The organism is Sorangiineae bacterium MSr11954 (assembly GCA_037157815.1).
GTDB classification, from domain to species: Bacteria; Myxococcota_A; Polyangia; order Polyangiales; family Polyangiaceae; genus Pendulispora; species Pendulispora albinea.
Genome location: CP089984.1, coordinates 11,926,365 through 11,981,592 on the forward strand (window position 1 = coordinate 11,926,365; position 55,228 = coordinate 11,981,592).

61 protein-coding genes, 1 tRNA gene and 1 pseudogene (2 of these 63 only partly in view) are annotated in these 55,228 nt (G+C 64.2%); 21 read left to right on the plus strand and 42 right to left on the minus strand.

Annotation, left to right across the window (positions count from 1 at the left end; all coding sequences use genetic code 11):
* On the plus strand, window positions 1-152 hold the end of the coding sequence (gene argH / locus LZC94_47060) for an argininosuccinate lyase (protein WXB15370.1). 1,411 nt of this gene lie to the left of the window's left edge; the window shows 152 of its 1,563 coding nt (coding positions 1,412-1,563); the start codon falls outside the window, past its left edge; it ends in the stop codon at window positions 150-152.
* A 290-nt stretch (window positions 153-442) separates the two neighbouring features.
* Window positions 443-628, plus strand: a complete 186-nt coding sequence (locus LZC94_47065) for a hypothetical protein (protein WXB15371.1) — start codon at window positions 443-445, stop codon at window positions 626-628.
* Between the two features lie 33 nt (window positions 629-661).
* Here the strand turns inward: LZC94_47065 and LZC94_47070 are convergent, their stop codons facing one another.
* Window positions 662-1,540, minus strand: coding sequence for a LysR family transcriptional regulator (locus LZC94_47070; protein WXB15372.1), 879 nt, complete (start codon window positions 1,538-1,540; stop codon window positions 662-664).
* 117 nt (window positions 1,541-1,657) lie between these two features.
* On the opposite strand from LZC94_47070, the gene LZC94_47075 reads away from it, so the two are divergent.
* Window positions 1,658-2,401, plus strand: coding sequence for a glucose 1-dehydrogenase (locus LZC94_47075; protein WXB15373.1), 744 nt, complete (start codon window positions 1,658-1,660; stop codon window positions 2,399-2,401).
* 14 nt (window positions 2,402-2,415) lie between these two features.
* Here LZC94_47075 and LZC94_47080 read toward each other — a convergent pair whose 3' ends face one another.
* The 3 genes from LZC94_47080 to LZC94_47090 all read right to left on the minus strand — a co-directional run bounded on the left by LZC94_47080 (window position 2,416) and on the right by LZC94_47090 (window position 5,314).
* Window positions 2,416-2,952 carry a hypothetical protein gene (locus tag LZC94_47080; GenBank protein ID WXB15374.1) on the minus strand — a complete coding sequence of 179 codons (537 nt, stop codon included), beginning with the start codon at window positions 2,950-2,952 and terminating at the stop codon, window positions 2,416-2,418.
* A gap of 561 nt (window positions 2,953-3,513) precedes the next feature.
* Window positions 3,514-4,341 (minus strand): hypothetical protein, encoded by an 828-nt coding sequence (locus LZC94_47085; protein ID WXB15375.1) that lies wholly within the window; start codon window positions 4,339-4,341, stop codon window positions 3,514-3,516.
* 361 nt (window positions 4,342-4,702) lie between these two features.
* Window positions 4,703-5,314 carry a hypothetical protein gene (locus LZC94_47090; protein ID WXB15376.1) on the minus strand — a complete coding sequence of 204 codons (612 nt, stop codon included), beginning with the start codon at window positions 5,312-5,314 and terminating at the stop codon, window positions 4,703-4,705.
* 967 nt (window positions 5,315-6,281) lie between these two features.
* On the opposite strand from LZC94_47090, the gene LZC94_47095 reads away from it, so the two are divergent.
* The 3 genes and pseudogenes from LZC94_47095 (at window position 6,282) to LZC94_47105 (ending at window position 10,229) form a co-directional block, all read left to right on the plus strand.
* Window positions 6,282-7,472: a hypothetical protein gene (locus LZC94_47095; protein WXB15377.1), complete on the plus strand. Its 1,191-nt coding sequence runs from the start codon at window positions 6,282-6,284 to the stop codon at window positions 7,470-7,472.
* Between the two features lie 228 nt (window positions 7,473-7,700).
* A pseudogene (locus LZC94_47100) lies at window positions 7,701-8,356 on the plus strand (ATP-binding protein).
* A 1,210-nt stretch (window positions 8,357-9,566) separates the two neighbouring features.
* Window positions 9,567-10,229: a nucleotidyl transferase AbiEii/AbiGii toxin family protein gene (locus tag LZC94_47105; protein ID WXB15378.1), complete on the plus strand. Its 663-nt coding sequence runs from the start codon at window positions 9,567-9,569 to the stop codon at window positions 10,227-10,229.
* An 863-nt stretch (window positions 10,230-11,092) separates the two neighbouring features.
* Here LZC94_47105 and LZC94_47110 read toward each other — a convergent pair.
* The 5 genes from LZC94_47110 to LZC94_47130 are packed head-to-tail and all read right to left on the minus strand — an operon-like array spanning window position 11,093 to window position 13,741.
* Window positions 11,093-12,484 (minus strand): site-specific integrase, encoded by a 1,392-nt coding sequence (locus LZC94_47110; GenBank protein ID WXB15379.1) that lies wholly within the window; start codon window positions 12,482-12,484, stop codon window positions 11,093-11,095.
* The gene (locus LZC94_47115; protein WXB15380.1) at window positions 12,481-12,699 is read right to left on the minus strand and encodes a hypothetical protein; all 219 of its coding nucleotides are present in this window, start codon (window positions 12,697-12,699) and stop codon (window positions 12,481-12,483) included. The genes LZC94_47110 and LZC94_47115 overlap by 4 nt, the downstream gene beginning before the upstream one ends.
* Window positions 12,696-13,088, minus strand: coding sequence for a nucleoside 2-deoxyribosyltransferase (locus LZC94_47120; protein ID WXB15381.1), 393 nt, complete (start codon window positions 13,086-13,088; stop codon window positions 12,696-12,698). The genes LZC94_47115 and LZC94_47120 overlap by 4 nt, the downstream gene beginning before the upstream one ends.
* A complete protein-coding gene (locus tag LZC94_47125) occupies window positions 13,085-13,447 on the minus strand; it encodes a hypothetical protein (GenBank protein ID WXB15382.1) in 363 nt (120 codons plus the stop codon). Before LZC94_47125 ends, LZC94_47120 begins: the two co-directional genes overlap by 4 nt.
* A 21-nt stretch (window positions 13,448-13,468) precedes the next feature.
* Complete coding sequence (locus LZC94_47130; GenBank protein WXB15383.1) at window positions 13,469-13,741, minus strand: helix-turn-helix domain-containing protein; 273 nt, start codon at window positions 13,739-13,741, stop codon at window positions 13,469-13,471.
* Between the two features lie 80 nt (window positions 13,742-13,821).
* Between LZC94_47130 and LZC94_47135 the strand changes: the two genes are divergently transcribed.
* From LZC94_47135 to LZC94_47175, 9 genes are all read left to right on the plus strand, one after another.
* Entirely contained in the window at window positions 13,822-14,328 is a 507-nt protein-coding gene (locus tag LZC94_47135; GenBank protein ID WXB15384.1) for a helix-turn-helix domain-containing protein, read from the plus strand.
* Window positions 14,329-14,433: 105 nt separating this feature from the next.
* Window positions 14,434-14,595: a hypothetical protein gene (locus LZC94_47140; GenBank protein WXB15385.1), complete on the plus strand. Its 162-nt coding sequence runs from the start codon at window positions 14,434-14,436 to the stop codon at window positions 14,593-14,595.
* On the plus strand, window positions 14,592-14,960 hold the full coding sequence (locus LZC94_47145) for a hypothetical protein (GenBank protein WXB15386.1): 369 nt from the start codon (window positions 14,592-14,594) through the stop codon (window positions 14,958-14,960). Before LZC94_47140 ends, LZC94_47145 begins: the two co-directional genes overlap by 4 nt.
* Window positions 14,961-15,013: 53 nt before the next feature.
* Window positions 15,014-15,376 carry a hypothetical protein gene (locus tag LZC94_47150; GenBank protein WXB15387.1) on the plus strand — a complete coding sequence of 121 codons (363 nt, stop codon included), beginning with the start codon at window positions 15,014-15,016 and terminating at the stop codon, window positions 15,374-15,376.
* Window positions 15,373-16,077 (plus strand): ERF family protein, encoded by a 705-nt coding sequence (locus tag LZC94_47155; protein ID WXB15388.1) that lies wholly within the window; start codon window positions 15,373-15,375, stop codon window positions 16,075-16,077. Before LZC94_47150 ends, LZC94_47155 begins: the two co-directional genes overlap by 4 nt.
* Window positions 16,074-17,186 (plus strand): PD-(D/E)XK nuclease family protein, encoded by a 1,113-nt coding sequence (locus LZC94_47160; GenBank protein WXB15389.1) that lies wholly within the window; start codon window positions 16,074-16,076, stop codon window positions 17,184-17,186. The genes LZC94_47155 and LZC94_47160 overlap by 4 nt, the downstream gene beginning before the upstream one ends.
* The gene (locus LZC94_47165) at window positions 17,179-17,382 is read left to right on the plus strand and encodes a hypothetical protein (protein WXB15390.1); all 204 of its coding nucleotides are present in this window, start codon (window positions 17,179-17,181) and stop codon (window positions 17,380-17,382) included. Before LZC94_47160 ends, LZC94_47165 begins: the two co-directional genes overlap by 8 nt.
* The gene (gene ssb, locus LZC94_47170) at window positions 17,379-17,849 is read left to right on the plus strand and encodes a single-stranded DNA-binding protein (GenBank protein ID WXB15391.1); all 471 of its coding nucleotides are present in this window, start codon (window positions 17,379-17,381) and stop codon (window positions 17,847-17,849) included. The genes LZC94_47165 and ssb overlap by 4 nt, the downstream gene beginning before the upstream one ends.
* A 17-nt stretch (window positions 17,850-17,866) precedes the next feature.
* Window positions 17,867-18,157 (plus strand): hypothetical protein, encoded by a 291-nt coding sequence (locus LZC94_47175; GenBank protein ID WXB15392.1) that lies wholly within the window; start codon window positions 17,867-17,869, stop codon window positions 18,155-18,157.
* On the opposite strand, the gene LZC94_47180 is transcribed toward LZC94_47175, so the two are convergent.
* Window positions 18,123-18,674, minus strand: coding sequence for a hypothetical protein (locus tag LZC94_47180; protein ID WXB15393.1), 552 nt, complete (start codon window positions 18,672-18,674; stop codon window positions 18,123-18,125). The two genes, LZC94_47175 and LZC94_47180, sit on opposite strands and share 35 nt — an antisense overlap.
* A 64-nt stretch (window positions 18,675-18,738) precedes the next feature.
* Here LZC94_47180 and LZC94_47185 point away from each other — a divergent pair, with 64 nt between their 5' ends.
* Window positions 18,739-19,335, plus strand: coding sequence for a hypothetical protein (locus tag LZC94_47185; protein ID WXB15394.1), 597 nt, complete (start codon window positions 18,739-18,741; stop codon window positions 19,333-19,335).
* Window positions 19,336-19,368: 33 nt separating this feature from the next.
* Window positions 19,369-20,010 (plus strand): TetR/AcrR family transcriptional regulator, encoded by a 642-nt coding sequence (locus tag LZC94_47190; GenBank protein WXB15395.1) that lies wholly within the window; start codon window positions 19,369-19,371, stop codon window positions 20,008-20,010.
* 1,105 nt (window positions 20,011-21,115) lie between these two features.
* Here the strand turns inward: LZC94_47190 and LZC94_47195 are convergent.
* A complete protein-coding gene (locus tag LZC94_47195) occupies window positions 21,116-21,397 on the minus strand; it encodes a hypothetical protein (GenBank protein WXB15396.1) in 282 nt (93 codons plus the stop codon).
* 258 nt (window positions 21,398-21,655) lie between these two features.
* Here LZC94_47195 and istA point away from each other — a divergent pair, with 258 nt between their 5' ends.
* Window positions 21,656-23,122, plus strand: coding sequence for an IS21 family transposase (gene istA / locus LZC94_47200; GenBank protein ID WXB15397.1), 1,467 nt, complete (start codon window positions 21,656-21,658; stop codon window positions 23,120-23,122).
* Window positions 23,119-23,937, plus strand: coding sequence for an IS21-like element helper ATPase IstB (istB, locus tag LZC94_47205; GenBank protein WXB15398.1), 819 nt, complete (start codon window positions 23,119-23,121; stop codon window positions 23,935-23,937). The genes istA and istB overlap by 4 nt, the downstream gene beginning before the upstream one ends.
* 127 nt (window positions 23,938-24,064) lie before the next feature.
* On the opposite strand, the gene LZC94_47210 is transcribed toward istB, so the two are convergent.
* The 30 genes from LZC94_47210 to LZC94_47355 form a co-directional block, all read right to left on the minus strand.
* Entirely contained in the window at window positions 24,065-27,130 is a 3,066-nt protein-coding gene (locus tag LZC94_47210; protein ID WXB15399.1) for a hypothetical protein, read from the minus strand.
* On the minus strand, window positions 27,130-28,839 hold the full coding sequence (locus LZC94_47215) for a hypothetical protein (GenBank protein WXB15400.1): 1,710 nt from the start codon (window positions 28,837-28,839) through the stop codon (window positions 27,130-27,132). The genes LZC94_47210 and LZC94_47215 overlap by 1 nt, the downstream gene beginning before the upstream one ends.
* A complete protein-coding gene (locus tag LZC94_47220; protein ID WXB15401.1) occupies window positions 28,826-30,160 on the minus strand; it encodes a tail fiber domain-containing protein in 1,335 nt (444 codons plus the stop codon). The genes LZC94_47215 and LZC94_47220 overlap by 14 nt, the downstream gene beginning before the upstream one ends.
* Window positions 30,157-33,159, minus strand: a complete 3,003-nt coding sequence (locus tag LZC94_47225; GenBank protein ID WXB15402.1) for a hypothetical protein — start codon at window positions 33,157-33,159, stop codon at window positions 30,157-30,159. Before LZC94_47225 ends, LZC94_47220 begins: the two co-directional genes overlap by 4 nt.
* Window positions 33,160-33,408: 249 nt before the next feature.
* On the minus strand, window positions 33,409-33,753 hold the full coding sequence (locus LZC94_47230) for a hypothetical protein (protein ID WXB15403.1): 345 nt from the start codon (window positions 33,751-33,753) through the stop codon (window positions 33,409-33,411).
* On the minus strand, window positions 33,750-34,433 hold the full coding sequence (locus LZC94_47235) for a hypothetical protein (protein WXB15404.1): 684 nt from the start codon (window positions 34,431-34,433) through the stop codon (window positions 33,750-33,752). The genes LZC94_47230 and LZC94_47235 overlap by 4 nt, the downstream gene beginning before the upstream one ends.
* 4 nt (window positions 34,434-34,437) lie before the next feature.
* Window positions 34,438-34,638, minus strand: a complete 201-nt coding sequence (locus tag LZC94_47240; GenBank protein WXB15405.1) for a hypothetical protein — start codon at window positions 34,636-34,638, stop codon at window positions 34,438-34,440.
* A complete protein-coding gene (locus LZC94_47245; GenBank protein WXB15406.1) occupies window positions 34,638-35,015 on the minus strand; it encodes a hypothetical protein in 378 nt (125 codons plus the stop codon). Before LZC94_47245 ends, LZC94_47240 begins: the two co-directional genes overlap by 1 nt.
* A 2-nt stretch (window positions 35,016-35,017) precedes the next feature.
* Window positions 35,018-35,521, minus strand: a complete 504-nt coding sequence (locus tag LZC94_47250; protein WXB15407.1) for a hypothetical protein — start codon at window positions 35,519-35,521, stop codon at window positions 35,018-35,020.
* 1 nt (window position 35,522) lies between these two features.
* Window positions 35,523-36,854, minus strand: a complete 1,332-nt coding sequence (locus LZC94_47255; GenBank protein ID WXB15408.1) for a hypothetical protein — start codon at window positions 36,852-36,854, stop codon at window positions 35,523-35,525.
* Between the two features lie 30 nt (window positions 36,855-36,884).
* Window positions 36,885-37,907 carry a hypothetical protein gene (locus tag LZC94_47260; GenBank protein ID WXB15409.1) on the minus strand — a complete coding sequence of 341 codons (1,023 nt, stop codon included), beginning with the start codon at window positions 37,905-37,907 and terminating at the stop codon, window positions 36,885-36,887.
* Complete coding sequence (locus LZC94_47265; protein WXB15410.1) at window positions 37,904-39,883, minus strand: hypothetical protein; 1,980 nt, start codon at window positions 39,881-39,883, stop codon at window positions 37,904-37,906. Before LZC94_47265 ends, LZC94_47260 begins: the two co-directional genes overlap by 4 nt.
* Window positions 39,883-40,125 carry a hypothetical protein gene (locus LZC94_47270; protein WXB15411.1) on the minus strand — a complete coding sequence of 81 codons (243 nt, stop codon included), beginning with the start codon at window positions 40,123-40,125 and terminating at the stop codon, window positions 39,883-39,885. Before LZC94_47270 ends, LZC94_47265 begins: the two co-directional genes overlap by 1 nt.
* Before the next feature lie 17 nt (window positions 40,126-40,142).
* Window positions 40,143-41,765 (minus strand): hypothetical protein, encoded by a 1,623-nt coding sequence (locus tag LZC94_47275; GenBank protein ID WXB15412.1) that lies wholly within the window; start codon window positions 41,763-41,765, stop codon window positions 40,143-40,145.
* Window positions 41,762-41,944: a hypothetical protein gene (locus LZC94_47280; protein ID WXB15413.1), complete on the minus strand. Its 183-nt coding sequence runs from the start codon at window positions 41,942-41,944 to the stop codon at window positions 41,762-41,764. The genes LZC94_47275 and LZC94_47280 overlap by 4 nt, the downstream gene beginning before the upstream one ends.
* 2 nt (window positions 41,945-41,946) lie before the next feature.
* On the minus strand, window positions 41,947-42,177 hold the full coding sequence (locus LZC94_47285; protein WXB15414.1) for a hypothetical protein: 231 nt from the start codon (window positions 42,175-42,177) through the stop codon (window positions 41,947-41,949).
* Window positions 42,174-42,629 (minus strand): hypothetical protein, encoded by a 456-nt coding sequence (locus LZC94_47290; GenBank protein WXB15415.1) that lies wholly within the window; start codon window positions 42,627-42,629, stop codon window positions 42,174-42,176. Before LZC94_47290 ends, LZC94_47285 begins: the two co-directional genes overlap by 4 nt.
* Window positions 42,626-43,162, minus strand: a complete 537-nt coding sequence (locus LZC94_47295; protein ID WXB15416.1) for a 3'-5' exoribonuclease — start codon at window positions 43,160-43,162, stop codon at window positions 42,626-42,628. Before LZC94_47295 ends, LZC94_47290 begins: the two co-directional genes overlap by 4 nt.
* A 3-nt stretch (window positions 43,163-43,165) precedes the next feature.
* Window positions 43,166-43,654 (minus strand): hypothetical protein, encoded by a 489-nt coding sequence (locus tag LZC94_47300; protein WXB15417.1) that lies wholly within the window; start codon window positions 43,652-43,654, stop codon window positions 43,166-43,168.
* Window positions 43,654-44,316 (minus strand): peptidoglycan recognition protein family protein, encoded by a 663-nt coding sequence (locus LZC94_47305; GenBank protein ID WXB15418.1) that lies wholly within the window; start codon window positions 44,314-44,316, stop codon window positions 43,654-43,656. Before LZC94_47305 ends, LZC94_47300 begins: the two co-directional genes overlap by 1 nt.
* Window positions 44,316-44,489 (minus strand): hypothetical protein, encoded by a 174-nt coding sequence (locus LZC94_47310; protein ID WXB15419.1) that lies wholly within the window; start codon window positions 44,487-44,489, stop codon window positions 44,316-44,318. The genes LZC94_47305 and LZC94_47310 overlap by 1 nt, the downstream gene beginning before the upstream one ends.
* Window positions 44,490-44,496: 7 nt before the next feature.
* Window positions 44,497-44,925, minus strand: a complete 429-nt coding sequence (locus tag LZC94_47315; GenBank protein WXB15420.1) for a hypothetical protein — start codon at window positions 44,923-44,925, stop codon at window positions 44,497-44,499.
* Window positions 44,925-45,134: a hypothetical protein gene (locus tag LZC94_47320; GenBank protein WXB15421.1), complete on the minus strand. Its 210-nt coding sequence runs from the start codon at window positions 45,132-45,134 to the stop codon at window positions 44,925-44,927. The genes LZC94_47315 and LZC94_47320 overlap by 1 nt, the downstream gene beginning before the upstream one ends.
* A 327-nt stretch (window positions 45,135-45,461) precedes the next feature.
* Entirely contained in the window at window positions 45,462-48,446 is a 2,985-nt protein-coding gene (locus LZC94_47325; GenBank protein ID WXB15422.1) for a hypothetical protein, read from the minus strand.
* Window positions 48,443-48,835, minus strand: coding sequence for a hypothetical protein (locus LZC94_47330; protein WXB15423.1), 393 nt, complete (start codon window positions 48,833-48,835; stop codon window positions 48,443-48,445). Before LZC94_47330 ends, LZC94_47325 begins: the two co-directional genes overlap by 4 nt.
* Window positions 48,829-50,415 (minus strand): DEAD/DEAH box helicase, encoded by a 1,587-nt coding sequence (locus tag LZC94_47335; GenBank protein ID WXB15424.1) that lies wholly within the window; start codon window positions 50,413-50,415, stop codon window positions 48,829-48,831. The genes LZC94_47330 and LZC94_47335 overlap by 7 nt, the downstream gene beginning before the upstream one ends.
* Window positions 50,412-50,699 (minus strand): hypothetical protein, encoded by a 288-nt coding sequence (locus tag LZC94_47340; protein ID WXB15425.1) that lies wholly within the window; start codon window positions 50,697-50,699, stop codon window positions 50,412-50,414. The genes LZC94_47335 and LZC94_47340 overlap by 4 nt, the downstream gene beginning before the upstream one ends.
* Window positions 50,700-50,723: 24 nt before the next feature.
* Window positions 50,724-51,563, minus strand: a complete 840-nt coding sequence (locus LZC94_47345; GenBank protein WXB15426.1) for a site-specific DNA-methyltransferase — start codon at window positions 51,561-51,563, stop codon at window positions 50,724-50,726.
* Window positions 51,564-51,987: 424 nt separating this feature from the next.
* On the minus strand, window positions 51,988-52,377 hold the full coding sequence (locus tag LZC94_47350; protein ID WXB15427.1) for a hypothetical protein: 390 nt from the start codon (window positions 52,375-52,377) through the stop codon (window positions 51,988-51,990).
* Window positions 52,378-52,603: 226 nt separating this feature from the next.
* Window positions 52,604-52,677, minus strand: a tRNA-Arg gene (locus tag LZC94_47355).
* 250 nt (window positions 52,678-52,927) lie between these two features.
* Between LZC94_47355 and LZC94_47360 the strand changes: the two genes are divergently transcribed.
* Window positions 52,928-53,614, plus strand: a complete 687-nt coding sequence (locus LZC94_47360; GenBank protein WXB15428.1) for a class I SAM-dependent methyltransferase — start codon at window positions 52,928-52,930, stop codon at window positions 53,612-53,614.
* Window positions 53,615-53,626: 12 nt separating this feature from the next.
* Here LZC94_47360 and LZC94_47365 read toward each other — a convergent pair whose 3' ends face one another.
* A complete protein-coding gene (locus LZC94_47365) occupies window positions 53,627-54,346 on the minus strand; it encodes a polyprenol monophosphomannose synthase (protein ID WXB15429.1) in 720 nt (239 codons plus the stop codon).
* 143 nt (window positions 54,347-54,489) lie between these two features.
* Between LZC94_47365 and LZC94_47370 the strand changes: the two genes are divergently transcribed.
* Window positions 54,490-55,228: the start of a GAF domain-containing protein gene (locus tag LZC94_47370; protein WXB15430.1), read on the plus strand. The gene runs 1,139 nt beyond the window's last position; the window shows 739 of its 1,878 coding nt (coding positions 1-739); its start codon is at window positions 54,490-54,492; the stop codon falls past the right edge of the window.

The window sequence follows — 55,228 nt, forward strand, 5'->3', positions numbered from 1 at the left end:
AGGGCGGGCCCGCGCCGAGCTCGGTGAAGGCGATGATCGAGACCACCCGCGACGATATCGCTCGAGAGCAATTGCGCCTGCGTGAGCGCACCGGACGTATCGAGAAAGCACGCGCCATGCTCGATCGCGCCGTTCGCTCGTGGACCGAGTGAGTTGACGACCCATGGTCGTCTTCTGCGTGGACCTACCCTTCACCCGCGCCCGCGGACGTCCGTGGTGTCGAAGTGGTTCGCAGCCGCCGTACCGGAGGACGGAACCGCCGCGGGCGCGTTCGGTGTGTGAAAGGCCATCCATTTTGTCTATCGGGCCACTTTTGCCGAGCGCCGCGAAACCCAATACTCGGCCCCATGAAAACCGCATCCGCCATCCTGCTGTCCCTCAATTTCATTTCGTTTCCCGCGGCCGATTTGAAGTGGGTCGAGCTTCGCAAGACCTGCCGACGGTGGTGCTGAAAGGAACGTTCTACGCCGTCATCGACGGTAAGCGCGTGGAGTATCCCGCCGGTTCGTTCTACGACCTGCCGGCCAAGCTTCCTCATTTCAGTGGCTGCAACGAAGGTGAAGCTTGTCTGCTGTTCCGGTATCAGGCCGATCACTTCGATCTCGTCCCTATGGGTCAAAAGAAATGAATACGGGTACTTGGTCCGGAGCCCAGCTCGGGATCAGGCCAGCGCGTCTTTCAAGTATTGAATCAATGCGCGCACCTTGGGCGGCACATGCGTCGATGGCGGCCGCACGGCATAGATGGGAATCGCGGGGAGCGACCATTCCGGCAGGAGTCGCACCAAGCGGCCAGCGGCGATGTCCTCTTGGAGCTGGACGCGCCAGTCGGCGCCGAGGATGGCGCCCACCCCTTCCAGTGCCAGGCGGCGGTTGGCGTCGATGACATCGCTGACCACGCGCGCCGAGAGCGTTACCGTGCGCACCTCGTCGCCCCGCCGCCACGTGGTCGGATTCAAATGCGCGCGGTGGAGCACCCACGGATAACGCAGCAAATCATTTGGCTCCGTGGGGACGCCAAATCGACTCACCAGCTCGGGAATCGCAAGTGGCAAAAGGCGGAACGAGCTCAATTGGGTCGCACGCAGCGCGGAGCTCGCAGGGCGGCCGAAGCGTACCGCCAGATCGAAGCGCTCGGCCACGACGTCGGCCAGCGAGGGCCCGCCGTGCAGCTCCAGCCGCAGACGCGGGTGCGCTCGGAGGAACGACGCCAGCGCGGGCGTCAGCACGGTGGAGGCATATTCGTTGGTCGAGGTGATGCGCAGGGTGCCCGATAAGCCCATCTGCTGTTTGGCCTGCGACTCGACCCGCTCGGCCTCCAGCAAGAGCGCGCTGCCCGCGGCGTGCAGGCGCTCGCCCGCCTCGGTGGGCGCAAGCCGCCGCGTGCTCCGCACCACCAGGTTGCACCCGAGGTCATCCTCCAGGTGGCGCACGTGCGCGCTCACCGCCGCCTTGGTGAGGCCCAGCGCCTTGCCGGCCGCGGTGAAGGACCCCGCATCCACCACCGCCACGAAGGAGGTGAGCTTGACCAGATCGAGCATTGGGCCATTGTCAACGTTTCGTTGACGGTATGTCCAGACCTTCCACGGCTGCTCCACGACCTGGCCGCGATCTAGTTTCTCGGTGCGGCGCCAAACAGAGCACCGCAGGAGACCATCATGGGCAAATTGCAAGGGAAGGTCGCAGTAGTCACGGGGGCATCCAAGGGCATTGGCGCGGGCATCGCGAAGGCGCTGGGCGCGGAGGGCGCCCGCGTCATCGTGGGCTACGCCGGCGACCGCGCAGGGGCCGAACGCACGGTGCGGGCCATCGAGGCCTCGGGCGGCGAGGCCCACGCGGTGCAAGCCGATCTCTCCAAGGAGGCCGGTGTGAAGGGCCTCTTCGCGACCACGCGCGAGATGTACGGCCGCCTCGACGTGCTGGTGAACAATGCCGGCATCTATCGCTTTTCGCCGGTCGAAGGGGTGACCCTCGACGATCTCCAGCAGCAGTTCGCCGTCAACGTGTTCGGCCCCGTGCTGGCGGTACGCGAGGCGCTGCCGCTGTTCGGCCCCGAGGGCGGAAGCATCATCAATGTGGGCACCGGCGGCACCTCGCTGAACCCCGCCAACGCCGTGGTCTACATCGCCTCGAAGGCGGCGCTCGACGCCGCCACCGGCGTGCTCGCGCGCGAGCTGGGGCTTCGGAAAATCCGCGTGAACTCGCTGAATCCCGGGGTGGTCGACACCGAAGGCAACAACGCGAACCTGGGCTCCGATTTCGTCAAGAGCTTGATCGCCAACACGCCGCTAGGACGCGTCGGGCAGCCGGAAGACATCAGCCCCCTCGCGGTATTCCTGGCCTCGAACGACTCCGCGTGGCTCACCGGCGAGATTCTGGTGGCGGGTGGCGGCCTTCGGTGACCTTTGGCGAAGCCTTACATCGGGAGTCCCGCGAAGGACGGGAGCCCCTTGACCGCCGCGTCCACGCGCGCCGTCGTCGTAACATGATGGATCGCACGGCGCGCACGCGAGAGCGGATGCATGGGAAACGCGACGTCGAAGCGCTCGTCGTCCGGATCGAAGCCTGCCACGCGCATGCGTCCCCCGCTCACTTCCAGTTTCGCCCCCGCTGCCATTTGCTGATCGAGGAGCACCGCCTCGCGGACCCCCGTCGTGCCGCCCTCTTCGCATTGGACCTTGAGCACGAAGCTGAAATCGCGGAAAGGGATCATGACGGAGGCGACGTAGGTGAAACCGGAGGCGTGCTGGGGAATTTTCGCGATTGTCTTCACGGCGAGGCATCCGTCGACTCGGAGCAGCGAAGCTTCGACGATTGCACCCCCGGAGGGACGGAGTTGGGCATCGTAATGGCTGCGCAGGTCGTCGACCTTCTTGCTCGGGGGGATGTCGGGTGGCAGCGCGAAAAAGTACAGGCCGAAACCGTCCCGATCGGGGGTGAGCCACGCACGCATGGTCGGTGGGGATTCTCTCGAAGAGTACCCCGTCGCGTCGAAGCGAATCGATGCGAGCGACGGATGTGTGTGCGTCTTTCCGATTCCGAACATGGTTTTTGTCCTGCGTTTTTTTGTATCTCAGCATATTCCTTCACACGCGGGCGTCTCGGAAAATCGACGGGACGGCCCGTGCGTGTGCGCGGATCTATCGAGGAGGCCCATTAGGAATGGTTACTTCGGTACGCCAGCCGAGCAAGTGGGCCTTGCCCGCGGGGGGGCCAATCCACCTTCCACCACGATTTTGGAAGGGGAACACATAGGAGACGGCCACCGGACGCCGATGCAGGAGCACGGGTGTAAACCGATAAGGCTGTGGTGTTTGGATGGCGTCGGCTGTAGCGCAGTCGCATTCCGGCGGTACCTCGAGGGTGCGGCAGTTCGACACCGAGCCATCCGTCTCGATGATGCGCTGAAAAACGTACATGCCGGGGCAAGTCGAGCCGCCCTGGATGAATTCCGGGGGATTCTCTCGAGAGGCGGAGGGCGAGCCATCGTGTGGTTGCAAAGCTCCTCATCTGGTCACGATGACTTTGGTTGGTCCATGGGCCCCATGCGCCTGCCCAAATTGTCGACACGCCGAGTCTTGGCCGCGCTCCATAGCCAGATGGCGAGCAGGCCGTACATGACGACGGTCGCCGGAAAATAAATTGCACCCAGAAACCGATTCAGCGCGTCGATCTCGGCAAAGCCGACCGTACGCAGACCGAGGCGTATGGCGTTGAGTGTCCATGCGATGGAACCGAGACGTGCGGGCGCGCCCCGCTCCCCCCGAAGGGACAGGGCGAAGCAGGCCGACCCCAGAGCGTAGGTGAGCACCGCCGGGAAGTAGAGCGCGTTGACGGCGGCATCCCATTGGGCGATGCGCTCAATGACCATTTGCCTGAGCGCCTCGTCGTGCGCGCTCAGATACTCGCGTGCCCAGTGCTGGCTGATGGCAAAGAGGTCGATCGAGCGGCAGGCCAATTCGAAGCCGATGAGCAGCAGCATGCTGGCGAAACCGACGAGGGCTGCCACTGGCGCTCGACGCACACGGTCGAACGCGGTGGCAGCAAAGACCGCGAGCAGGAGCAAGAGGCTGAGGAGCATCACCGTGGCGCGCACGTGTTCGATCGACAGGCTGCGCACCTGGATCGCCTCCACAGCGGAGTTGGCCTCCGGGATCAGGAATCGGTTCGCGATGGCTTGAAACACTTGCGCTGCGATGTTGAGCACCGCGCACGCGGCGCCGATGCGGCACAGGCGCGCGCGCTCCGCATCGTAGTGCTCGACCGAAATCGGCGGAATCTGGGAAACGGACGGTATGGCGTGGGCGGAGGCATCCTGGCGGGGTAAGTGCATTTCACCCATTGCGATCTCCTCGGTCTCGGTATTCGGCGCTCGAGCGGTACATGCTTCTCAATCGACCTTTTACGTGATCCGTCGATTCCGTCTCCCGGGGCAGTCAAACCTCCGAGGCCACGTATTGTTCCGTCGAAGCCGTGTGCGCATTTCGTCGAAGCGGAATGCGGCCTACGCCGCCACTGGGCGCCGAATCACGTCAGGCTCACCCGACCTCCGCACCTAACCGCGCCCGCTGCTCTCGAGAACCGAGCACAGAGCCACCAAAGCGTTGCAGCGCGTCTCACGCCGGCCGATGCGAGAGCCCGCGGCAGCACTGGACCAGCCAAACTCACGCTCCGCGCGGGAGGCATCTCGATGCCGGGAGCGACTATCTCACGGGCTCGACCACCGTGTACGTAATCCGCTTCACGTTGGTGTACGTTGGCAGGAAGATCGCAAACGCGTCCGTCTCAACGGCCGGCGACGTGAACTCAGCTCGCACCCCATCCGCCCCCACCGTGATGGTGGTGGGCGCGATGAGCGGCTCCCAGCTCCCCGCCGCCGTGCGATAGGTCAGGCAGGTCTGCTTCGCCAGCTCCTGCAGCGTGCTGCTGTTCCCTGGGCTCAGCTCCTGATCGATGTTGATGCTGAGCAGCTTGATGGGAGTCTGCACGGGTACGGATACGCGCGCGAGCGTCTCCTGCGGATCGGGGGTCCAGCAGCCGGCTCGTGTATAGGGGACCTGGAGGTCGCCGGGCTCGGCCCTCGATAGCGCGCGGCTCGGCGCGCCCGGCCTGAGCGGCAGCACCAGCGTCTCGTTGGCGATGCTCAGACTCGGCGGCGTGTGAGCGGGGTCGTAGTGGGTGAGATCCAGTGAGTGGACGACGACTCCTTTTTCTGCGCTGCCGCCGTCGGCCGTGCCACACTGGAATCCTGCTGCGATCAGAAAGGAACCTGCCGCCGCCGCAAGAATGCGTGGCGCGCTGCCCATAACGTTCATGCTCTGGATATCGACCCCGGCGCGGGAAGGTTGCCTCGTATCTCGCTCCAGGCCCGCGAGAGCTCTCCTGGTCCGTGGCAGCGGACCTGGTGCGAGATGACATAGGGAGCGCGCAAACCGCATCGCTCGTGTGTTTCGGTTGGTACTCGAAGAAGATATGGTCTTGGTCGGCCAGTACAACGAAGAAGTGGCCCATCGCGCACGGTTGCCGTCGACCGGGGAGGGCCGCCGGGCGAAGCGGCGCGGGCGTTTCTCCGTGGGAGTTCAAAGACCAGGGCGCGAAGCACGAAGACTCGTGACGCGCGCAGGCGGAGGGTGGGAACGTAGATGAGCTTGCGCGTTGGCCTTCCTCGACAACTGTCCGGATACCAAGGCATCTCGACGTCGAGCGGCCTTCGCTTTGGCGCGGGTTTGGGCGATGGCAGGAGACTCGAAACCGGGGGCTGAGGCTTTGTGCGAAGATGCCGGCCGCCGTGCATGGCGAATCGTACGACGCGATTGGCCAACGTCCACGTAAGAGATTCGCCGATACGGGCAATTTTTCTGACGAATGTCCGCATCGAATTTGGCGGCGCGGTCGATAGCCCCTTCCGCGTCGACGATACATCGAAGGGAGATTCCGCCTCACGCGGATCGAATTCGGTGCGGACAAAGGCCGGACTATCGGCGTAGGGCCTGCACCCCAGCGTCCTGACGATGATGAACGAGAACGCGGCGGCGGGGAGCGCTCCCAAACCCGGTGCACAAGCTCGAGACCCGCGGCGCCACAGTGGAGAGGCATCGCCTGTGGCGCATCACCTGGTGCTGGCTCGAGCTCGGGGTGGCCAGGAAGAATGGAACTTCAGACAAGGTGCCTGATTGAAAATCATGTGTCTGCCAAGCTGCTCGAGAGGGAGTAGGGCGGGATTCGAATCCGCGGCGGCCACCCGACATAGGACGAGCGGGCTTTTCCGGTATGCTCGGCCGCATGAGCGATGAGCTGGTTCGTCTCACCCGCGAAGAACTATTCGACCTCGTGTGGTCGACCCCTATGAGCAGGCTGGCCGACCGATTCGGAGTGTCTGATGTTGCCTTATCCAAGACGTGCCGTCGTTACGACGTGCCCACCCCTGGACGAGGGTACTGGGCGCAACTCGCTGCAGGTCAGAAGCCCGCGCGCGCAAAGCTCCTCAAGAGCTCGAACACCGAGCCGATCGTCTTCCGTAAAATAGCGGAGGGTGCCGCGGCTGGTTCCAAGATCGAACCGCCGATGGTTGTCGTCGCGGAGCAACTGACTGACCCACATCCCGCCGTGCAATGGCTGGCATCCGCGTTCAAGGATGCGAAGCCCGACAAGCTCGGACGCCTCGTCGTTGAGAACCCGTGGGGCCCAGAGTTCAGTGTCACCAAGGGACGCGTCGCGCGCGCACTCCTCGTCCTCGATGCTTTCGTCAAAGCGCTCGAGGCGCGGGGCCATCGTGTCGAAGTGAAGCCGCGTGGTGACAGTGGGCGGCCCGATATGCTCGCGTTCGTCTTCGAATACGACTTCACGATCGAGCTCGAAGAGAAGCTTGATCGCAAGCCGCACGAGCTCACGAAAGAGGAGAAACAACAGAAAGAAAAGTGGGGGTGGAGCAACTTTCCCAAGTACGAGTACTTCGCCAACGGAGAGCTCGCCCTTCGGATCGCTCGAACACACTACAATTACACGGGACGAAAGAGCGTATCGGACACGAAGTTGCGGCGCATCGACGACCAGCTCGGGCATCTCGTTCTCGCCACCGAGCTGGCTGCGGAACTGGGAACGCACGAGCTGAGGGAAGCCAAACGCCAACAAGAGGAGTGGCGGGCCGCGGAGCGTCGACGCCTAAGAAGTGAGCGGCTGCAGTGGTATCGCAGATGGCTTGCGGAAGACCTCGAGCGCATGGCGGCGGATTGGGAGGGCGCGAAACGGTTGATGTCGTTCGTGGCAGCCTACGAGACGGCGCTGCCGGACGAGAAGAGGACGGCGCGGGACAAAGCGTGGCTTTCCGCGGTCCAAGCGTACGTGCGTCAGCTCGATCCGCTTCTCCACGTCACGGAGATTTCGAAGGATCTCGAGCCTTCGGACGAGGAGCTGGAGAAGCTCGTGGCGAAGTACGCACAGGCCGAAAGAACGCAGAATATCCAACATGAGTGAGTTGCGCGCCGGCAGGATTGGAAGCTGCGACCTATGGCTCCGGAGACCAGTGATCTATCCGCCTGCGCCGTCCACGTTGCTCGAGCTCGGGCACGGTGGCGAAACCGGCAGCCGCACCAGACTCCGGTTCCGTCGCCGTGACGCATCGCTCTGCCGAGCGCGGCCCATCACGGCTCGTGTCGACGGCTGCTACGTGCTTGATCTCCCGCCGCAGGCTTTGATCCAACGATGCGTCTCGAACATTGGGACAAGGGTGCGAAAGTCTCCTTCGACAAGCGCGTACTCTCGGAGCTCGCAAGCCTCCGATTCCTCGAGGCGCACCGCCACATTTGCATTCTCGGTCCGGTCGGCGTCGGCAAGACCTTCGTCGCGAACGCACTGGGTCACCTCGCATGCCGGCACGATCCAACGTGACGTTCGCGCGTGCCGACGAGACGCTCTGCCGTCTTCGTCAAAGCCGCTTCGACAACTCACGCGATGCACAGATGACGGCTCTCGCGACAGTCGATCTCTTGATCCTCGATGACTTCGCTCTCGAACCGATGTCGAAAGAGGAGAGCAAGGATGTCTATCAACTGTTCCTCGAACGCACGGGTCGCGCGTCGATGATCGTCACTTCCAACCGCGACACGGCGGAGTGGCTCGCGATGTTCGACGAGGTACTCCTCGCGCAGAGCGCCGTCGATCGATTCAAGAACTCGGCCTACGACTTCGTCGTCGAGGGTGAATCGTACCGCGCGCGTCTCAAGCCCGCGATCGATGCTTCGACTCCAGAGCTCGGGAGCGGAGGTCGGGCGTTCCGCCCTGGCCTCCGCGACGAGCACCACGCCGCCCGAGACGCCTCGGGATGTTTTATTGACTACGAGGCATCGACGGTACGGTAGCCGCATACGAGAAAGACGAGCTCGATCACCGGACGCGATCTTTGCGTTCCCTCTCTCCGCACCCGCGGGATACCGTCCCGATTTCGCACCGTTGCTTGACGTTCAAGCCTCGAGTGTACCGCCAGCAAACGCTTCCTCCGCATCCCCCTGATCGAGAAGGACTAACACTGCATAATCCAGCCGATCCAGAAATTCTCGAAGAATTCGTTGGTCATCCTCAGAGATCAACTCGTTTCGTCGAAGCATTCCGGTTGGCTACGCTCCGGGCCCTGCGTCATGTCGGATTGAGCCCCGCGTCGGCTTGGAACGGCTCCCCGGGTCCTTCGGAATCGGATCCTTAAGAACAAGCCACGCGGCGTTCTTAAGAACATCCCAGCGGCCGAGCACGAAGCAGGCCCGGTTGCTCGCCATCGCCCAGCTACCAGAATTCGCTCGCCGGGAGGCCCAGATGGCCCTGAGGCATGTAGCCCCCAGATCTACGCGGATGGTGACCGCTTCGACCAAGGGGCCCTTGGTCACACCGCCGGTTTCGACCAGTCGATGCCGAACCCCCCTTTTCTTTGTAGTCTCGTGTGTGAGAATTCTTGAGAGCCGGTGTTGCCTCCAGCCGAGAAAGTCTTAAGAAAACATCCTCTTTCACTACGACTGAGGGTGCTCAGTCGGACGGAAAGAGGGGGATTTGAACTAGGGCTTCGATGAGCGCGAAAGCGCCCGAAGAGCTGGGATTTGCAGGCGTTGTGCGGCTGAGGGCGCTCTTCACAAAGACGCAGAGATGTGTGCAGAGTGCACATGGTTGGGGGATTTTGGTGCTCTCAGGGAAGAGCCCCTCTGTCCCCATACCTCAGGACAATGGTTCAACGCCCGACCGGCAAGCTTGGACCCGACGGTCAATGCCGCTAGACTCATTCGGAGAGAGCTCGAAACGTGCGCCCGATGACCACGGATATGAACAGCGACTCCTTCCGCCCATACTTCTTTTGGGACGAGGACGTTTCCATCGGCGAGCTCCACCAAATCCTTCGGAACGGCCCTCCCTCAGAGCGGCTTCGTCTCCTCGGAAAAATGCTCCGCGAGGCTCGCGACTTGGATGTTTGGGTGTTCGTCACCCCCGAGGATGTGGAGCGCGCGCTACCCCTTCTTGGACGCCGTCTTGGACGCCGCCGGGTATTCTGGGAATTTCTCATTCGCGGTTGGCGAGAACTAGGAATCCTTGGAGCCGCATAGCGATCTTTCCCCTTTGCAGCGCGACGTCCTCAAAGCTTTTTTTGAGCGCGAGCGAGAGTTCTTCCTGACCGGCGGCGCAGCGCTCACGGGCTACCACCTGCACCATCGCACGACCGACGATCTCGATCTCTTCGCGCTCGAGATGGCCACCTTCGAACGCGGCCCATACGTCATCAAGGATGTTGCCCGCGCCTTGGGCGCCGAGCTCAGCGTTCGCCAGGACGCCCCCGGCTTCAAGCGATACACACTGAAGCGGCACGACGAGGTGCTCGTCGTCGACCTCGTTTTGGATCAGGTAAAACAGGTACATGCAGAAAAACCGGAATATGCCGGTGTGCGCGTGGATCCCCCCGATGAAATCCTCGCCAATAAGCTGACGGCCCTCGTGGCTCGAAGCGAGGAGCGCGATCTCGTGGACGTCTTGTTTCTCGAGCGCGCGGGATATCGAGTCGAAGATGCGTTGGCGAAGGCTCTTGCCAAGGACGGTGGCTGCACCGGCGACGCTGGCGTGGCTCCTCTCCGAGCTCGAGATTCCCGATGGCTTGACTCTGCCCGCGAGAATTACGCCCGCAGAACTTCGCGACTTCCTCAAGGATCTCGTGGCTCGGCTCCTCCGGGCGGCGGCTCCTCCCCACAGATGAGCGTGTGAATTGTCGCAAGGGCCACGCGCAACCTCCGCTCGTCGTTCACCGTCAAAGTCGCCCTCCACCTATCGCTCGATGGCCGGCTTGAGCAAACCGGTATTCGACTTCGATGATCTTAAAGGCTCCCGGACCGAACAGCCCCTCGACAAAAAATGGGGACTACTGATGTAGGTTTCAATCAATCGCCTCCGTTTGCGCTCGACTTTTGAAAGTCCATCGTTCTATTCCATGGACCAAATGTGGCACCCGGGCCCAAGTTGCCGCAAAGCATCGCCGCTGCGGCAGCTGCGCCGCCGCCCGCTCATCGTTATCACGACTGGTGCCGCGGCCGCATGTCGCAAAGTTGCCTATCGACATCAATTATTCTTAGTCTTCGAGCGCATCAATATCGTGCGATTGTACGACAATCCATTTTCACCATCGCGAGCATCTCTTGAAAGCCACGAGAGCTCCCGTTTACGCTCGACGTTCCCACGTTACGAAACGGTCTGAATTTCACCCTCGACACAGACTTGGGGCCGATCGACCTCGCGGTGAAAGTCGCAGGGCTTGGCACCTACGAGCACCTCGATGCGCTCGCGACGGAGGTGGACTTGAACGGCTGAACGTCTTGGTCCTCACGTTCGAAGGGCTCGAGTGGGCGAAACGGGCCGCGGGCCGGCCGAAGGAGCTTCTCGATCTCGCGTTCATCGCGAACTCAAGAAGCTGTCGGAGTAGGTCCAACGAGGCCCGTATCGTAAACCGCGTACTGGGTCTTCGAAGCCGAACGTGAGGTGCTCGATGTCGTAGCGGCGCCGTCGAAGAGCCCCGAAATTGGCTGCTCGCATGCACTCCACACGTATCTCCCCACCTTTCGTAGAGAGCGCACTCAGCCGCACACCGCCGGCAAAAACCAGCACTCCGGGGCGCTTTCGCGCCCATCGAAGCCCTGGTCCAAATTCTCTCTCCCCACGTTCGACTGAGCACGCCCGGTCTGATTCGAACAGACGACATTCGGCTTCGAAGGCCTGGGAAAATGGCCGTTTTTTCGATGTTTTTGAGGCAAATGACGACCCCGTGTCAACGTAGCCTGCCACGCCGTTTCCGCGTGGCTGGCGACGTCGAGGAGCACGTGCACGGTGAGGTGTGCGTAGCGCTCGGTGACCTTCACGCTCGAGTGCCCGAGATACTTGGACACGTCCTCGAGTGACCAGCGCGTCCCCCACCATCCGGCGACGAGGGAGCTCGCGCAGGTGTGTCGTAGAAGGTGCCACCAGATGCGCCGCCCGATGTGCGGGATGATGCCGAGCTTGTCAGCGAACGTGTTCCACACTGTCGGCGGCTTAGTCCGCCTGCCGCCTTTGGTGTTCGGGAACATGAGCCCGTGTGGGTTCTTCTTGGTGTATCGGGGCAAGAGCGCGAGCCACGCGCGCGCAGAGGCGAGCCCGAGCCCAAAGAGCGGAACGATGCGGGTCTTCTTCTCGCCCGTGCGACCCTTCGGCGGCCTGTACCGCTGCTTCTTCGGATCCCACGACCCATGGCGCACGACCACGTGCGGGTTCTCGCCGTCGACATGGACGTCGGTAAGGTGCAGGCAAAACTGCTCGCCCTTGCGAAGCCCGGTCCCAATCGCGAACTCGATGATGTGCCGCTCCGCGCGCCAGAACCAGGTTTGTTCGTCGTCTTTTCCCTTGATGGTCGTGAGGGCGGTGTGCGCGTCGCCCTGCTCCTGCCCATCGAGATACCAGCCTTCCTGGTAGCCATCGTCCTCGTCGCCGTCTTCGCGCTTGACCGTGATCCCGATGCAGGGGTTCACGTTTACGATGTCGCGATCGAGCGCCCACGCGAAGAATTGGCGGAGCAAGATCAACATGTGCTTGCGCGTTTGCCATCCGAGAAAATCGATGTTCTCGCGATACTTGTACGCCGTGAGCTTCCTTTTGAGACGATCGAGCCACGCCAGAACGTCGCGGCGAACGACGGTGGCCGCCGCACGCTGCGCAAATGCCTCGTGCGCGATGTGCAGCTCCCAATTGCCGGCGTCGTCGGTCCGGTTGCCGCCGCGGCTCGCGAGAAAGGCCGGGCCGAGCTGCTTGATGCTCGAGCCGCTCACGTGAATCATCTTCCCCGAGGCGAGGAGCTGGCGGGTCGCATCGCGAATTTCGAGCACCGCGGCGAGCGTCGGGCGCGTCTTGTCGATCTTCTTTTTTCCGATCTGCATGCGCAGACGAAAGCTCCCGCTCGGGAGCGGCGTGATCCCGGTCATGTCGATCTCGGTCATGTGCTCCCCGCGTCGTTCGTCTCGACGATGCCGTATTCACGGAGGATGTTTTTGGCGCGTCGCTCAGCCAGCTCGTCGACGGGCTGGCTCGGCGGCGGGATGCGCCGGGCGCGCCGAGGCTTGGGCGCATCCCCAGCCCCAGGGGCACCAGCCTCCTCCTCGAGCCACGCGTCGACCAGCTCGTGGAGCAGCGCTGCAACTCGTGCGCGGTTCATGCTGCAACCTCCGCCGTCACGCGCGCGACGGCGTCGTCGATCGACTCGCAGAGCGTCACCCCGGGCCGGAACGTGGAGAGAATCCTCCGCCCGACCCAGTAGACCGGGATCTGCCGCTCGAGTGCGTAGCGGACCTCCGCGAACATCTCGCCGCCGGCGCCCGGACGCGCGATCACGAGCATCGCGTCGGACATGTCGATGCCATCGTCGTTGAGCCGCGTGATTTCGCGCAGCTCGTCGACCGTGGAGAGCGCGAAGTTCTCGGCCCCGCGCGCGTTCTCGGCCCACGTGGACGTGTAGATGCAGCCACACGCGCGCAGGCGCGCATGCACCTCTCTCACGAGCAAGGCGTCCTCGTACGGAGCTGCGACGTAGATGAACGTGCTCATCGCTGGCCTGCCTTCTTGACCGGCGGTGCAGCGGCCACCGCGACATGGAACCCCGGTTCCTCCCTCACGGCTCCGCGCAGACCGATTGTCGCGACGGTGCGCCAGGCATCGCCCTCGTTGCCGCTGCGGGCAATGGACGCGAGCTGGTCGACGACGCGCACCACGTCGATGGCGTCGACCATCTGCGCCGGCGCGATCCCGCCCGGGTAGAGGGCGCTCACCGCGTCGAGAGCGCGCGCGGTGGCTGGAAACTCGCGGTGCGCTGCGCTCGCGATCTCTTCGGCGATGACTTGGAACTTGTTCTTCATGCACGCACCCCTGAACACCCGTTTAATTGCGGAATTTTCTGCCAGCCCCATCAGAGGGGGATGCGAATAGACTTAGGCGGCGCGCGCTGCCGGAGGGATGAACGGCTTCTTCGGCTCCTTGCCCCACGAGCGAAGCGGGATCCCGAGCACCGTGTCGAGCCTCCCAGCCCAGTACCAGCCTGGCTTCACGTCGCCGTAAAGCCAACGCGACACCATGCCGGGCTTGGCCCCGAGCACTTTCGTCAAGGCACCTTGGGTGCCGTAGACGTCGAGCGCAGCCCAGAGGAGCCGCGATCCTTCCGAGAAGCGCGCCCCCAATGACCGACGAGAAAGAACGAGCGGCATGGCCTGATAGTGATGCCAATCTACATCAGTGTCAAGTTACATCTGTTGCGACGAGTGATGTAAGTTTGCATGATGCGAGAGTGAGCATCGGAGGGCGTGTCAAGGAAGCATTGGAGCGGGCCGGAATAGGCTACAACCAGCTCGACCGTGCGATCGGGCAGAGCAGCGGATATACAACCCGCCTCGTGAGTGGTGAAAAGAAGCGCCCGGACCCCACGATTCTTGCTCGAATCGCAAACGAGCTTGGTGTCTCAATCACCTGGTTGATAGACGGGTCGGGCTCACCGGATTCCGCTCAGGATGCTATCCCGGTTCGCCACTACCCCAACCTGGAAAAGCTGCTTGTCGAACGTCCGAGTTTCTACACGAAGGCGGCCATCGCGTTCGCACGATCGCTGCCGTTCCACATCGAAGAAGATCCACTGCCCGAGGTCTGGCACGAGATCTTGCTCGGGGCGATGTTGGAAGAGCGGAATGCGATGCGCAGCTATGGCCAGCGCACCCGAGGGGGCGTCGAGGTTCATGGTGCTATCACCGACCTCCCCGATGCTGTCGCAGTGAAGAAGCCGAAGAGAGCGTCTCGCTGATCACGGCGCAGCTGTCGGGATGATACTCATGAGCTCGAGAAAGACGATGTAGATTTTTTGTGATGTAGATTGACACTGATGTAAATCGTCATCACTCTTCTGCCCATGCCGAAGGTGCTGGGGTGTTTTTCGAGGGGAGTGCCGATTGCCACGGTAATCGGCCTGATTGCGCGCGCGGCGGGGCTCGACCCGGCCGCCGCGCTGGAGATGGCGGCGGCGGACTTCGCCGCGCTGGTGCGCAAAGCGCGCGTGCGGGTGTTCTCGTGAGCGCGCCCAAGATCAAGACCGGGGATTGCGTCCGCGTCAGGCCCGAGCTCGTGGGGGTGGTCTCGTCGACCGTCGATATGATGGGCGAGGGGCGCATTCGCGTGCATCCGTGCGACGGTACGCCCTCGACGTGGGTGGACCCGAGTACCGTGGTGCGCCTCGATCTGCGCTCCGGCGTGGAGGTGACGGGGCGCGTGGCCGAGATCGCGAGCTTTGCGACCGCGGGGTCGAAGATTGCCGCGGCCATCGCCGAGCGGATTCTCTACCGCGACGTCCTGCACGCGATCGCGACGGGAGAAGTCCACGACGCGGCCGCGCTCGCGCGTGAAGCATTGAGCGCCGAAGAAGCACGAGGGCTGTCGTGAAACTGCGAGAGGGGGACGGCCCCATCTGGGCCCAGTTCGCGTCGGCGGCGTTGATGGGCCACCGCGCGAGCGAGAGCGAGCAGACCGGGTTTGCGAAGTCGGCAGGAGCGGCTCTCGAGGCTGCGCAGGATGCCGACGCTCTCGTGGAGCAGTGGAAGGAGCGCTTCGAGCCCGACGAGACGGAACCAACATCTGACGCGGATGTTTCGGCGGCCTTCCTGCTTCACCGCGCCAAAGGGCATACGAATATCGACAACGCGCACCTCATCTCTGAGCTCGCCCGTGAGCTCGTGATGGGGGAGCACGACGCGGCATTCCATCACGGAGAGCTCGACGATCTGTTCGAGCACATCGAAACCATGCGCGGCGGCGCACACGTCGATGCCGCCGCTTTGAAGAGGGGAGAAAGACGATGAACGACACGGACACGAAGAATCTGTACGCCGCGCTCGTAAAAGCCCAGACGGCCGCGCGTGCGGTCGGGAAGAACTCCACGAACAAGCACCACAACTATCAGTACGCCGCGATGGAAGACCTCATCGCAGAGGGCGGGCGCGCGCTCTCGAGCGCCGGCCTTGCGCTGTTCGCGCTCGGCTGGGGCTTCGTGCCTCCGGGGGTCGAAGGTTCGCACGCGCGGGTCCGAATCCAGTATCGCTTGGTGCATACGTCCGGAGAGTCGTTCAACTTCGCACCGGTCGATGTTCCGTCGATCCCTGGAAATGGGCGACCCGAGGACAAGGCAGAGGCGGCGGCGCGCACCTTCGCGCTCGGGTACTTCCTTCGCGATTTGCTCTTGATCCCCCGCGTCGACGAGCAAGTCGATACCCGCGACGACTCCCAGTACCAGCCCCCGCCTCCGCCGAAGCCGGGCCCCGCCAAGGTGCCCGCCAGCGAGCCGCCGCCTTCGCCGGCGCGCGAGTCGATTGCCGTCGTCGACGCAGTGGAGGCCGCGATGCGCGCCGCGAAGACGGACCCCGAGCTCGTCGATGCGTCCAAACCCGCCAAGCGGGCCTACGAGGACAAGAAAATCTCGAAGGCTCAATACGATGCGCTCGTTGCCGTGTTCATCGAGTGCCGCAAGGCCATTGCCACGGCGGCCTCGGAGAAGGCCGCGTGAATCCGACGTTTTCATCGCTCGAGCGCGGGGAAGCCTGCCCCGCGTCGCACGTGCTACCCCGCGTGCTCGTCACGCACGAGTGGACGGAGGTCGGCATCGAGATCCATGATTTTCTCCGCCTGGTCGCGCCGGACCCCGCATTTACGTCGCGCGCCCTCGCGCGCATCGCCGATGACGAACTGCGTGCGAGATGCGCCGCGATCGACTTGCCGACAGCGCTCGACCGGTTGATGAACGTGCGTGCCGAATGCGCGTACGCAATCGACCTCGAGACGGCATCGGTGCGCTTCCTGGGGCATAACCTCGAGCGCGCTTACACCAATCTCGCACCAAATGAGATCGCTGGGACCCTCGACGTCGATGCGGATCACGTCGACCGCACCCCGACCGCCGGTGACTGGAAAAGCGGTTTCAGTGAGCTCACGCCTGCGGAGGACAACCTGCAGATCGGCGTGGGTGCATACGCGGTCGCCAAAGCGCGCGGGGCGGATCGGGCGATCGGGCGTCTCTGGTTCATCGGCCAGGACGGGCGGATCCGCACCGACGAAGCCGAGTTCGACGCGCTCGACCTCGAGCACGTGCTCGACCGGACCCGCCACACCGTCCGACGGATCCGCGAAGCCGAAGCCCGCTACTCAGCGGGCGAGACGTTGACGGTGCACCGCGGTCCGTGGTGCACGTACTGCCCGGCGCGGCCGCACTGCCCAGCGATGATCGCCTTCGCCCGGGAGATGCTGCCGGCTCTCGAGCAAGACCGCGCCGCGCTGGAAATGCTCTTGCCCGATCAGCTCGGCGAAGTGTGGGAACGCGCGCGGCTTGCGGCGAAGATCGCCGAGGAGGTTATCGACTCGCTCAAGAAGTTCGCGGCGACCCACCCGATCCCTCTTCCGGATGGACGCAAGGAGGTCCGATCTCACCAGGGCAGCACGACGTGGGTGAACGGCCACCGTGCCCTCGAGATGCTCCGCGAGCGTGGCGCGAACGACGAGGAGCTCGCACCACTCATCGGCACGACGCGATACCCGGTGTTCTCAGCCAAACTTCGCCCGGGAGTCGGGCGAAGGAAGGCCTCGAAAACGAAGCCGGCGGAGGTAGACGGCCATGGGTGAATTTTCGTGCACGAGCATCTGCCCCATGTGCCTGACCGATTCGCTCGAGGAGGAGAAGATCTCCAAGAGCCAGACGATCGACGGCAAACGAATCGTTGGTCTGCTCGTGCAGCTCACGGGCGTTTACGCCGTGATCTGCATGCATTGCACAAGGGACATCCTCAACAAATTTCGGAGCTTGGGAGAAGGAAAATGAATGGATTCAATCGCGTGCACTTGTTGGGCAATCTCGCCGGAGATCCCGAGCTGAAAACGATTCCGAGCGGAACGTCGGTGCTCAAGCTGCGTATCGCGTGCTCCGAGAGCTACCTGGACGCGAGTAGCCACCGGCAAGAGCGGACGGAATGGGTGAACGTTTCGGTCTGGGGTAAGCGCGGCGAAGCGCTTGCCAAGATCCTGTCGAAGGGTGACCGCGTCTTCGTAGAGGGCTCGTTGCACACGAGCTCCTACGAGAAGGAGGGAGAGAAGCGCTATTTTACGGAGGTCAACGCGCGCGAGGTTGTCCTGAACGGCGCGCGGCGCAGTTCGGACGAGCCCGAACAAGCGCCCGCCCCCGCGCGGCGGCAATCGGCTTCACGAGCTGCCGAACCGCGGCGCGCGCCGCCCGCGCACGCCGACGACTACGGACGTGGCTTCGGGGGCGACGGGGACGTCCCGTTCTGATGAGCGGAGGGGGGACGATGAGTGAGCTGAAAGAGCTGCGCGAGACGATCGGACTCCGGGCGGTTTTCGCGCTCGGTGCGCGATACGACAAGAAGAGCGGCGGCCGTCGCTGGCTCCGCATGCATGAGGACTTCGGCATCTACGAGGCGTCCTGGGTGGACGTGCTGGAGCTCAACGTGCCGCATCGCCTGCACGCGTTCTCGCAAGATCTCTACGCCGCAATCGAGCAGCTCGTAGGGCATCTGCGCGATCGGACGGGTATCCCGTCGCCATTCACGTCGACATCGCGCGGCCCAGTGCGACGGTGAACGCCTCGACGTCGCGACGGCGCACCGCCGTGATGACGTCCTTGTGGTGCCCGCGAAGCCACGAAACGAGTCCGATGGCGGCTTCATCGAGCGAGCCGTAGACCCGGAATCTCGTCAACGGGTGGCGAGGCAGGTACCGAACCATCAACGTCGACGAGATTTCGTCGAAGCCGGCGGCGAACTCGCACGGTTCAGCGGGCGTCGAGTGCGCAACGGCGCGCTCGGCGTCCCCCCGAACCATTGGCACCAGCGTCTCGCGGTACGTGTGCGGACCATGCCCCGTGGATCGGATCTCCAGCAGGTTCCAATTCCAGTGGCACGTTTTGGAGCACGTTGTCTGCACCAAGATCGCGAGTGCACACGACGGAATGTCCTCGTGCATGCAATGACGCCATGCGCGAACAATCGCCGCTCGCAGCTCGTCGCGGTCTACGACGGTGCGCTCTGGTGCCACGTATTCACCGTGGAGCTTGATGACATCTCCCTCACCCCTGCCGATCTCTTGTGTGATGCTCATTTGACGACCACCCCGACATTGCTGGGCACGCTAAAGCAACGGCCTTTTTCCCGCTTCATCGTGCATGGCACATATCTTCGCCGGGCAACATGCGTTGTCAATTGATGACCAAATTTTTACCAAATTTTTTGAAAAACCTAGGCAAAGTTGTTTCGCAAAAAATTTGGCCGTACCCTCGAGGGTCCCCATGGCGATTGCGCAACTTTCCCCAGAGCTGCGGCGTGTCGTTTGGGCAGCGTTGAGCGATCTAAAAAAAGATCTGCGGACGCAGAAGAGAGTGGCAGAAGCCCTTAGGATTTCACCATTTACGGTGAATCAGGCACTGCACCGCAAAGGGGGGTCGAGGGCGGTGCTGGACGCCATTTTGGGGTACCTCGGCACGAGCGAAGAAAAGTTGCGTGAGCGCTATGCTGACGCATGCGAGATGCCCGAGGGCACTCAATCCGAACCTACAAATTTGACGATTGCGGTGGCGCGCTTGCCATGGGACCACCGCCTCTCTGCGGACCAACGAGAGGCGGTAACGCGCGAGGTTGTCGATCTCGTTGCGGGTTGGGGCGTTGATCCAACCGTGCAGGTTTGGACGCAACTCCTTCACTCGCAACAGGTTCTTGCGATTCACGGCGGGCGCCGCCGTGAGCGAGCCCGCGATCGGCCGTGAAGATGGATGTTTTTATGTCATCGTCTAAGTGGCATGGCTGAGACGAAGGAGCAAAAACAGCTCTCGCGGATTCGACGGGCGGCGCTGGCCGTGTTCGCGGAGTACCGCGGCAAGGCCACGATGGCGATGATCGCGAAGCGCGCGCGTTTGAGCGAGGAGACCCTCCTCACGCACTACGCCTCAAAAGACGATCTGTTCGCCGATGTGCTCGCGCTTGGCGCTCTCGAAATGGTGACGCCAGGCGCCATGAAAGGTTTTTCCGACATCTTGGCGCTTCCATGGAAGGATGCGCGCAAGCCGCTCACGACGTATTTCACGAACTACGCCCAATTCGTGCGCACGAACGCGCCGCGCGTGAAACCCGTGCTGCAGGAGGCGATTCTGCGTCCCCAGACGTTCGCCCGCGTGCTCGCCGCGAGGCGAGGGGCTTACCCGCGCTTCTGCAACCTCGTCGAAGACCTGCAGGCGCGGGGTCGCGTGCGCCGGGATGTTACTCCGATAGCGTTGTTATGCATGGTCTTGTCGACGGCGTGGGGTTACGGCCTCGCGCGCGCGGTCCTGATGCCCGATGCCGATTGGGATGACGACGCGCTCGCGCTCATGTTCGCCAGCGTCCTCGCGGACGGCACCCGCCCGAGGACGCGGCGGGTGGTGAAGAAGAAAACGAAGAGGTAGAGCTGCGATTTTACATGCCGTGCTCGCCTCCACATGGCAGCCTCGTGCTCATGGGGGAAGGTCGTTCGTGGATCGCTGGCACCCTACTCGCGACGATGCTTTGCGGCTGCGTGGAAGTCGCGAAGGAGCCACCGAAGTCGCCGTCGCCCCCCGTAGAGAGCACGGCCGCCGCTGCCCCGAAGGCTCCCGAGCCACCGCTGGAACCGTACGTGTCCCGACAGATGCCACAACTACCGATGGTTGCGGTGGCCGATGACGCGCCGAAGCCGACCCTTGTAGCGAACCCCACGGCCCGACCGCCTCGGTATGCGCCGGCCGCCTTGCACGCTGCGCGTTCGTTGCGCTGCGACTTCTTGGTTTCGACTACCCTCGGTGAGGGAGGCCGCGCCGAAGCGACAAGTGAATCATTCGCGTTCACATTCGATCAAATCGACCACAAGAAGCATTCTGCACGCGAGCTCGGGAATTTTGGGGCAGCGGGTGTCACTGTTCTCACAGGCGCAGACACAACGTCCTTTCTAGAACTCACCAAGTCCGGAAACCCCATCCTGACAACTGTATTCGCATGGATCGTTGGGGACGAAGGCTTTATTTCCGTAATGTCTCGGCATCTGGGAATGCTGGATCTCGATGCGCCCAAGGTCTCGCAGCACCACGGATTTTGCAGAGTCCTTATCCAATGATGGAGAGAGGCGCACGCGTTGTCCGGTGTGTGGACTGCTCGTGCGGACACCGGAATCGCGGTGATGCACGCTGGTGCTCGCGCTGCGGGATGAGAACACGCAAGTCGGGGCGACCGATTTGGCGATTGACCCCCTCGGCCGCCGTCGTTGTCGCGCGGCCAGCCTCCGACGCCGTCGTCGAGGAGCCAATTGTCGAGCGGCCCGCGCCGCGTCTCGCCGCGCCCGTGACGACAAGGCCCAACAGGCGAAGAATGTTCGCCATCCTCGCTGGCTCGATCGCTGTCCTATTCGCGGGCTGCTCGTTCATCGTGAACGAGCCCGTCACTGCGCTAGCCGTCTTCTTCGTCGGGATGCCCTTCGTTTCGTTCGTCGTGTGGGTCACGATGGGGCTCCTGGCTCGCGCGCGCTAGCGCGGACTCGAGCTACTGCGCTTGCATCGTCGACTTCGACGATGGGAAGATGCGCATCGTCGACGGCGCGGCGCCTTTCACCACGAGGTACCGGTCGATGTCGCGCTTGATCTCGTAACGGTACTTCGCTCCGGCGGGCAGGGCGAGCGGCACCGCGGCATTGAGCGACAGCGGCGAGCCCGCCGCGAGGATGGCCGAATTATCGAGATCCGCCGGTGGCGGCACGGGATTCACCGCGGGGCCCGAAGCCGCAGCGAAGTAGAAATAAATCGTCGCGACACCGTCGTTTTGCAAGTCGATGAACAGCGATTCGTCGACGTTCGCACGCCACCGTTGGCCGAGCCACGGAAGTACGGCGAGATCGTAGACGCGCGCCGTCGTGTCGACGGCGACGGCCGCCCCTGTACGCGGCCACGTTAAATTGACCCACGACGGCCACCAGAAATTGACCCACCCGGCGGAGCGCGGGGGGGAGCAGTTTCGGCCAGGGAAAATTGACCCACCCCTGAAAGGGGTGGACAGGCGAGCGGGCGATGGAGTCGTCGTCCGGGGATGGTGCCGATGGACGTGGTGGCAGTGATTCGACACAAGGTGGCGAGCGAAGGGGTTCCGATTCGAGAAGTGGCGCGGGAGCTCGGATTGTCGCGAAACACGATTCGGCGATACGTGAGGGCCAACAAGATTCCGGTTCCAAGGCCAGAAAAACAGGTCCGACCAAGCCCGGTGCGCGACGAGGTGGCCACGGCGGCCGCGGCTATCTGGCGAGCGCGCCGATCCTTTACGGCGGGCAAACAGCGGCTGACGGCCAAGCGGCTGTGGGAGCTATTGCGTGAAAACGGGCACACGGCGAGCGAGCGCACCGTGCGGCGATTGGTGGCCGAATTCCGGAGCGGTGAGCGTGAGGTGACTGTTCCTCTGGTGTACACGCCCGGCGAGCTCGCACAGGTGGATTTTTTCGAAGTGTGGGTCGAGCCCTCGGGGATTCGCCAGAAGGCGTGGATGTTCGTGATGCGCTTGATGCACTCAGGGCGCGACTTCGCCATGCTCTGCGCGCAACAAGACGCCACTTGGTTCTTAGCGGCTCACGTTGCGGCGTTTACCTACTTCGCGGGGGTGGTGGCCGCCGTGGCCTATGACAACTTGAGCGCGGCCGTGGCCAAGATCCTCGTCGGGGCGCCACGGCTGCTTCGGCCCCGATTCGCCGCGCTTTGCGCCCACTACGCCTTCGAGCCGCGTTTTTGCCGCCCCGGCGAAGGCCACGACAAGGGAGGAGTCGAGCGCCGCGGAGGACACATACGTCGCCAGCATTTGGTGCCCATTCCGCGCGGTAAATCACTTGCGGCCATGACCTCGGCTTTGCAAGCACGCCTCGATGCCCAGCATTCACGCAATCCGATGTACGTCGAGGCCTGGGCCCGTGAGCGCAGCGCGCTGCGGCCTCTCCCAGCGCCTTTTGACGGCCGCCAGGTACGCACCGTGCAGCTTCGCCACCACGCCAGCTACCTCGTCGCGGGCGCTCACTACTCGGTGCCCAGTCGGTGGTGCGGTCAGATGGTCGACCTGTTCCTGGGCATCGACACCGTCACCTTTGCCAAAGGCGACGAGACCATCTGCCATCCTCGCGTCGCCTTCGGTGGCCGAAGTATCGACTATCGGCATTTGCTACTGCCACTATCGCGCAAGCCACAAGCTCTGCGCCAGGTCGCTCACGAGTTGGTGGTACAATTCGGCTCACCATGGCCCGAGCTCTGGGAGACGCTTTGCAATCGGTATTCGCCCGACCTGATCGAAGCTGCACGAAGACTGGCTCCGTGGTTGGAGCGCGCTGACCGCGAGGGAGTCGGTCGGGTCAAGCAAGCCATCATCACCGCCCTTGCGTGCGGTACGCTGGTGCCCTTTCTGCAACGCACAAGGCGCACCGAAACCCTCGCCGCTGTCCCGCTGGCATTATCGGAATACGCGGTCGAGACGCCCGACCTATCGCGCTACGACGTGCTTCTCGAGAGGGCGTCGGCATGAGCACCGACGACGTGCTCTTGGCCGCCGTACGCGCCCATACGCGCGTACTCAAGCTACCGACCGTCGCACGAGAGTGCGAAACGCTGGGACGTCAATCGCTGGCCGAAGGCTGGTCACCGTTGCAGTACTTGCGGGCGTTGCTCGACGCCGAGCTCGCGGTCCGCGCCGAGCACGCGATTGGGCGCCGCATGCGAGCGGCTCGTCTGCCCGTACAAAAAACGATGTCGCAATTCGATTGGCGGAGGCCACACGGTCTCGAACGCGCCCGCGTCGAAGACTTGGCTCGTGGTGCCTGGATTCCGACGGCGCGCAACATCGTGATCTTGGGCCCCGTGGGCACCGGAAAAACGCACTTGGCCATCGCGCTCGCCATCGAGGCCATCAAGCGCGGTCACCACGTGCTCTTTTACCGCGCCTCCGACTTGGTCCGGGCACTGACCGAGGCCCGGGATGCACGGGCTCTTTCTCGCCTGCAAGAGCGACTGCGAAGGGTTTCACTCTTGGTGGTGGACGAACTTGGCTTTGTACCGTTTGAAAAAGCCGGCGGAGAGCTGCTCTTCGACGTCTTGTCCACCCGGCACGAACGGTGCGCAACGGTGATCACATCGAATCTGGCTTTTAGTGAATGGAACCGGGTCTTCGTCGACGACAAGCTGACGGCCGCACTCCTGGACCGTCTGGCCCAGCATGCGGAGGTCCTCGTCACTCGCGGTCCGGGAGACCGTGTCCCGGCCGCGGCCACCAAAAAGACAGATTCAAGATCTGACGAGAGCAAACCCAAAGCGACCCAGGAGGTGCCGGCGCTCACGCGGTGAGTGCCCCCCATCGCGGCGGGGTGGGTCAGTTTTTGATGGCCGAGATGGGTCAGTTTTCGGTGGCCGTTGACAGCCCCCTGCCCGCGTCGCGGTGGCAGTCGGTTCGCGTAGTGCAATTGGGACTCGTTCATGCAGCCTCCATTCTATCCAGTGGCGTGGTTTCGTCGGCGAGCTCGAGGGGCCGTCGCGGTTTGGGCGCCGGCGGCTCGGTGCTGGCGTTGGGACCGGCGAGATTCTGCTGCAGCTGCTCGGCCATCTTCGGGTCGTGTGATGGGTCGGTCGCGACACCGAGAAGCACATGCAAACGCTGGCGTGCTGCGAACGCGAGCGGATCGCCCGCGGCCTGCCGATCGAGCACCACTTCGAGCGCCTGCCGCTGGAGTTGCGCGAAAACCTCCGGCGAGACGATGCGCAGCGCTTGCGATTGAGCCAGCGTCATCCGCCCGCGTTCGATGCTCCTCAGCGCAGCGAGAGGATTGCGCGCGACCCCCGCGACCTCGACGAACTTCTTCATGTCAACCGCGGAGGCGCGTTCGGGCAGATCGCGCCCTAACGTTGGCCGCTGATTGAGCGGCGAGGGGGCAGCGTTCATCGTGAACGCCGCGGCGCGCACCGTCGCAGCCCCGAGTGCAGCTGAGATCTTCGGCATGTGCTCGTTGGTCGCGCCCGCCCGCTCGACGAGCGCGCGCTGATTCTCGGCGAGAGACGCGACGAACTTTTTGGCCTCCTCGTACCGCTCCCGCAGCGACCGCGGCGTGGCCGCGGGCAGCGAGCGATAGGGATGCTCGGTCGGCCCGAGCACGATCGCACGTGCGCTCTTCTCGATCTGCTCGTCGACCGTCTTGATCGCCCGGCGTGCCCGAACGAACGCTGCGGCCTTGTCCAACGCGGCTGCAGCGATGGCATTGCCCCGAGCTCGCCCGAAGTGATTGATGCTGCCCAGGAGCAATCCGCCCGGCACACCGCCCCCCATGATGCCGGCGAGGTAATCCGACGGCGACAAGTTGCGGTTCGTCTGCATGCGCGCCGTCGAATCGTCGGCAGCGCGTTGAGCGAGCGATAGGGCTTGGTAATCGCGTTTGAGTTCGCGCAGCTTTGCGGATGCCTCCGGTGTGCCCGCAGCCGTCGCCGCCTCGTCAAAGGCCGTCATGATCTTGTCCTCGAGCCCGCGGCGAATGTCGCGCAGCATCGCGACGCGCGTGTTCGGGTCGAGCGCCTTCGTCTCCTGGTACACGAGGCGGTCGAGCGCCTTCCGCTGGGCGAGTGCGTCTTGGATGGTGATGGGCACCGAGTCCAGGCTCGGCCGCGGCTCGATGGCGATGCGCGCGTCGTAGCTGGGGACCTGGAAAAGGAAGTTCTTCCCAATCGGGCGTCCCTTGTATTCCAATCGCGCGACATCGGGTGCGCCTTCCAATGCCGCGCTGGCCATGGCTTCGGCTTCCGCGGGAGGCACCCTCCGGCTGAGAAGGTATTCACGGAGCTGCGCCTGCATTTCTGGACCGCGCGACTCGGGCCACGAGAATCCGTATTTGGCTTGCGTATACTTGGCGACGGGCGTGTGCGTGGACGATGTCACGCGCGAGATGCCGAGATCGCGATAGGCTTCCGCCGACGAGCGATGAATCGAATCTGCGATGCCCTGCCCGTGAACGGACTTGTCGAGCTCGAGTAGGTCATGGTGGACGGTGAGGCCCTTGTCCGTGCGCTTGAACGTTCGCTCGAATTCGCCGACCTGCTTTCCTTCGCTGTTGAGAATCGCCCCCTCAACCCCGAGCTCGCCGTCGAGGGCGGTGAACTTGCGAATCGAGCTGCGATAGCCGGGCGGGGGCTCCCACATTCGTTCCCACGAACGTGCATCCGGGACCTTGCCGCGGAAGACGGCATTCGCGACTTCGGACACGTCCTTGGGATAGGGCATGTTCGCCTTGAGTTCACGCGCAGCGTCCTGAAGAGACCCGCCAAACGTGACCCTTGACGCGGCCGCCGCTTCGGCCTCTTCTCCCAACAGGTGCGAACGTAACGAGGCTCGGTACTTCTCGAGAGAAGAGACGACCCCGTCGTAGCCGGCCTCCTTGCGCACGGGGGCGATGACCTTTTCGATCGCGTCGTCGACCTGCCCCCAGGTCATTTTACCTTCCGACGAGGATTGGAGCTCGCCAAGGAGGTCTCCGACACGCTGCACCGCCTCATCCAGCTTGTCCGAGATGGCCCCTACATGCCCCTCGCGCGTCGCGCGGGCGAGATCGTTGCCGGTGATGTCGTATTTTTTGAGGACCTGGCCGACACCCTCGGTGCCGCCTGGCACGCGCGCGAGGGCTTCTTGCGTGTATTTCTTGAGCGGGTCCAACGTCCGCCAACGCTGTTCGTTAGCCATCCCTTCGAGCTTGTCGGCGTTTCGCTCGATGACCTGAGCCGCCAGCGTCGACACGCCGCGAGCACCGCTGCGCGCAAGCGACGTGGCCGCGCCGAGCCCCCCGCCCAGCAGCGCGCCGCCCTCCGCTCCATCGGCGGCCGCCGCGAAGATCTTTTCCGCGGAGAGCTCGGGCGATGCCGAGAGCAGCTCTTCGTTCAGCTCGCGCGCCGCCGAGTAGAAGCTCGTCTCGGCAGCACCCCGCGCGCCGAGTTCGGCCCCAGCGGCAACAGCGCGCCCCAAGGCGCCGCGCGTTGCCAATCTCCCGAGAGTCGCGCGGGCCAGCGCGCCGGCCGCCTCGCCCGCTCCTTCGACGACGCCGATTGGCGAAAACCGCGTGGCCACCTGTCCCGCTCGAGCGAGCGCGGAGCCGCCACGCGCCGCCGCCCCGAGTTCGCCGGCGACACCTCCCGTCGCGAGCGAGCCCACCACCATCCCGCCCGCCTCGCCGATGGCCGACGCCGTGGGATGCTCCGCTTCCAGCCGTTTGCCCTCGTCGATGAAGTCCTGAGCCGAGCGCTCGCCCCACTCGGGGTTTCCGAGCACCTTACCGAGCAGCCGCCGCCCGCCGACTTCGATGGTATCACCGAAGCCGGCTGTTTCGCCGCGCAGCGCGCCGCGCGCACCGGCTTGGATCGCTCCTAGCAGCCCCCCCGATTGCGGGTCGCTCGGGGCGGGCTGGTAGCCCTGAGCCTGCGCCTCTGCGAGATCGGACGCGGCGATCGATACAAGCTGGCCGCTGGGATCGTAGACCTGAACTTGCGGCGTTGTGGGCTCCGGCATCAGCGTTTCACCGGCGTGGTCTGGATTTTCGATGGGGTGACGCGTTGTAGGTTCGACAAGAACCGCTCCGTAGCTTCTGGCCCGGCTCCCGCGTGGATGGCATTGGCCTGGGCCTGGAGTTCACTTCGCATTACGGCGATGGTGTTCGCGCGCGCCTCCGGGGTTCCAGCGCCGTCGAGCATCGCATCGAGGCGCTCTCGCTCCTCATCGCTCATGCCAGCACCGGTGATGGCGTTCCTGATGCCCGCCTTCACCTTGTCCCAATTTTGCTCACGCTTGCCGGCCTCCGATCCGTAAACGGTCGTGTACCCGAGATCTCCAAGAGCACCACGGACGGTGCGCCCGGTGATGCCAATACCCGCTTGCGCATCGGGATTCTGCGCCGAGGGAACCATCGATTGCGCGGCGGCATCGAGCGCCGCGAGCCGCTCGGGAATTTTGGCTCGCTGATACTCCTGCGCGATGAGCTTCGTCCCCTCGTCCGTCCTGGCTCCATCTTTCATCGACGCGACGTCGAGTCGATTCTGCTGCTCGCTCGCCTGTTCCCCCCGCTTCTCCAATGCGGCGAACGCTGTCGGCCCGCTCACGGGAACCGGATTGCCTGGGATCATGTACTGCGGCGCCGTCTTCTGGGCCGCCACGTACTTCAGGGCAGCCTTTGCACGAAACTCGTCGGCATCCGCAGACATTGAGGCCTTCAACTTGGCCGCGTTGGCGTCGATCTCCGGGATCTTGAGCGATGCCGCGATCTGGTCGGCACGTGAAGCGACGCGCTCGCGCGCCGCAGCGGCATAGACGTCCTTCGCTGAGTCGAGGCCAATTTGGTTTGCCAAATTGTTGAATCGCTGCTGAGCGGAGTCGCGAAGCGCTAGCTTGCGCTGAAAGTTCATTTGCTTGGTTTTTATGTCCGAATCGATCTGCGATTGCAGGATCTGCATGGCGCTGTTCTGCCCTTTCGTGAGCGACGCTCCGAGCTGGCCGAGCCCCAAGGCGAGCGCCATACCGATCTTTCCTCCAACGCTATTATCTGCCCAGAAGTCGGTGTCCTTCGTCGCGGCGATATCGGTGGAAGCTTTGCGCATATCGTCGTTTGCCGCATCGAGCCGTTGCTGTTCGAGTGCGCGCGCCTGTGTGGCGGCGCGCATCTGCGCTTCGGCCTCGTCTTGTCGTACGGTCGCCGCCATCGCTTGTTGCGTGGCGGCCTTCTTCTCGAACTCGCTGGCGACCTCGAGACCGTGTGCTCGTTCTTGCTGGGCCTTGTTGAGCAGCTTAAGCTGCGTTTCACCCATGGTGGGCACCTCGCGCGCCGGGGTCGTCCCGCCGCGCATCATCACGACACCCGGTGGCGGCGGCGCACCACTGCCCGGCACGGTCGGCGGGGGCGTGGGCGCCTGGCTCGCGTAGGACATATTTGGGGTGCTCAACGCCGGCGGCTGCACGCTCATGCCGCCGGCGTCATGCGGCGGTCCGGGTGACTCGAGGTTCCACGGGAGCTGCAGATCCGCACCGGGTCCACCAAGCGATCCCGCGGCACCGGGACGAGGAGGTGGTCTCGGTGTCGGTAGCGGCATCTCGATGGGTGCCGGCGCCGGCGTCGACATCTGCGAACTCACCGGCGGCGTGTACGACGCGTTCTCGGTGGCCAGGGGCTTGTAGAGATCCGGCATGCCTTTGAGCACGTCGGCGATGAACTGGCTACTTGCGGGCATGTTTCGTCCCTTTCTCGAGCTCCGAAATGCGCTCCCCGAGTCGAGCCACGGCGGCGAGGGTGAAGCCCGTCGCTTTGGGCACGCTGAGCATGCGGAGCCCCGAGCCCGGCTCGTGCACGACGACGCGTCGGCCCGCGCGCGACCGTTCGAGCTCCTGAGCGAGGATACCGATCTGGGGCCCTGCGTCGCCGTGGCCTTCCTTGTACTGGAACGAATATGGCCGCATCCTCGAAAGTGCGTCGTCGATTTCGGCGTCCGCCGTACGGATCTCCTTCTTTGCGCGCGCGTCCGACTTAATGAGCGCTCCAAGGACTGATCCTGCGACGGAGGCCGCCGTGCCAAGCCACGTCTTCGTCTCCTCATGTGACTGCTGACGGTTCGCGAGTGTCCACCCTCGCTCGGCGGCTTCGCGCGTGAGGTTCTGCTCTTCTCCCGCCTGCATCAACCCGTGTTGCATCGTGTAGAGCTGTTGTTGCATTCGCTCGTACTCACTCTGCTGCCCAGCCGCGGCCTCCTGCTGCGCCGCCTGGAGCTGCGCGGCCTGGTAGTCGCCACCGCGAAGGGCGCCGGCCAATTGCCCATACTGCCCCATTGCTGCAAGCTGCTCCTGCGCCCGCAGAAGCGCGCCTTGCTGGACGGCGTTCTGTTGCAGGCCGGCGGCCGCATTCGCCGATGCCGCTTGTGCAGCCGCGAGATTCGCACCACCGCCCCGCGCGGACGCTGCAATCGATGCTTGCTGCTGCTGCGCCGCCGTGAGCCCCTGGAGCATCTGTTGCTGCGCGACGCTCGGTCCCGTACCCGCAATTTGGTTCTGCAGGTACTGAAGTCCCTGCATCTGCTGCGCGCGGGCCTGCTGCGCTTGTTGCATAGCTTGCCCGTACTGCTCAGCGAAGGCGCCTCGCTGCGTGCGGGCCTCCTGCGCATAGCCGCCGTAACGGGCCGCCTCGCTCTCGGCGAGGCCAGCTTTGCCGCCATATTGGTAGGCGTCCGGGTTGTAGATGTACTTCAGGTCACGCTTATCGGTACCGGGCCTAGGCGCCTGATACCGGGAAGGATTGCCCGGCGTGACTACCTGCCCGGTCGATGCGATGCCCTGTACGGACGGTGTCGCCCCGGGCGTGGGACTGGGGTATCGAGGCCGCTCGTCGGGCGCGAGCCCGCCGTCGGCGCGTGCCATGTCGTCGTCGAGTGTCTCGCCGGCAGTCCCGTGGTCGAGCGATTCGCCGAGGGTTTCGCTCGGCTCGTCCTCGTCGTCGAGCGTTTCGCCCATCGACTCGCCGTAATCCAGCGTCTCGCCCCAGATATCGGACATCGTCATCATCCTTTCTGAATCGCCGGAAGGCGAATCGTCTTGTTGTCCAAGGGATCCACCTCCACCGCCAAACCAATGAACGCCGCTCCACGCCCCGTACCGACAGGGGCGCCATCGGGTGGAGCATCCGCGATGCGCAAGCGCATCGACATCGCCTTGTGCACCGATACATTGTTCATCACCTGCGCATCGGGGCCGCTCCACGAGAACGTGTCGAATGCGCTCGACTCGTAGTCCTTGAACCACGATAGCGTGAGCGAATTCGGCGTGAATCGCTCGGCCAATAGCGTCCACTTCTTGAAGCCCACGTATCCCTGCAGCCCCGCGGGGTGCACCTCGGCGAGGGTCAGAGCCATTTGCGTCCACGTGCCATCATCGAGGTAGTTTTGCGACTCGAGGAACAGCGTTTGCGTACCAATGTCCGGGCGCAAGAAGTAGACGCGACCGCGCGATGCTACCTCATTGTGGAGTGCCAACGATGCCGATTGGGGCGTATCGGCGTTGAGCTCCGAGAACATCGCATCGTACGACCAGCGATCCGTCGCGTAGTCGTAGACGAGCCGCACGCCGCGCAGCACGCCCGACGCATCGGGCACCGGGTGGCGCACGCAGAACGTGACGTAGCGCCCCTTGGGATGCAGGCAAGCGCTTGTGACCTCCGGGAACGCGGCCAGGAGATCGCGCACCCGTGCTCCAACCGGCTCGGGACTCACCGAGCGCCCGCGCGTCATGAGCGTAAGCCCGACCGCCGACTGGAACATCGTGCCCATCGGCGTATTGACCACCGATCGCTGGTCCACCACGCCGTAATCCGTGGCCACTCGGTTCGGGGTGCCCAGATCGTTCGCACCACCGGCGTCATTGGGACCGTCGCCCTGCAACACGTAGATTCGACGTGGCGTCGCGATGTACAAGGCGTCGTCGAGCGCCCAGAGCGCGGTGATGCTCTCGTCGTCGTCGAGCGGTACCTCGAACGCGTCGGTGAACGAGATGGCCTCGCCGGCGACGAACGCCTTCGAATAGCTGACCGTATTGCCGTACGCGATCCACGAGCGATTCCTGTACGTCGCGACCGACGTGAACCCCGCGGGCATCACGTTCGGCAGCACGCCGCCGAGCGTGTAGAGGCGATCCGGTTGGACCTTCGGCGTTCCAAGCGGCACGCTCGCCGCGAAGTCGGCCGCCGTGTCCGTGATGGTGATGAAGGGGCTCGTTACGCTGTTCTTCGGCGTCTCGTTGTCGGAATGGACGCGGTAGAACGTAAACGGATCAACGTCGAGCGGGCCAGCACGATAGACGACGAGGCGCACGCCGTTTGAGACCGCCACGACGGAATCGTTGTCCTGCTTCGTCGTGATCGTGAGGCACGGCGCCCTGAACACCACCTGGCCCGTGCTCGTGCCGGCCGTACCGGGGGTGGTGACGATCGCGACGTCGCTCGGCTGCGAACGCTCGACCGCCCCCGTCGCGTCGACCCACTCATACAGCACGCGGTAAGCGTACTGCTTGCCGCACTGCAGATTGCCGCCGGTCGCCGACAGCGTGAAGTCGCTGATTTGCTGCGGCCAGTACACGAACGACAGTTCGGCCAGCCGCTCGCCGTCCCAGCGAAAACCCGGAGTCATGATCAGCGAGCGCCCGAGTTCCGCAGCCACAAATCGATTTGGTCCTCCAAAACTGGCTCGCACCGCCTGTAGTCCCACGCGCGTGGCGGCATTCTTCCGGACGATGCAGTCGGTCACCCAATCGCCATTGGGCAGGGCCACCGCGTTCGGCGGAGCAAACACCGGGAAGCTGGCAGGGTTTCGTTGGCCCCGATAGCGATTGTCGGGCACCGCGTAGCGCGGCGCCTGCCACGTAATGGGTCGCGCGACGTACTGGCTCGACGACGTGTCATCGCACCGCAGGTCGACGAGCACGAACGTGTATTGAAGCGCCTGCTCCGACGTTGCTGGGAATGTACCGGCTGCGCCCGTCGACATGTACGCGCCGCCGACATAGCACCAGGCGTACACGCGCACCGGGTCCGTAGACGCAACGAAGGGCAAAGAGCCCGGGATTGCCCAATACGTACGTCGGTTGGCGACACTGGCGTTCCCGGCAATGGTACCCGACGTGGTGACGACGGGTGCAGCCATCCACGACTGGGACGCATCAGCCCGCGTGGCCAAATTATTGCGGAGACCGAGCAGTACGACGGCTTGGGTGGGGGTGATCCTGCAAATTCCCGTCGTGCAGTGCTCACCCAATTGTCCGCCGTGAACGACGAAGGGCGCTGTCGTCTCGCTGGTGAGCGCAGCGTTGAATCGACTCGCGCGAACAGTGATGTTGTTCGATGCATCGATGTTGCACCACGCAATCCAAACGCCTTCGTTCGCCGTGGCGGACACGGAGAACTCGCCCGAGATCGTGCCCGCGGGTGCGGCATAGGCGCTGTTCATCGATGCGACGCTGGCGCCCGTGGACGGAGTTACCTTGAGCACGCGGATCTTGTTACCCGTCTGCTGATAGGCGACGTAGGCGAAGCTTCCGTCGCTCCCCATGGCAAAGATGGGGAAATTTCCCCCGGGGGCTGCATCGCTCACGAGCGCGAACGGCGTATTCCACGCCAGCGCGTTGGCATTCCAGGTCTGGCACATGATGTTTTGGGCGCCTGACGCAGACCAGCACATGATGACCTGGTTGCCACATGCGACGATTCGCGGATTCCACACGTCGGAGAGGACGGTGAGCCCTTGCGAGCTCAAAATCTCCGCACCGGTGTCGGTGTCCTCGACCGTCCAAAAAATATCAAATCGAGGTACGGATGGATCTGAGCGGTCGTTGGCGGCCCAAACGTGAAACAGCAGACCGTCCGTCGAATAAGCGACATCCGGTTGCGACACGAAGTACTGGGTGGTGTCGACCGAGCGTGAGGAGCTGACTGCCTCGGGGACCTTCCCACGGTCGACGAGGCGAGACTGCCCGCGTGCCGTCGACAGCGTGCCGATGCGGTAGCCGTCCGTCACGAGGAGCTCATCACGGCGCGCGATTACACGGCCTTGCCCCGGCTTCATGGCGTAGAAACTCGGCGTCGCGAACGTGCTCGCAACCGACTGAGAGCCGGGACGCTTGTCCACGGCTCCGAGACGCGTGTAGCGCACATTGCAAGCCGAGATGACAGCAGGCGCAGCGAGCTGCCGCGGATGCGCGCGCTGATCCATCCCTCCATCGAGCGGCAGATGCAGCGTTTGGGTGTTCGGCGATCCGGTGGCCATTTACGCGACCCGAAAGGTGGCGGTGCAGGAAAAATACGATGCGATAGTGATCGTGAGCGAATCCCACGCCACGCGGCGGAACGCGCCGAAGCCGTCATAAGTACCCAACGAATTCGGCGGTCGCGTGGTGTCGATGGCGGTCCACTCGACGGGCTGGCGTTGCAGTTTGTGCTCGAGGCGGATCGACTGTCCGCCCGATGTGAACGTGATGGGGCCCACGATCGTGCTGGTAATGGGCGCTTGGTTCGCGACCTGGCGCGCTTCGTTGGTCGCTCCCTGGAGAGAGTCCAGAGGGCGGTCGTCGAAGTGCTCGCTCTTGGCGGGGAGTCGCGTCTTGGGGATCATCGACCGAACCTCCTAGATCGGCACCACGTGTCTCTTCGAACGTCGCTCATGCGCGGTGGCTCCGCCGTCGTGCGCATCGCCTCGAGCGCACGCATCTGGTCTAATTTCTCGGCCATCATGCCGGTGAGCGTGTCGCGCAGCTCCCAGTCACGATTTTTGATGGCGATCACTCGTCCCGCCCACGCGACGATGTACTCCTCGAGCCCATTGATGCCATCCACCTTGTCCGTGTCCGCGACGAGCTTCACGGCCGCACCGATGAAGCGCACGAAGAAAACCTGCTGCGCGGTCGGCGCGGGTCGAAACGCGATCGTGTCGGCCTGCACACGGTAGCTCGATTCGACGTCCCCCGAAACGGCGTCGCTCAGTCCGTCGGTCTCGAACTCCTCGAACGTTCGAAGCACGCACTCGACTCCGCCGTCCATCGTCCACACCTTGACGACCGAAAGCCACCGCGTGGGCAGCGGATACGTCGTCTGGCCGGCCACCGTCGTGATGGTGGCCTGCTCCTCGCCGAAACCTTGACCACGACATCGCACCAGTTCGGTGTGGTAGCTTGCAATGCCCTCGTTAATCGCGACGTTGAGCTCCGTGTCGGGCGTCCGGCGCGTGGCGTTCTCCTCGTCGATGCGCCACCGCACGCGCTGTCGCAGCTCCGCCAAAGAAACGTTCCGCGCCATATCCCTACTCCTCTTCGTTCTGGTACTTGCCGAGGCATTCGCGGATCGCGCTCTTCATGTGTTTCGCGAATGCCTTCGGGTCCTTCTTGTTGAGCGCCTCGTACGCCATTTGGAGGTACTCGTCCTCGAGCGCTTCCTCGTCGCTTGCGCCCTTGGAGGCCGGCTCGCGAGCCAACCCCTTGCCGAGCAGGAGGAGCCCTTTCATCAGAACGGCAACCCCAGCTCGTCGAGCTTGAATTTGAGGAAGACAACGTCGCCCGGATTCGGGTCGGTCGCCGTCGACCCGTTGAGCGTTTCAACGACGACGATGGGCGAGGCGCTCACGTTCTCGGTTCGAAGCGTGGGGACGAGCGCAACACCCGCCGGACGCTTCATGCCGGGCTCGAATCCCACTAGCCCCAAATAGAGCTGGTCGAGCGTGATCGTGTACTGGCCCGGGCCGGTCCGCCGCGGAGGCTTGCCCTCCTCGGTGCCCATGCCCCGGAACGTGGAGACCGAACCACCCGGCCCGATGACGAGCGCCAACTCGAGCGCGACCGTGCCCGGGTTGAGATCGCGAGCCAATTGCGTTTGCGCGCGCATGGTCAATCCTCCTCGAGATCGAGCCCCACGTGGAAACTCGAGGTGGGCGCGGAGAGCGCTACGCCGGCGCCCGACTTGGCAACGGCGAGCGTGAGCAAATCGCCTGCGTTGAACCGGATGTTCTGCTGGGAAATATTCAGCAGCGGAATGGTGTACGGCACGAAGGCGCCGAGCGGCCCCGTGCCCCCCGACGCGCTCGGCAAGATGGCGATGTTCGCGATCGGCAGCGACACGTAGTTCGGCGCGGTACGACGGAGGAAAATTAGCGAGGCGAAGTTCGTCCCATCGGCTGGTATCGCCACCGGAGCGGTGAGCGTGATGGCGCGCAGCACGCCGTCGCGCAGCACGTGCAGGATGATCGACTCGCTCAATGGCGCATTGGCCGCGCCGTTCACGAAGTCGTAGCCGTACGTGCGGGACGAAAGGAGCTTGCGCACCTGGTCCTGATTGAGGTCCGTCACGCTCCCGCAGACGGCCGCCTTGAACTTCTGGACATCGAGTGCCATATCAGGCTCCTTCCGCGTGTTGAAGGGTGGCGGTGTATGCAGGCATCTCGTTGTACAACTCGTGATCGCCGACGAAACGTGACTCCCACGAGTCGGCATTTTCCTCCATCATGGGATCCTCGACGAGTTGAACAAGCTCGTTGGTTAGCGCGAGAGTCCAAGTATCGAGTTGCGTCATTAGCGAGCGCCCTGTCGGACAATCTGGATCGGGAAAAACGTCAATTTCCCCAGCCGGTCCCATGATGACGATTGATTTATAGGTGGCTCCCGGTTTGTATTTGCCAATACCGGCAGCAGGTGTCGTATTGTAGGTCAACGACCCTGCGGCAGAAAGCTCGACGCGCAGCTTATTCCAATCGAACGTGGACATCAGCCATGTATCGGGCTTCGCGCCCGAGTCAACGAGTGCCGTCGCTGCGAGCATGCCGCATTGAAAGATGCCGCCGGCGCGTCGTCCGTCGATGCGCATGCCCGCATAAATGTCACTGTCGGCCGAGCGTTTGGACCTGCTGCCGAGAAAATTGTCCGGGATAGGAAGGCCAGTAACCGGATTGATACCACCAGGCTTGCCCGGTGGTATCCAGCCCTGGATACCAGTCACGACATTTCCGAATACACCGCGCCGAAAGATGAAATCGTTCGCGGTAATCCCTTGCACGACGGAGTTGAGAGATGGCTCCTTGATGACGATCGTTCCCCTCGTGTCTCCAGATCGAGAAATCTCCTCGATCGTCACGAAGCCATTGTTCACGCCACCGGCGACGCCTCCGCCACCACCAGGCAACGGCGTTCCCGGGTCGATGCTGCCGTCGTTGCCCGTGGCGAACCACAATTTTTGGTACCGAGAAAAGAAGCGAACCTTCGACGGGTCACGCAGGCGGAATGTTCGCGAATTCGGGTCGAAACCAGTGGGGTCGATCTGACCGATAGACCCTCCGCCGTTTCCGTAGAGGAACGCTGACATTTCGCGTTTCCATTGCGAGATTGAATTTTTCGATTCACGCGCATAGGGTTTAACCAGCAGAGCTCCGTTCTTCTTCGACTGGCGTATAATGCGCCCTTCGATGGAGAATATGGCATAGAGGGTCTTTGCGCGAATTGTGAACTGGTCGGCCGTGCTCGACGTTTTGCCTTCTTTCGCGAACTGAAAAACCGGCCCAACGCCCTGCGGCGTACCCGTCCCGAAACCGATATGCCAGTTGTCCTCGTTGAAATCCGTCCTCTTTTTGAGAAGTCCGAGAAGAGGCGATTCTGCGACCAAATACTCGTTGATATCCTTTTGCGGCCATAGGTCGAGGCCGACATTCGATGTTCCAGATGAAAGAGCAGGCATTTGCGTCCCTCGTGTGGGGGCGCGCGAACCTCAAGTCGATCGGCGCGCCCGCTGTTCCGCGCGGCGGATCCGCTCATCCCACGACAGCCTGGGACCATCGGTCTCCAGCGTCGTGCGGTCGGACCCGTCGCGATTCGTCAACGTTTTCGCCTGCTCTTTGGCGCCGTTACCGCCCTTGCCTGCGGGCCCCGTGCTCTTGCTGCTATCGTTACGGCCCTGATCTGCGGGCTCCGTGACCTCGTCATCCGTGTAGAGCGCGTGCTCGGCTTTGAGCGCTCGCTCGACGCGTGCGATGACGTGGTCGAGATTGAAATCTACGCCGAAGGTAAGACCCTCGCCACCACTTTCTTCGGACCCGCACATGCGCTCGACGATGGTGTCGACCCTCTGCATGAGGGCCTCGGGCGCCTTGCGCATGATGCGAGCCGTGTAGGGAGCCTCGACGGCCACCTCGGTGATGCGCGAGTGAAGCGCCCGCTCGACCTGCGCTTGCAGATGCTCGGTGTGCAAGCGCTTGTTCTCCGCCTCGAGCGCATCGATGCGTGCCGTGATGGGGTCGAGCTCCTTCTTCTGACTCCTGGCCGCCGCGAGCTCGGCGCGCTTCGCGGGGTCATTCTGCTGGTGCAGCCACTGCGTGAGCTTCTCGTACCCAACGCGCTGCTCCAATGCCTCGAGTAGACGGTCGGGGTCGCTGAATATGGCTTCGAGGTCCGCCGCCTTCTTTCCCGCGTCCGCAACGCGCTCACGCTCGGCGGCGAGCTCGCGCTCCTGCCGCGCGACGGCCTGTCGCCGGCGACGCGCTTCGCGCTCGAGTGTGGCGACACGGTCGAGGCGGTCGTCTGCGGCCGGCTCGTCAGCCGTGGCGGTCTTCGTGACTTCGAGTGGAGTCGCGGGCGTCTCCGCCGCACGATCCACTGAGCCGTTCTCGCTGCCTTCGTCCTGGACGTCAGATGATGTTTCTGTCGATTCCGCCGAAAGGCGTTCGAGGAGTGCCGCGGCGCGCGCGTCGACCCGATCCATCACACTCGAAGCGGACGTCTGTTCGTCGTTCATGCTGCATTACCCATGGGCATGGGGGGCTCGCCCATCGGCGGCCCCGGTGGCATTGGCGGGCCGCCAACCCCTGGTGGTGGCGGCATGGGCGCGGACATCTCTGGAGGTCCGGTAGGAACCTGTTTGGCGTTATCGTTCTCGATGAGCGCTTCGCATTCCGCGATGAACTCACGCAATGCATCGAGGTTGTACTCGTCCACGCCATGCGTCTCGGCCTGATTGAGCCTCTGTTGTGCACGTCGCTGCGCCCAACGAAAGTCCTGGTAGGCTGAAGGAAGAGCCTTCGACTTCGCGACATCGACTTCCCGCTGCCCTTCAGCGTCGAGAATCAACTCGAGTTTCTCGTCGATGTTCAACCTGTCGGCGGTTTCGAGATCGAGCTCGGCCCCGAGATCGGGCGCGTCGAGCTGCTGAAGAAACGTCTGCCGATCGATAATCTGCGCGTCGAACAGCTCACGCAATTTTTGCAAGCGTGCACCGAGCTGCTGCGGCAACAGCGACGTCGGGAATACGCGCAACATGAAATCATTGAGGCTGACGTCTTTCCACGAGAGCTTCAGCAGGCCATCGCGCATCGGCACGCTGATAGTCATCTCGCCGTAGTCGGGATCCGCGGCAATCTGCGCAGCGAGTCGCAAGAAGATTCGAGCGAGCTGCAGGCATGCAGCCTCATAAGCTCGGCCGAAGATCACATGGCGCTCGTCCTCGATGTCGTCGAGCGTTTGGATCGCGATGCCGCTGGTGATGCCGGGCTGTTTCATGCCTTGGGTCGATGTCGGCGTGAGCCCGACCTCGCCAAGCGCGTCTTGCGGCATCTCGCGATCGCGCTGGTAAACCTGGGGATGCACGGGCGCCGGCGTGACGAACATCGGCGGCGAGTTCGCCTTGTACGTCACGATCGGGACGACGCCGTTGGTGAACGACGTGTCCACGATGTCGGCCCCGAGCGGTTTCAAGATCATTCCGCCACCGAGCATGTCGTGGCTGTCTTGAATCTTGGAAAACTGCTTGTTGATCGCGTATTGCCAGCCTTCCAGCATTTCGCAAAGACCAACACCCCAGAAGCCGGTGATCGGATCGTCGAAGTTCAGAATGGCGAACGGAAATTCCGTCTCGCCCCAGGGTTCGCTCAAAAGCTCCTTGGATGCATCAAGCAAGGTGATGACGTGACGGCCGGTGCATCGGTGCTCGACGGACTCGGTGCCCGAGTGCGCCTCCTCGTTCGCGCAGAGGTGCCATGCCTCGGCGATTCGTACGCGCGAGACCGTGGTGTCCACATCCCCCTGCCAATCCCATTCGTCCGCGCGTGATGCCCCCGCCGAGGTGTAGATCGCTGCGACCTTTTCCTCATCGTCGGCGAACATCTCGGCCGCTACTCCGGCGTCGATGCTCCGCACGTGATACAGGCTGCGCGGCTCTCCGTATCGTGCGTCCCAATCGTCGCAAAGCAGCTCCCAAGGATGCACACGCTCGACGCGGATTTTGGAGCCGGTGCGAAACGCTTTGAGGACGCCGCGCCCGAAAACGGCCGCGTCTCGGACCCAATTCTTCGAATGCGTCTCGAACACCTTGGCCTGGTAGAAAACGCCCTCCAAAAATTGGGTCATTTTCCGTGCGCGCTTTTGCTCTTTCCAAGAGCCTCTGGACGTGAGGCATTGGGGGAGCGGGCGATGCTTGGCCGTCTTCGCGCGGATGGTATCGACTGCCTGTCGGCATACGTTGCGCGGTAGTGCACTCGGGACGTACCGCCGACTCGCACTGGACGCCATGCCCGCCGCGCTCGACCCGCCGCCGTACATCTCGGCGTGCAGGAGGTCGCTCTCGCGGCGCCAACCGTAGCGCTGCTGGATATGGCTCACGACCGTGGCTACCATCGGTCCCTGCTCGCCCTCGGGAGCGGTCCACCAATTCATCGTGGCACCACCCCGCTGCGATTCGTGCAGCACCTCGTCGACGCGGATGCGTCTCTTTGCCATCAGCCGATCTCCCGGAGACTGGAGACCGCGCCGAGGATCATCCGCCGGCGCTCCACGATCGGATCGACAGGTTCCGCCTTTTTCGACTTGCGCGCTCGCGTCGGCTCGGCCTCTGGTTCGGGTTCGGCGGGGAGCTCACCGAGCTTCGCGTAGACGAGGCGATCACCGAGCTCGTTCCAGCGCGCCTCGTCGACACCGTGCTCGCGCATGAATGCGACCTTTTCGTGCCAGTCGGCAGACATGTCAGGATTATGTCAGCTTACCGTCGGATGCCAAGGCGATTCTCACCGGCGCGAAGCGCCGCGCGTCGCTTTGCGCGCTCGGCCTCCTCCCACTCGGGGGTGCCGGGCTTGGGGACGCTCGATTTCGCCGCCTCGCCATAAAGCTGGTAGACGGCCAGCATGAACGCCGCGGCGATGTCACCGTGCGACCCGTCGGGCCACAACGGCAGATGGATCGTCATCCCGCCGCCGGCCGTGGCCTGGCCCTTCACCTCTTTGAGCTGTTTCACGAGCCGAGTTACGACGGTGGCGAACTCGGGCGGGAGCGCCCGAGGGTCGGGGAGCCGCACGCGCCCGTCCCGCATCAGCGTGCGCACGCGGACCGCCACATCGCTCGGCGATGGGGCATCGACGAGGAGCAGGTCCCCCAGGTGCTCGACGACGGCCTCGCGGTAATGGCCGTCGGCCATCGTCGTGGAGACATTCCGCGCGCGCAGCGCTTCTCGGAACGTGGCGACCGTGTGGCTCACACGCAGCGGCTTGCCCGGCTCGGGACGGAGCTCGGCGGCGTATCCGAGCACGATCATCCCCAGCACACGGTACGTGATGCACAGCGCGCTCGAATTGGATCGGAACCCCATGTCGCTGCCGGCGCTCTTCTCGATGTCAGGATTGTCAGCATGCGCCAACGTTCCGAACCAAGGCACCTCGATGAGGCACGATTCGATGAGCTCCTCCGAGAAGAACGTCGTCGCCGTCTCGGCCATCGGTTCGGCGTCGAACTCGCGTCGCGCGGTCTCGGGATCGTTCGCGCGCTCGAGCGCCACGATGTCCGCGGCCGCAGGGCGGAGCATCTCCGTGGTGGCGCGGGCGGCCACACCGCTCACCGGGTGCCCGAAGTTCTGCTTCCACTGCTCGTAGTGGTAACCGACCTTCGCCCATGCCGTCGTTTGCGCAATAGCTTGCCCCCCTGGGAGCACACGAGGCGCGGCCGCGGTGAACAGCTCCTTGTCGTTGACGACCTTCTTCTCGTCCTGAAAGAACGCCGCTTCGTCCATCAGGGCATCGGTGAACGAGCGCCCGCGGCCGCCGACCCCGCCGCGGTTGCACGTGCTCGCCTCGAAAGAGACCGTCTGCCCGTCCGGACGACGGATCGTGAATCCGCTCGGCGGGTGGTCGAGGCTGATTTTTCGAGGCCAGACGATCGTGGCCCAAAGCTCCGGACGCATGCTCATCGCACCGATCTGGTAATTGACGACCTGCTGGCGCTGCTCGTCTTTCGGGGCGATGGTGAGCGCCACGGCCCGCTCGCCCGGTGCCATTGTCGAGAGGTCGCGAACGAACGCGCCCCAGAGCAGTCGGAGCGCGCCAAGCACGTAGGTCTTGCCTCCCCGACCGCCGGCCAAGGTGAAGATCCTGCGGAGCATGATCGGCGGGATATGTTCAATCCCATCGAAGATGACACGCGCGATCTCGCGCTCCTCGCCGTCCAGATCCGCGGGCTGGACTCCGTCGTAGACCACGAGGCTGTAGACCCGCTGCGCGGGCGTGAGCGTTACGCGGAGCCAGATGCAGAAGTCCACGAAGCGCGCTGGTATCTCGAGCGGTGCGAGCCGGGCGGCGCGCTTGCGCGATTCGGCGAGCAGCGCGTCGACATTCACGTCACGCGTTTCAGTAGCGCTTTTAGCGCCTGGTGCTGAGCCGCCTCGATAAGATTTTCCATGCGCGCTCGCGAATGCCGCTCGAGAAGGATGCGGAGCCGCCGGTTATCATCGATGAGCCTTGCGGTCTCGACGTCGAGCTTCTTGCACTCGTCGAGGAGAGTCTCTTCGTCGGTCATGACTATGCTGTCCCCCGCTTTCCCTTTGGAGGCTTCGGCTCGTCAAGCTCGGGCAGCGGCTCGCCGTAGATGACCCGCGTCCACGGTACGACGGCGCGTGCTTCGCCCTTACGCAAGGCGACAACGTCGCCCTCCTTGGTGATCGCGCATCCAGCCGCCGCCGACAGCTCGGTGACATGAGCCTCTCCAGCGAACGAGATCGCCCTTTCGAGCGCGATGAATGAGAACTTCATGCTGCTGCCTCCAAGATGAGTCGGGCTGGCAGGTGCGGATCGAACCGCCATCCGCTCGGCATCGCACCGAACACTTCGATGTAGTCGGCCGACTGGAATGAGTACGCGACCCCGTCGAGCGGCATTGCGCCCAGCAGGGCGAGGAGCATCTCTTCGCGCCAATCAACGAACCGGTCCTTGACCATCACGTAGTGCAGGCGCCCGGCGCCCGAGCATGCAAATGCCCAGATGATGCCGGCGTTCTGCGGATCGCAGAGGACAAGCACTCGCTCACGCTCGAGCAGCCAGCGAACGACACCGTGCAGCTCCGTCCAGATGCGCGCCTTGTGCTCGCGCATGGTTTCGATGGCGGCGCGCTGGGAGAACTTCGAGCGCGCGAACGACTCGAGCCAGAGGAAGACGAGCCCGTCGTGGTCCGCCGGCGTGGCGTCGCGGAGTGTCCAGCGGGTCATCGCGTCGCTCGGTCCGCTAGAAACGCGAGCATCACCTGGTTATGCCGCGCATCGGCGAGTGCGTGGTGCTCTCCCGAGAGCTGTTTCGGCAGATCGTCGGACGATACCCCGAGTCGCGCCGCCTCCTGCTTGATATCGCGAGTGAACATCGGCACCGCGTTAGGTCGGTCGACCATTCGCCCCCAAAGCTGGGCGAGTGCCACATGGTCATAGGCCGTGTAATAGGCCCAGAGCTCGGGTTGCGGCGTCTGACGTATGAACGTCTCAACATCTGCTGCGATTGCGGCGCGCGCCAAGACCACATGGCTCGAGCGGTCGAGAACCCGGTGAGCGTTGGGATCGGGGCCAACCATCACCGTCGGCAAATGACTCAGTACATTGGCGGCCAACCATCGGTCGTTAGCCGCGCGCTGCCAATCGAACTCCGAAGAGACGGCATAGTATTCGCGCCCGTCTTCCGCGACCAAACCGATCGATATGAGGTCGATGGTCTTGCCGTTCTCATGAAATTCCGTGTCGTAAAAAATCTTCATCGTTCACGCTTCGCTCCCTTTCAAACGTTGGATAACTTGATCGATCAATGCTGGCTCTTTGGCGGTCATCTTCCGCAATTCTGCCACCAACGCTTCTAAGAGCTCGGCATCGCTCAACGAGCTTGGATCGCGCGTTCTGCGTGGCCGCGCGAGCCACCAATCACGCCATCGACGACGCTCGAGCCACCAGCCTGCCACCTTTGCACGACCGACTGCCTCGGGTGTACCACGTTTGATTCCCGCGCGGATCGCACGTTGAGCACGCGCCTCTGCGACCGCCTCGGCCTTTCGCGTTTGGGTGAGGAAGCTGAGATACGGCTCGGCTCCCTCGGCCCCTCGACGGAGCCAGAGTTTCATCGTGTCGTAGTGCACGCCCGCCATATCGGCGGCGTGCCGCATCGTGCTGCCACCTGCGATCGTCTTGTAGACGATCGCCGTGATGCGCTTGTTGAGCATCGTCGGCCGGCCCGGCGGCATCTTGCGCTCGTGCATCAACGAGCCTCCGACCAGTCGACGCGCTCGTAACCTGCCGCCGCCAGGTGCTCGAAGACCGCGTCACCAGGATCGCCCGCGCCGCGTGCCGCGCTCTGGTCTCGATGCCCGTAGACGCCGACGACGTCGCGGCCGCCGTGTTGCAGGACCGGTAACGGTCCGCGGTATCGGTCCGGGATCTGTCTCGGAATCGAAAAGCGCTCCGTGAGCCAGTCGACAAGCCGCACGACGGCGTTGAGCTGTCCCTCGTACAGCTCCGCGTCCGAGCCTTGCGCGATCTCGATCCCGATGGTGTGCGGGTTCACGCTCGTCGCATGGTACGCCTGCTCGGTCACGAGATCGGCGAGACACGCCACCGCCCCGTCGAAGTCGACGACCAGGTGCGCGCCGGCGCTCTTGCCGTTCGTGCTCCACCACGAGTTCACCGAGCGCGCCGTGCCTCGCGCAGGCCCGAGGCCGGGTAAGATCTTCTGCTGTCGACGGTCCGTGCCGCCGGGGATGCCGCGCGTGGTGTGGAGAACGAGCGCCCGGATCCAAGTCCCGGGCGGGCGCCGAGCGCCGTCCTCGCCGATCTTGAGCCGCAGCGCGGGATCGTCGTGCCACGACAAGCACTCGAGCCCCGGCACGAGCTCGGCGACGCCATCGAGGATCAAGCCAGGCATCAGCGTCCCTCGAGTTCGACGACGACGGCGTGGGACTCGCTCACCTCGGGCAGGATATCCTTCACGCTAAGAGAAAAAGTGTCCGTACGCCCGTCGGTCACGACGCGCAGCCACGCGGCGAACGGAGGGACCGTGTCGGCGAGCACTCGCAAGACGCCGAGGGCAATGCCCAATCCGAGGTCACGTTCCGGCATGGCAAAGCCTTCCGAGGCTGGCGCTCACACGGAGCGCGTCCTCGACGACGTTTGGGATTTTGCCACCGGATCGCACGACAGCATCGGTGACGTTGCGCAGTGCAACGGCAGCTTTGCCAGCGGCGCATAGCGTGCGCTGCTGCTGACCAGCGTCCCATGCGTCGACAGACGCCTCGGCCAGCAGGAGAGCCGACCGTGCAACGCCGTAACCGTCGTCGCAAGTCCGTGCGAGCTCGAGCGACTGGAGCTCGCGCGCGAGGTCGGCGCAAGTATGATCGGCTACCTTCACCGCCTCGGCGAGCGTGAGCACGGCTGCGCGTGCGGTATGCCGCTCGGGAAAGCGTGCACCAAATGCCGGCGCGCATCCGCCGAGGGCGAGCGCGCAGGCAACAATGCCGAGACCGAGGCGCCCCATCACGGCCCCTCGGGCGGGATCCGCTCGACGCGTCCCACGGGCGGAATACCCCGTGGATTTCGCTGCACGAGAGCCGGAAGCAGAGCGTGGATGATGTTCGTCGCGAGGGCGACGAACGCGGCGGCCTCGATTTTGCCGAGGCCGACGAGGACCGCGAATGCAACGACGGTGAGCGCAAGGAGGCTCGCCGGCAGTGCGGAGATCTTCATGTTTTTACTCCAACGGAGTGAATGGAGACGTCACCACTGATACGTCAAATTCGACGTATAGCAACTTCGCTGGATCGACCTGGGGGTGGCTCCGAAACCCCCATAGCCGGGTGTCGAGAAATAGGCGGCTCCGAAACCCCCATAGCCGGGACGAAATCGTCTTAGGACTTCTCCACAGATCGCTCGGTAGGCTTCTTCGCTCGCTCTCGCCGGCGCTCCTGCATCTCCTTGATGGCCCATTCAGCGATGCCCTTGGCGAACGCGGAGAGCCCGGCAATCAAGACCGCCTTAGCAATTTCGCGTCCAATGACCCCTTCACAGGGGGGATCATGCGACATCCTTCTTCGGTTGTGATGGCTCCGAAACCCCTATAGCCAGTCCGTATTGTAGAGATGGCTCCGAAACCCCTATAAGGGGAGACATCTCTCTATAGGGGGTTTCGGAGCCATCCCCCCCCATGCCCTGATTGAGCGCAAGGGTCTTCAATTTTGCGGCCACACTCACGGGGATGCCACGCGCTCCAGCGAGATAGCGTTTCAGCGTGGAGCGATCGCACCCGAGGTGCGACACGGCAGCTCCCACGCCACCCAGTTCCTCAACGATAGCACGCGCCTCGTCGGGCAACATGCGCGGCAGATTCTTTGGTCGCCCATTGTCGGCCCGCTCGACTCGCACCTGCCCGGAGGACCAGCCCGAGCCCCCAGGGACCAGCGCGCCAACGTGAATCGCTCGAGCGGGGCGAGTACGGTGCACGGTCCTCAAGCGCCCGTGCGCCTGCTCAAGCTCGGCGCGTGCCATGGCTTCGGCCATCGAGTCGGGATCGCCCTCCGTGAAGTCGGCCCCGAGGCGCACATCTCCGAGGTGAGGCCATGGATCGCCGAGTGTGGCGACCATGTCCAGTTCCTTCCAGTGATCGAGCCCACGCGTCGCACCGTAGTGGCCGAGCTCGACGGCGCGCCCCTCGAGATCGGGCCCATCGAGCCGTGCCACGCGCAGGATTTCGATGTTTTGCCCGGCCTCCTTCCACTCCCGTTCTACGTCGGCGTTCCTTGGTTGGATCAATCCTCGGATAAGGATTTCGAGCGTACGGAACGTGATGAGCCCGAATCGCTCGGATCCCGCCCAATCGAACACGGTGCCGATAGCGAGGAGTACCCCCGTGGTGAGCACGAGCCGGCCGTGCTCGAACCAGTTGCGTCGCGTCGCACCGCTGTAGCGGTGAAGGGATCGCTCGACCGCAGCGCCGTCCCGGGCGGCGAAGTGATGAAACGGAGGCGTGTATCCGATGATGCGGGCGTACGACGGCAGATGAATATCGGCGTTCGCGTCAGTCACTATCGTGGAGCCGTCTCGCCGGAGAGCGGCGGCAAGGCGATCATTCGGCGCAGCGATCGAGATGACGCCATCCTCGAGGGCGACAGCGGCGGGGCCCATCACGGCACGATAGAGAGCCCAAAGCACCCGTGATGCGGTGCCGAGCATACCCGCGTACCGTGGCGATCGTCGCGCGACGAACACGTTTTGGCGCAAAATTGGGGGCGCATGCCGCTGACGAGCATCGGGGCCGAACGCGTCCGACACATCGAGCGTGTCCGACATGTCCGCCCACATTTTATCTGGCGCGTCGAACCACGCGGAGGCCGCCGCTACGACCGGCGCGAGGGCGTCGCTAAAGAGGGGCTCGAAGGCGCTCAAGCAGCGCGCCGTGGTGGCCAGGTCCTCGCGCGCGAGCTTCTCGACAGCGAGCACCGGCGGCGGCTCGTCGATCACGAGTAGCCCGGTCGACCCGGCGGCGCTCGCGAGCTCGGCGAGTAGCGGGTGCGTTCCGACCGTCACGCGCGCGTCGTCGGGGCCCTCGACTCCGTCCTTGGCCGAGCATTCGTCGTAGAACTCGCACGGCTCCTTCCCGCGGCCCAAGCAAAATTCCCATCGAATCGATTGGCCGCCAGCCACCATCGGCCCCGCGCTCGCGTGGTAACGGCACTCGGGAGTGCCATCGGGCCGGCGCACCGACAGGGCGCCGAAGTAGCGGCGCACCGCCACACCGTGTGCCCGCAGGTTCGCCGCCACCTGCAGGGCCAGCGAATTCTTGTCCACGGAGATCGACGTCTTCGATTGCGTCGGGGCTCGTGCCGAGTCCACGACCATAAGGTGTCGCTTCGCCGAGCGCTCAGCGGCCACGGTCTCGGCCGACCGCGTTTTACCCAAGCCGCATTCCGCCTTGATCACGCTCAATCCGTTGGGCGCGTCGCGGAGGGTGCGCTCGAGCGCGGCTACCGTGTCCGCGAGCGATTGCGGCGGGACCGCCGGCGGCGCCTCGACGAGAGCCTGCACCCGCTCGCCGCGCGCGGTGAGGGTGACCCGCTCGACCGTGTCGGCGACGCCGGGCCATTCCAGGGCGAGGCTGTTCAATCCGGTGATCGGGAGCGCATCGAGCCAACGTCCAGCGGTGTCGCGCGCGCCGATCGCGTGGTTCTCGGGTTTCACCGAGTCGGCGGCGACGGCGATCGCGTGAACGAGCTCCGGCAGGTGCTCCGGGGGCACGCCGCGCCCGAGTAGGGCCCCTCCGAGGGCGAGATAGCACGCGTGCCAATCCTGGGTAACCGTCTGGCGGATGGCGCGGGCAAGTGGCTCGACGAGGGCATGCCACCGCTCGGGGAGCTCGCTAGAGAATGCGACCGCGGCGCCGCCGCCCTGTCGTCGTGGCGCACGAGGGCGCGGTGCAGAAGGCGAAGGTTCGTCCGCCCGATCGATCGAGATCGGCTGCATGCGCGAGAGATCGACGACCGGCGACGTGAAGGCCCGCCCGTCACGTCGCACGTGCGGCAGGCGGAAGTGGCGCGTCCAGTCGGTGCACGACCAATCGACGAGGTAGCCGCGTCCCTCGAGTTCGAGCAGCCAGCGGCGGATGTGCCATTCGGCGGCAAGCACGGGGAGTGGCTCGGCGAGCGGCTGCACAAGCCGGCGCCCGCTGCGCGTGTGGTACACGCCTTCCGTCTGCAGATGGTGCGCGTCGAAGGCGAAGGCGGCGGCTCGCATCTCATCGGTCCACGCTTCATGCCGCGGGTTGTCGATGTCGCAGAAAAAGACCGTCGTCTGCGCGTTGTAGAGCCCCTCGAGCACGGCACCCTTCGTGAGCCGCGGCTGCCGCGGGCCGAATCCGGCAGCCAGGTATCCGACGGCATGCGCGTCCGTCCTCCATGTGCGGTGCAGCGCCTCAACGAGCTCGACACGTTCGTATGCGTCGAGGCGCGCCGTCTCTTTCGGCACACCGGTCAACCGCGTGTGAGGGGCGACGGCAACGAGGGTCATGCAGCGCGCGCCCTCCGCTCGGTGATGGCCTGCTGTACGAGCTCCACGGCGCGCTCGACGTTCTGCGCGAGGCTAAGCTCTTCGTCGTACTCGACGAACACGTGCACAACGCCGTTGGCACGAGCCAGCTCCGCGAAGCGGATTTGGTTCGGCGCCCGCCGCCCGCCGGCGGCTTTGACCTCTATCTCGAGACGCCATCCGTCCGGACGCGTGAAACCTGAGATGTCGGCTACCCCCGCCGGCGGCCCTGCATCGAAGCGCCGTTGCACGCGACCTCTCGCGTCGCGTACGAGCACGCCGCCACAATTCTGGCGCCACACACGGCACCATGGCTGCGATCCGAGCGCGAGGAGCAACGCCTTCATAAACGGGTGCTCGTCCATCACCACGCCTCCGCATACGTGGGTTCGCGAGGTGGCCACTCACCGAACTTGCCCCGGTACCTCGCCAACACCCACTTCGGGTCGTGCCCCAGCTCTTCGCATTGGGCGACGAGCCGCGCGTGATAGGCGCGCTTCTCCTTGACGGTGAAAGCACGCTCCGGGTCGTAGTCCGCCGAGGGGAACGAGCGAGGTGGCCAGGTACCATAGCGGCGCTTATATTCGTGTGCCGCCCATCCTGGCGAGCGGTGGTCACTGCGCGCGCGGGCGCAGATCTCGTCCCACGAGGCGCGCTTCTCGTCGAGCGACGCCGGCCGCACTTCCACGAGCTCGCCGGGTTGCTCTTCGAGCTCGCGCTCGCCGTCGGACACGGGAAACGCCGCGCCGCATTCAGGGCACTCTCGTGTCGCGGACGGGACGACGGCGAAGCAGGACTCACATGTCTTGCATGGCGGAGCCTCGCTCGGTTTGCGCTTTCGTTTCTTTTGCCCATCCAGGGAGAACGCGCGCTCGTCCTGCGGGAGCCCGTGCTCGAGGGCGCACCCGGCATGATCAAGGATGATGGCCTTCTCGCCATTCCAGGGACGCAAGATGCGGCCCGCGCATTGGAGATAGAGCCCCGTGCTCTTCGTCGGTCTGGCGAGAATGGCGCATTTGACCGCGGGCTGGTCCCAGCCTTCCGTGAGCACGGCGCAGTTGCTGACGATGCGCGTCTCACCACGATCGAGACGCCTCAGAATCGCATCTCGATCCGCCGCCGGCGTGGTCCCGTCGAGGTGCTCGGCAGCGATGCCCACCGCGCGAAAGCGCTCCACGATGTGCCTTGAATGCTGCACGTTGACAGCGAATGCAACGGTCCGTCGGTCGCCCGCGTGCCGCTGCCAATGCTCGACGAGATCTCCGACGAGACCGACCTTGTCGACGGCCTGCGCCAATTGCTCCTCGTCGTAGTCGCCGCCCTTCAATCGCACATCGCTGAGGTCGGGCAGCGAGGCTCGCGGCACGGTAAACACCGCGGGCGCAACGAGAAAGCCATCGTCGATCAATTGCTGCGGCGACGCGACCACGACGAGCTCGTCGTACATCGTGCCCAGCCCCTTGCCATCGGCGCGGTAGGGCGTGGCCGTGAGCCCGAGGATCGCGGCGCGCTCGTAGTGCGCGCAGATCCCGACGTATGTATTCGCGAGCGACCGGTGCGCCTCGTCGATGAACACGAGATCCGCAACCGGTTTCGGCCGATTTCGCAACGTATCGACGCTCGCCACCTGCACGGGCGCCGTGGGATTGCGCAAGACGGCGCGCCGGTCATCGAGCGGCACATGGCGCTCATTCGCCATGATGAACGACACCGCGTCGGTCGGCACACCGATGGCAACGAGCTTCCGCACCGCCTGAAAAATCAACTCGCGACGGTGGGCGAGAAAGAGCACGCGTTTGCCGAGCGCGATCGCGAGCGTGATGATCCAGCTCGCGATGACCGTCTTGCCCGCACCCGTCGGGGCGACGATGAGCACGCGCCGCAGCCCGCGCGCGATGAGCCCCCGCGCGCGCTCGACCGCCTCTTGCTGGTAGGGGCGCGGCGCGATCATGCGTCCACCGTGTAGGTGCCCACAACGCGCAGTACGCGCGCCGTCCGGCGGAGCGTGTTGTCGATCATCGCTTGGGCGCGAGAGTAAGCAGCAGACCGCCAGCCGCTCTCGTCGCGTTCCCATGCGCGACGAAACGCGTTCTCAAGGCGCTCTTCGGAAACCTTTGCCACAAGCCGGCAATCGGGTGTCGGGATGATGACGAAATCGGCAACGCCAGCCACGAACTGCCGCACCTCGTTCTCCGTGACGAAAAGCGCCCACGCGAGCGCATCCACGCCAATCATGTTCTCGCCTCCTGTTGAATGCGTTTACGCGTTACCAAACAAGGCAATTTGCCCTGAGCGAACTGCCTGAAGAGTCGATTGCGTCTCCTCGGCGGCGCATCGTTCGCGGGCGGTCCGCGCGTGCGCCGGATTCAATTCGATCCCAATCGCGCGTCGACCGAGACGGAGCGCTGCAACCAGCGTCGTTCCGGAACCGCAAAAAGGATCGATCACGACATCGCCCGGGTCGGAGAACAGCCGGACGAGGTCGAGCATCAGCCCGAGCGGTTTCTGCGTCTCGTGCACGCGGCTGTTCCGCTGGCCGAGCCGATTTGCAACGATCGGGTGCGACCATCGCGCAGGCGCCCCGCCGCCATTCCAGCGTCGACGACCTTTGCGATGGCAAATCGTGATCGCCTCGGATGCCGCCGCGGGCTCGAGTCCATTGAATTGTGGCGCACCACCGAGCCGGTCCCACTCGCCGGTACGTCGGTAGTTGAGCCCCGCCGCCTGGAACGAGAGCCGCCAAAGCAACGAGCTCTCCACGTCGGAAAATGCCAGCGTCCATCGGCGCACGCTTTGCGCGCACCACGCGGCAATGAATCGCCGGTCGGCCGCGTGCAGATGCTCGAAGCCGATCTCGACGCGCCGCTTCGTTCTGCAAGTGGCCTCTGCCACGTCGGGGAGGTCACGACGGCGGCTCGTGCGCGCGTTCTCGTGCACCCGCCGTGAATAGGGTGGGTCGAAGATCGCGACGTCCACCGACGGGATGCTTGGCAGGATGTTGCGGCAGTCACCGGTGATGACGCACCACGATGAGCGACCTTCGACGACATCGGCGATTGACGAGTTCATGCGGCCCTCCCAGTCCGAGGCAGCGCGCACTCCCATCCGATTTTGACTTGGGTCGGGTGCAGGTCGACCCGCGGTCGCGATACGCGATCCCATGATCCGCCGCCGCGCTCACCCAGGCACGTCCACCCAGCGCCACGGAGCGAGTCGCCCGACTCATTCGCCAGCGTGTAGGTGATCAGTCGTCGGTACCCCAGGGAACGCGCAGCTCGCCAGCACGCGCCGTACAGCATCGAGCACGCATTGCGGGCGCCTTCAATCACGCAAACGCGCGTGACCTCGGCCACGTAACCGCCACCGAGCAGGCGCGCGCACGGGCGACCCACGATGGCCACGCCCACGATCTCGCCATCGTCCGCGACTCCGACCGCCCAAAGTCCGCCCCTTGGCGCTCGATGATGGCGATGGTGGCGCGCGACAAAGTCGCGCGCCTCCTTGATGGTCAAGGGGCAGAGCATCATGTCGCCGCCTCCCAAAACGCCCGCGCTGCGGCGCTCTCACGATTCGGCGCGTAATCGTGCTTGAGCGGCGAACACGTTTCCGAGCCGCACACGCACCAATCGAACATGGGACGTCGGACCTTCGGCCGATAAGCGTTCTCCGGCACGACACGGATCCAATCGGCCGCAGTAGTCGCGCGAAGCACGAGCTTCGCCGAGTAATCGGACATGATCGGGTCGAGCAGCGCGTGCCGCATGTCGTCGGCGAACGCCTGCACGAGCGAGGCTCCTGGGACGCCCACGTCGTGCCAATGCGCGCGCAGCCACCACGCAAACACGCGGCCGCGGTCGTAGCGAAACGCGGTCTCGAGCACGCGCGCGATGCTCGGCGGCGACGGGTTGGGCATGCGCGGTGCGTTCGCAAACGATGAAACGTGCGCGCACCTCTTCACGACGCACCCCGTGTCGCGTGCACTTGCTCGTGCTCCTGAAGCACCAAGCCGGCGAGCTCGACAGCGATGCGATCGCGATCGGGGCGCCCCTGCTGGACGGCCTCCAAGAGCCGCCTGGCAGTTGTCACGACGTTGTCATGACCTTCTACCGGCGGCGCTTGAAACGCCTTATTTTCTGCGGCACGCCCGGTCTGATTCGAACAGACGACATTCGGCTTCGAAGGCCGACGCTCTATCCAGCTGAGCTACGGGCGCAGAATCGTTATGACTAGTAGCGCATCCTGCGGCGAAAGCGAAGAGGCAAAGGTGTTCGCAATGACCCTGCGGTGCGAGGAGGGCGCCAAGTGCCCGCGGTGGGCAGACATCGAGGCGCGTCGATGGTACGATTGACGCCGTGCCGAACGTCGCCAACCCTAGCAACGAGCCGATTCCGCCCTCCCAGACGGAGTCCGCCTCCTCGGCCGATGCGCTGCCTAGCTCGGTTCTGCGGCGCGTAATGCCTCGCTTGAGCATCGCGACCGAGTCCACGTTTGCCGCGCCGGAGGTCTACGGGCTGGAGGCGATCGCGAACATTGCGCGTGCGCTGCCCTTCGTCGAACGGGCGTATGCGAGCATCCGCTTCTCGATCCTGCGGCCCAAGCTGCTGAGCGTCATGGATCTGCTGCTCACCGATCAGGGGCGCATTCTCGATGTGGGGTGCGGCTTCGGGCTGTTTGCGGGCTACTTCGGGCAGACGCAGCCCCGGCGGTCCATCGTGGGCATCGACCCCAACGCCAAGCGCATCGAGATGGCGCGGGCGGTGGCGAAGAAGCTCGACTGCACCGCGCATCGGTTCCATGTGGGGGACGTGCGGACTGTGCCGCTGCAGGGGCAGTTCGACGCCGCGTATGTGCTCGATGTCATGCACCATATCCCCGCGGAGGATCAGCGGTCGGTGCTCGAGCGGCTTCGTGATTTGCTGGTGCCCGGTGGGATGCTCCTCATCAAAGACATCACCACCGAGCCGCGCTTCGGGCTCCTCTTCACCGAGGCGCTCGATCGTCTGATGGTCGGTATGAAAGAACCGCTGGCCTATCGGCACCATCAAGACTGGGGCGCCATCCTCACGTCGATTGGCTTCAAGGTGCGCATCGTTCGCGTCCCCGACGTGCTTCCGTATCCGCACGTCGTCATCGCCGCGACGAAGCTGTGAGCCGCGAGGGCGCTAAATTTTGCCCGTGAGCGCCTCGTAGCGGAGGCGCCAGACGACGCCGACTGCCTCGAGGAAGATCTTGCGGCTCATCTTGGACGCGCCCAGGGTGCGGTCGACGAAGACGATCGGCACCTCGGTGACCTTCATTCCGCGGCGGATGGCGCGGAAGGTCATCTCGATTTGGAACGAGTAGCCGTTGGAGTGCACGGAGCCCAGTTGGATGGCCTCCAGCGCGCGGCGCGAGAAAGCTTTGTAGCCGCTGGTCAAGTCTTTTACGCCTAGGCCGAGGATGGTGCGGGAGTACAACGAGCCTCCCTTGGAGATGACGTGCCGGCCGACTCCCCAGCCCTCCACTTGGCCGCCCGGGATGTTGCGCGAACCGATGACGATGTCCGCCCCTTCGTCGAGCGCCTGGAAGAAACTCGGAAGGTACTTGACGTCGTGGGACAGATCGGCATCCATTTCGAAGAACTGGTCGTAGCCCTCGGCCATGCCCTTCAAAAAGGCTTGGATGTATGCGGTGCCCAGACCGAGCTTGCCCGCGCGGTGCAGCACCCGAACGTGCGAATCTTTGGCTGCGATGGCGTCGGCGATGTCGCCCGTGCCGTCGGGCGAGTTGTCGTCGACCACGAGAATGTCGGCCTCGGGGGCAGCGGCCCGAACCGATTCGATGAAGCGAGGAAGGTTGTCTTTTTCGTTGTAGGTCGGCGTGACGATCAAGGTCCGTTTCATGTCTCGTCCTGATGCTTCTGGTATCGGCTGAAAATCGTGGAAATCGCCAGGGGAACGGCTTCGGGCTTGGTCTTTTCCGTCTCTTTGTGGCTACGTGCTCGTAGCCTCTCCTCGCCATGAGGTCAAACCAGTAGAATGGTGCGGTGAGCGTGAAGAGTCTGGTGTCGGCCACCCGAGGCCCCCGTCCCGCCGAGGCGCGCGTGGCGGAGCTCGAGGAAGCCCTGGCCCGGGAGGTGCGGGTCACCAACGCGCTGCGTGAGGTGGGGCTCGCGCTCGGGACGACGCACGACCTCGATCAGGTCCTGGAGCTCATTCTCGAGAAGATCACCGATGCCCTCGACGCCGACCGGGCCACCCTCTACCTGCTCGACGAGGCCAAGGACGAGCTCATCTCCCGCATCGTCATCGGCGACGAGGTCCGCTCGATCCGGCTGAAGGTGGGGCAGGGGATCGCCGGGCACGTGGCACGCACCGGCAAGCCGCTGCACGTGAGGGACGCGTACAAGGATCCTCGCTTCAGCCCCGAGTGGGACACGCTCTCGGGCTACCGCACGCGTTCGATCCTGGCCGGCCCGATGAAGAATCATCTCGGGCGCACCATCGGGGTCATCCAGGTGCTCAACAAACGGCGCGGCGACTTCTCGACCGACGATGCTGCGCTGCTCGCGGCGCTGGCCACGCAGGCGGCCGTGTCGATCGACAACTCGCGCCTCTTTCTGGCGACCATCCAGAAGAACATGCAGCTTATCGAGACGAAAGAACAGCTCGAAAGGCGCGTGCGCGACCTGAAGCTGCTCTTCTCCCTCGAGAGCGCGATGGCCCGCGCCGCCTCGCTCGAAGAGCTGTTCTTCGCCGTCTTGGGCGAGGCCATGCGCTCGTGCG

What these genes read in the sequence shown, in the direction of transcription:
- LZC94_47325 (WXB15422.1), bottom strand. Translation starts at nt 48,446, where the DNA reads ATGACCCTCGTTGCCGTCGCCCCTCACACGCGGTTGACCGGTGTGCCG.
- LZC94_47255 (WXB15408.1), bottom strand. Translation starts at nt 36,854, where the DNA reads ATGCCTGCTCTTTCATCTGGAACATCGAATGTCGGCCTCGACCTATGG.
- LZC94_47075 (WXB15373.1), top strand. Translation starts at nt 1,658, where the DNA reads ATGGGCAAATTGCAAGGGAAGGTCGCAGTAGTCACGGGGGCATCCAAG.
- LZC94_47115 (WXB15380.1), bottom strand. Translation starts at nt 12,699, where the DNA reads ATGAACCGCGCACGAGTTGCAGCGCTGCTCCACGAGCTGGTCGACGCG.
- LZC94_47125 (WXB15382.1), bottom strand. Translation starts at nt 13,447, where the DNA reads ATGGGGCTGGCAGAAAATTCCGCAATTAAACGGGTGTTCAGGGGTGCG.
- LZC94_47070 (WXB15372.1), bottom strand. Translation starts at nt 1,540, where the DNA reads ATGCTCGATCTGGTCAAGCTCACCTCCTTCGTGGCGGTGGTGGATGCG.
- LZC94_47190 (WXB15395.1), top strand. Translation starts at nt 19,369, where the DNA reads ATGGCTGAGACGAAGGAGCAAAAACAGCTCTCGCGGATTCGACGGGCG.
- LZC94_47185 (WXB15394.1), top strand. Translation starts at nt 18,739, where the DNA reads ATGGCACATATCTTCGCCGGGCAACATGCGTTGTCAATTGATGACCAA.
- istB (WXB15398.1), top strand. Translation starts at nt 23,119, where the DNA reads ATGAGCACCGACGACGTGCTCTTGGCCGCCGTACGCGCCCATACGCGC.
- LZC94_47235 (WXB15404.1), bottom strand. Translation starts at nt 34,433, where the DNA reads ATGGCGCGGAACGTTTCTTTGGCGGAGCTGCGACAGCGCGTGCGGTGG.
- LZC94_47130 (WXB15383.1), bottom strand. Translation starts at nt 13,741, where the DNA reads ATGCCGCTCGTTCTTTCTCGTCGGTCATTGGGGGCGCGCTTCTCGGAA.
- LZC94_47150 (WXB15387.1), top strand. Translation starts at nt 15,014, where the DNA reads ATGGGCCACCGCGCGAGCGAGAGCGAGCAGACCGGGTTTGCGAAGTCG.
- LZC94_47175 (WXB15392.1), top strand. Translation starts at nt 17,867, where the DNA reads ATGAGTGAGCTGAAAGAGCTGCGCGAGACGATCGGACTCCGGGCGGTT.
- LZC94_47270 (WXB15411.1), bottom strand. Translation starts at nt 40,125, where the DNA reads ATGTCTGCCGACTGGCACGAAAAGGTCGCATTCATGCGCGAGCACGGT.
- LZC94_47155 (WXB15388.1), top strand. Translation starts at nt 15,373, where the DNA reads ATGAACGACACGGACACGAAGAATCTGTACGCCGCGCTCGTAAAAGCC.
- LZC94_47085 (WXB15375.1), bottom strand. Translation starts at nt 4,341, where the DNA reads ATGGGTGAAATGCACTTACCCCGCCAGGATGCCTCCGCCCACGCCATA.
- LZC94_47230 (WXB15403.1), bottom strand. Translation starts at nt 33,753, where the DNA reads ATGATCCCCAAGACGCGACTCCCCGCCAAGAGCGAGCACTTCGACGAC.
- LZC94_47080 (WXB15374.1), bottom strand. Translation starts at nt 2,952, where the DNA reads ATGCGTGCGTGGCTCACCCCCGATCGGGACGGTTTCGGCCTGTACTTT.
- LZC94_47365 (WXB15429.1), bottom strand. Translation starts at nt 54,346, where the DNA reads ATGAAACGGACCTTGATCGTCACGCCGACCTACAACGAAAAAGACAAC.
- LZC94_47295 (WXB15416.1), bottom strand. Translation starts at nt 43,162, where the DNA reads ATGAAGATTTTTTACGACACGGAATTTCATGAGAACGGCAAGACCATC.
- LZC94_47140 (WXB15385.1), top strand. Translation starts at nt 14,434, where the DNA reads ATGCCGAAGGTGCTGGGGTGTTTTTCGAGGGGAGTGCCGATTGCCACG.
- LZC94_47120 (WXB15381.1), bottom strand. Translation starts at nt 13,088, where the DNA reads ATGAGCACGTTCATCTACGTCGCAGCTCCGTACGAGGACGCCTTGCTC.
- LZC94_47260 (WXB15409.1), bottom strand. Translation starts at nt 37,907, where the DNA reads ATGAACGACGAACAGACGTCCGCTTCGAGTGTGATGGATCGGGTCGAC.
- ssb (WXB15391.1), top strand. Translation starts at nt 17,379, where the DNA reads ATGAATGGATTCAATCGCGTGCACTTGTTGGGCAATCTCGCCGGAGAT.
- LZC94_47210 (WXB15399.1), bottom strand. Translation starts at nt 27,130, where the DNA reads ATGCCGGAGCCCACAACGCCGCAAGTTCAGGTCTACGATCCCAGCGGC.
- istA (WXB15397.1), top strand. Translation starts at nt 21,656, where the DNA reads ATGGTGCCGATGGACGTGGTGGCAGTGATTCGACACAAGGTGGCGAGC.
- LZC94_47265 (WXB15410.1), bottom strand. Translation starts at nt 39,883, where the DNA reads ATGGCAAAGAGACGCATCCGCGTCGACGAGGTGCTGCACGAATCGCAG.
- LZC94_47250 (WXB15407.1), bottom strand. Translation starts at nt 35,521, where the DNA reads ATGGCACTCGATGTCCAGAAGTTCAAGGCGGCCGTCTGCGGGAGCGTG.
- LZC94_47110 (WXB15379.1), bottom strand. Translation starts at nt 12,484, where the DNA reads ATGACCGAGATCGACATGACCGGGATCACGCCGCTCCCGAGCGGGAGC.
- LZC94_47290 (WXB15415.1), bottom strand. Translation starts at nt 42,629, where the DNA reads ATGACCCGCTGGACACTCCGCGACGCCACGCCGGCGGACCACGACGGG.
- LZC94_47245 (WXB15406.1), bottom strand. Translation starts at nt 35,015, where the DNA reads ATGCGCGCGCAAACGCAATTGGCTCGCGATCTCAACCCGGGCACGGTC.
- LZC94_47220 (WXB15401.1), bottom strand. Translation starts at nt 30,160, where the DNA reads ATGATGACGATGTCCGATATCTGGGGCGAGACGCTGGATTACGGCGAG.
- LZC94_47340 (WXB15425.1), bottom strand. Translation starts at nt 50,699, where the DNA reads ATGATTGGCGTGGATGCGCTCGCGTGGGCGCTTTTCGTCACGGAGAAC.
- LZC94_47240 (WXB15405.1), bottom strand. Translation starts at nt 34,638, where the DNA reads ATGAAAGGGCTCCTCCTGCTCGGCAAGGGGTTGGCTCGCGAGCCGGCC.
- LZC94_47280 (WXB15413.1), bottom strand. Translation starts at nt 41,944, where the DNA reads ATGACCGACGAAGAGACTCTCCTCGACGAGTGCAAGAAGCTCGACGTC.
- LZC94_47285 (WXB15414.1), bottom strand. Translation starts at nt 42,177, where the DNA reads ATGAAGTTCTCATTCATCGCGCTCGAAAGGGCGATCTCGTTCGCTGGA.
- LZC94_47165 (WXB15390.1), top strand. Translation starts at nt 17,179, where the DNA reads ATGGGTGAATTTTCGTGCACGAGCATCTGCCCCATGTGCCTGACCGAT.
- LZC94_47180 (WXB15393.1), bottom strand. Translation starts at nt 18,674, where the DNA reads ATGAGCATCACACAAGAGATCGGCAGGGGTGAGGGAGATGTCATCAAG.
- LZC94_47095 (WXB15377.1), top strand. Translation starts at nt 6,282, where the DNA reads ATGAGCGATGAGCTGGTTCGTCTCACCCGCGAAGAACTATTCGACCTC.
- LZC94_47305 (WXB15418.1), bottom strand. Translation starts at nt 44,316, where the DNA reads ATGCCTGGCTTGATCCTCGATGGCGTCGCCGAGCTCGTGCCGGGGCTC.
- LZC94_47090 (WXB15376.1), bottom strand. Translation starts at nt 5,314, where the DNA reads ATGAACGTTATGGGCAGCGCGCCACGCATTCTTGCGGCGGCGGCAGGT.
- LZC94_47335 (WXB15424.1), bottom strand. Translation starts at nt 50,415, where the DNA reads ATGATCGCGCCGCGCCCCTACCAGCAAGAGGCGGTCGAGCGCGCGCGG.
- LZC94_47215 (WXB15400.1), bottom strand. Translation starts at nt 28,839, where the DNA reads ATGCCCGCAAGTAGCCAGTTCATCGCCGACGTGCTCAAAGGCATGCCG.
- LZC94_47320 (WXB15421.1), bottom strand. Translation starts at nt 45,134, where the DNA reads ATGAAGATCTCCGCACTGCCGGCGAGCCTCCTTGCGCTCACCGTCGTT.
- LZC94_47350 (WXB15427.1), bottom strand. Translation starts at nt 52,377, where the DNA reads ATGCCCAACCCGTCGCCGCCGAGCATCGCGCGCGTGCTCGAGACCGCG.
- LZC94_47315 (WXB15420.1), bottom strand. Translation starts at nt 44,925, where the DNA reads ATGGGGCGCCTCGGTCTCGGCATTGTTGCCTGCGCGCTCGCCCTCGGC.
- LZC94_47300 (WXB15417.1), bottom strand. Translation starts at nt 43,654, where the DNA reads ATGCACGAGCGCAAGATGCCGCCGGGCCGGCCGACGATGCTCAACAAG.